General features: G+C 73.2%; 46 protein-coding genes, 1 tRNA gene, 1 rRNA gene and 1 pseudogene (1 of these 49 only partly in view). 29 read left to right on the forward strand and 20 right to left on the reverse strand.

Annotation, left to right across the window (positions count from 1 at the left end):
* The 3 genes from rrf to ACZ4K2_RS24705 form a co-directional block, all read left to right on the forward strand.
* Positions 1-87 (forward strand): 5S ribosomal RNA (gene rrf / locus ACZ4K2_RS24695); the annotation flags it as partial.
* Positions 88-201: 114 nt separating this feature from the next.
* Positions 202-864: a DegT/DnrJ/EryC1/StrS family aminotransferase gene (locus ACZ4K2_RS24700; protein WP_467476097.1), complete on the forward strand. Its 663-nt coding sequence runs from the start codon at positions 202-204 to the stop codon at positions 862-864.
* A gap of 84 nt (positions 865-948) precedes the next feature.
* A tRNA-Thr gene (locus ACZ4K2_RS24705) sits at positions 949-1021 on the forward strand.
* Between the two features lie 48 nt (positions 1022-1069).
* On the opposite strand, the gene ACZ4K2_RS24710 is transcribed toward ACZ4K2_RS24705, so the two are convergent.
* Entirely contained in the window at positions 1070-3829 is a 2760-nt protein-coding gene (locus ACZ4K2_RS24710; RefSeq protein ID WP_467476083.1) for a SpoIIE family protein phosphatase, read from the reverse strand.
* Positions 3830-4238: 409 nt separating this feature from the next.
* Here ACZ4K2_RS24710 and ACZ4K2_RS24715 point away from each other — a divergent pair, with 409 nt between their 5' ends.
* The 10 genes from ACZ4K2_RS24715 (at position 4239) to ACZ4K2_RS24760 (ending at position 19099) form a co-directional block, all read left to right on the forward strand.
* A complete protein-coding gene (locus ACZ4K2_RS24715; RefSeq protein WP_467476082.1) occupies positions 4239-9707 on the forward strand; it encodes a HAMP domain-containing protein in 5469 nt (1822 codons plus the stop codon).
* A gap of 292 nt (positions 9708-9999) precedes the next feature.
* On the forward strand, positions 10000-10680 hold the full coding sequence (locus ACZ4K2_RS24720; RefSeq protein ID WP_467476081.1) for a response regulator: 681 nt from the start codon (positions 10000-10002) through the stop codon (positions 10678-10680).
* Between the two features lie 122 nt (positions 10681-10802).
* Positions 10803-13541 carry a DNA translocase FtsK gene (locus ACZ4K2_RS24725; RefSeq protein WP_467476080.1) on the forward strand — a complete coding sequence of 913 codons (2739 nt, stop codon included), beginning with the start codon at positions 10803-10805 and terminating at the stop codon, positions 13539-13541.
* A gap of 275 nt (positions 13542-13816) precedes the next feature.
* Positions 13817-14659, forward strand: a complete 843-nt coding sequence (locus ACZ4K2_RS24730; RefSeq protein WP_467476079.1) for a helix-turn-helix domain-containing protein — start codon at positions 13817-13819, stop codon at positions 14657-14659.
* 97 nt (positions 14660-14756) lie between these two features.
* Complete coding sequence (gene rimO, locus ACZ4K2_RS24735; RefSeq protein ID WP_467476078.1) at positions 14757-16229, forward strand: 30S ribosomal protein S12 methylthiotransferase RimO; 1473 nt, start codon at positions 14757-14759, stop codon at positions 16227-16229.
* A complete protein-coding gene (gene pgsA / locus ACZ4K2_RS24740; RefSeq protein WP_467476077.1) occupies positions 16226-16978 on the forward strand; it encodes a CDP-diacylglycerol--glycerol-3-phosphate 3-phosphatidyltransferase in 753 nt (250 codons plus the stop codon). The genes rimO and pgsA overlap by 4 nt, the downstream gene beginning before the upstream one ends.
* A complete protein-coding gene (locus tag ACZ4K2_RS24745; protein WP_467476076.1) occupies positions 16975-17520 on the forward strand; it encodes a CinA family protein in 546 nt (181 codons plus the stop codon). Before pgsA ends, ACZ4K2_RS24745 begins: the two co-directional genes overlap by 4 nt.
* 109 nt (positions 17521-17629) lie before the next feature.
* Positions 17630-18004 (forward strand): helix-turn-helix domain-containing protein, encoded by a 375-nt coding sequence (locus ACZ4K2_RS24750; protein ID WP_030947329.1) that lies wholly within the window; start codon positions 17630-17632, stop codon positions 18002-18004.
* Positions 18005-18197: 193 nt separating this feature from the next.
* Positions 18198-18668: a Dps family protein gene (locus tag ACZ4K2_RS24755; RefSeq protein ID WP_467476075.1), complete on the forward strand. Its 471-nt coding sequence runs from the start codon at positions 18198-18200 to the stop codon at positions 18666-18668.
* 155 nt (positions 18669-18823) lie between these two features.
* The gene (locus tag ACZ4K2_RS24760; RefSeq protein WP_467476074.1) at positions 18824-19099 is read left to right on the forward strand and encodes a hypothetical protein; all 276 of its coding nucleotides are present in this window, start codon (positions 18824-18826) and stop codon (positions 19097-19099) included.
* Here ACZ4K2_RS24760 and ACZ4K2_RS24765 read toward each other — a convergent pair.
* From ACZ4K2_RS24765 to ACZ4K2_RS24775, 3 genes and pseudogenes are all read right to left on the reverse strand, one after another.
* A pseudogene (locus tag ACZ4K2_RS24765) lies at positions 19050-19487 on the reverse strand (SDR family oxidoreductase); the annotation flags it as partial. The gene ACZ4K2_RS24760 and the pseudogene ACZ4K2_RS24765 sit on opposite strands and share 50 nt — an antisense overlap.
* 134 nt (positions 19488-19621) lie before the next feature.
* Complete coding sequence (locus tag ACZ4K2_RS24770; RefSeq protein ID WP_467476073.1) at positions 19622-20500, reverse strand: Fpg/Nei family DNA glycosylase; 879 nt, start codon at positions 20498-20500, stop codon at positions 19622-19624.
* 325 nt (positions 20501-20825) lie between these two features.
* The gene (locus tag ACZ4K2_RS24775) at positions 20826-25823 is read right to left on the reverse strand and encodes an ATP-dependent helicase (RefSeq protein ID WP_467476072.1); all 4998 of its coding nucleotides are present in this window, start codon (positions 25821-25823) and stop codon (positions 20826-20828) included.
* 250 nt (positions 25824-26073) lie between these two features.
* Here ACZ4K2_RS24775 and ACZ4K2_RS24780 point away from each other — a divergent pair, with 250 nt between their 5' ends.
* The 3 genes from ACZ4K2_RS24780 to ACZ4K2_RS24790 are packed head-to-tail and all read left to right on the forward strand — an operon-like array spanning position 26074 to position 28015.
* Complete coding sequence (locus tag ACZ4K2_RS24780; protein ID WP_467476071.1) at positions 26074-26931, forward strand: AraC family transcriptional regulator; 858 nt, start codon at positions 26074-26076, stop codon at positions 26929-26931.
* A gap of 23 nt (positions 26932-26954) precedes the next feature.
* Complete coding sequence (locus ACZ4K2_RS24785) at positions 26955-27710, forward strand: AzlC family ABC transporter permease (protein ID WP_467476070.1); 756 nt, start codon at positions 26955-26957, stop codon at positions 27708-27710.
* Positions 27707-28015: an AzlD domain-containing protein gene (locus tag ACZ4K2_RS24790; RefSeq protein ID WP_467476069.1), complete on the forward strand. Its 309-nt coding sequence runs from the start codon at positions 27707-27709 to the stop codon at positions 28013-28015. Before ACZ4K2_RS24785 ends, ACZ4K2_RS24790 begins: the two co-directional genes overlap by 4 nt.
* 42 nt (positions 28016-28057) lie before the next feature.
* Here the strand turns inward: ACZ4K2_RS24790 and ACZ4K2_RS24795 are convergent, their stop codons facing one another.
* Positions 28058-29002: a hypothetical protein gene (locus tag ACZ4K2_RS24795; protein WP_467476068.1), complete on the reverse strand. Its 945-nt coding sequence runs from the start codon at positions 29000-29002 to the stop codon at positions 28058-28060.
* A gap of 80 nt (positions 29003-29082) precedes the next feature.
* Between ACZ4K2_RS24795 and ACZ4K2_RS24800 the strand changes: the two genes are divergently transcribed.
* Both ACZ4K2_RS24800 and ACZ4K2_RS24805 read left to right on the forward strand, forming a co-directional pair.
* Complete coding sequence (locus ACZ4K2_RS24800) at positions 29083-29277, forward strand: DUF3046 domain-containing protein (protein ID WP_467476067.1); 195 nt, start codon at positions 29083-29085, stop codon at positions 29275-29277.
* 166 nt (positions 29278-29443) lie between these two features.
* Complete coding sequence (locus tag ACZ4K2_RS24805) at positions 29444-30694, forward strand: AI-2E family transporter (RefSeq protein ID WP_467476096.1); 1251 nt, start codon at positions 29444-29446, stop codon at positions 30692-30694.
* A 25-nt stretch (positions 30695-30719) separates the two neighbouring features.
* Here the strand turns inward: ACZ4K2_RS24805 and ACZ4K2_RS24810 are convergent, their stop codons facing one another.
* Positions 30720-31466 carry a hypothetical protein gene (locus ACZ4K2_RS24810; protein WP_467476066.1) on the reverse strand — a complete coding sequence of 249 codons (747 nt, stop codon included), beginning with the start codon at positions 31464-31466 and terminating at the stop codon, positions 30720-30722.
* Positions 31467-31781: 315 nt separating this feature from the next.
* Here ACZ4K2_RS24810 and recA point away from each other — a divergent pair, with 315 nt between their 5' ends.
* The 3 genes from recA to ACZ4K2_RS24825 all read left to right on the forward strand — a co-directional run bounded on the left by recA (position 31782) and on the right by ACZ4K2_RS24825 (position 36610).
* Positions 31782-32909 (forward strand): recombinase RecA, encoded by a 1128-nt coding sequence (gene recA / locus ACZ4K2_RS24815; protein ID WP_467476065.1) that lies wholly within the window; start codon positions 31782-31784, stop codon positions 32907-32909.
* Between the two features lie 3 nt (positions 32910-32912).
* A complete protein-coding gene (recX, locus tag ACZ4K2_RS24820) occupies positions 32913-33710 on the forward strand; it encodes a recombination regulator RecX (RefSeq protein WP_467476064.1) in 798 nt (265 codons plus the stop codon).
* Positions 33711-34081: 371 nt separating this feature from the next.
* Positions 34082-36610 carry an FtsX-like permease family protein gene (locus tag ACZ4K2_RS24825; RefSeq protein ID WP_467476063.1) on the forward strand — a complete coding sequence of 843 codons (2529 nt, stop codon included), beginning with the start codon at positions 34082-34084 and terminating at the stop codon, positions 36608-36610.
* A gap of 74 nt (positions 36611-36684) precedes the next feature.
* Here ACZ4K2_RS24825 and ACZ4K2_RS24830 read toward each other — a convergent pair whose 3' ends face one another.
* The 8 genes from ACZ4K2_RS24830 to ACZ4K2_RS24865 all read right to left on the reverse strand — a co-directional run bounded on the left by ACZ4K2_RS24830 (position 36685) and on the right by ACZ4K2_RS24865 (position 43386).
* Positions 36685-37131 (reverse strand): rhodanese-like domain-containing protein, encoded by a 447-nt coding sequence (locus ACZ4K2_RS24830; RefSeq protein ID WP_467476095.1) that lies wholly within the window; start codon positions 37129-37131, stop codon positions 36685-36687.
* Entirely contained in the window at positions 37122-37670 is a 549-nt protein-coding gene (locus tag ACZ4K2_RS24835) for a cupin domain-containing protein (RefSeq protein WP_467476062.1), read from the reverse strand. Before ACZ4K2_RS24835 ends, ACZ4K2_RS24830 begins: the two co-directional genes overlap by 10 nt.
* 70 nt (positions 37671-37740) lie before the next feature.
* Positions 37741-38055 carry a putative leader peptide gene (locus ACZ4K2_RS24840; RefSeq protein ID WP_467769970.1) on the reverse strand — a complete coding sequence of 105 codons (315 nt, stop codon included), beginning with the start codon at positions 38053-38055 and terminating at the stop codon, positions 37741-37743.
* A 161-nt stretch (positions 38056-38216) separates the two neighbouring features.
* Positions 38217-39863: an FAD-dependent monooxygenase gene (locus ACZ4K2_RS24845; RefSeq protein ID WP_467476061.1), complete on the reverse strand. Its 1647-nt coding sequence runs from the start codon at positions 39861-39863 to the stop codon at positions 38217-38219.
* A gap of 226 nt (positions 39864-40089) precedes the next feature.
* Positions 40090-40983, reverse strand: coding sequence for an amino acid ABC transporter permease (locus tag ACZ4K2_RS24850; RefSeq protein ID WP_467476060.1), 894 nt, complete (start codon positions 40981-40983; stop codon positions 40090-40092).
* Positions 40980-41648 (reverse strand): amino acid ABC transporter permease, encoded by a 669-nt coding sequence (locus ACZ4K2_RS24855; protein WP_467476059.1) that lies wholly within the window; start codon positions 41646-41648, stop codon positions 40980-40982. The genes ACZ4K2_RS24850 and ACZ4K2_RS24855 overlap by 4 nt, the downstream gene beginning before the upstream one ends.
* Before the next feature lie 75 nt (positions 41649-41723).
* On the reverse strand, positions 41724-42554 hold the full coding sequence (locus ACZ4K2_RS24860) for a glutamate ABC transporter substrate-binding protein (RefSeq protein ID WP_467476058.1): 831 nt from the start codon (positions 42552-42554) through the stop codon (positions 41724-41726).
* A 55-nt stretch (positions 42555-42609) separates the two neighbouring features.
* Entirely contained in the window at positions 42610-43386 is a 777-nt protein-coding gene (locus ACZ4K2_RS24865; RefSeq protein WP_467476057.1) for an amino acid ABC transporter ATP-binding protein, read from the reverse strand.
* Between the two features lie 293 nt (positions 43387-43679).
* Between ACZ4K2_RS24865 and ACZ4K2_RS24870 the strand changes: the two genes are divergently transcribed.
* Positions 43680-44366, forward strand: coding sequence for a response regulator transcription factor (locus tag ACZ4K2_RS24870; protein WP_467476056.1), 687 nt, complete (start codon positions 43680-43682; stop codon positions 44364-44366).
* Between the two features lie 9 nt (positions 44367-44375).
* Positions 44376-45803 carry a sensor histidine kinase gene (locus ACZ4K2_RS24875; RefSeq protein ID WP_467476055.1) on the forward strand — a complete coding sequence of 476 codons (1428 nt, stop codon included), beginning with the start codon at positions 44376-44378 and terminating at the stop codon, positions 45801-45803.
* Between the two features lie 16 nt (positions 45804-45819).
* Here ACZ4K2_RS24875 and ACZ4K2_RS24880 read toward each other — a convergent pair whose 3' ends face one another.
* Complete coding sequence (locus ACZ4K2_RS24880; RefSeq protein ID WP_467476054.1) at positions 45820-46818, reverse strand: TAXI family TRAP transporter solute-binding subunit; 999 nt, start codon at positions 46816-46818, stop codon at positions 45820-45822.
* Positions 46819-46945: 127 nt separating this feature from the next.
* Here ACZ4K2_RS24880 and ACZ4K2_RS24885 point away from each other — a divergent pair, with 127 nt between their 5' ends.
* Entirely contained in the window at positions 46946-47353 is a 408-nt protein-coding gene (locus ACZ4K2_RS24885; protein ID WP_467476053.1) for a pyrophosphohydrolase domain-containing protein, read from the forward strand.
* A gap of 164 nt (positions 47354-47517) precedes the next feature.
* Here ACZ4K2_RS24885 and ACZ4K2_RS24890 read toward each other — a convergent pair whose 3' ends face one another.
* Complete coding sequence (locus ACZ4K2_RS24890) at positions 47518-47961, reverse strand: MarR family winged helix-turn-helix transcriptional regulator (protein WP_467476052.1); 444 nt, start codon at positions 47959-47961, stop codon at positions 47518-47520.
* Positions 47962-48020: 59 nt separating this feature from the next.
* Complete coding sequence (locus ACZ4K2_RS24895) at positions 48021-48380, reverse strand: DUF6204 family protein (RefSeq protein ID WP_467476051.1); 360 nt, start codon at positions 48378-48380, stop codon at positions 48021-48023.
* Positions 48381-48647: 267 nt separating this feature from the next.
* Between ACZ4K2_RS24895 and ACZ4K2_RS24900 the strand changes: the two genes are divergently transcribed.
* Positions 48648-49469: an SDR family NAD(P)-dependent oxidoreductase gene (locus tag ACZ4K2_RS24900; protein WP_467476050.1), complete on the forward strand. Its 822-nt coding sequence runs from the start codon at positions 48648-48650 to the stop codon at positions 49467-49469.
* 76 nt (positions 49470-49545) lie between these two features.
* On the opposite strand, the gene ACZ4K2_RS24905 is transcribed toward ACZ4K2_RS24900, so the two are convergent.
* Both ACZ4K2_RS24905 and ACZ4K2_RS24910 read right to left on the reverse strand, forming a co-directional pair.
* Positions 49546-50709 (reverse strand): MAB_1171c family putative transporter, encoded by a 1164-nt coding sequence (locus ACZ4K2_RS24905; protein ID WP_467476049.1) that lies wholly within the window; start codon positions 50707-50709, stop codon positions 49546-49548.
* Positions 50696-51217, reverse strand: coding sequence for a regulator component (locus ACZ4K2_RS24910; RefSeq protein WP_467476048.1), 522 nt, complete (start codon positions 51215-51217; stop codon positions 50696-50698). The genes ACZ4K2_RS24905 and ACZ4K2_RS24910 overlap by 14 nt, the downstream gene beginning before the upstream one ends.
* 454 nt (positions 51218-51671) lie before the next feature.
* Between ACZ4K2_RS24910 and miaB the strand changes: the two genes are divergently transcribed.
* Together miaB and ACZ4K2_RS24920 are read left to right on the forward strand one after the other, a co-directional pair.
* Positions 51672-53201, forward strand: coding sequence for a tRNA (N6-isopentenyl adenosine(37)-C2)-methylthiotransferase MiaB (gene miaB, locus ACZ4K2_RS24915; RefSeq protein ID WP_467476047.1), 1530 nt, complete (start codon positions 51672-51674; stop codon positions 53199-53201).
* A 306-nt stretch (positions 53202-53507) separates the two neighbouring features.
* Positions 53508-54221: a class III extradiol dioxygenase subunit B-like domain-containing protein gene (locus ACZ4K2_RS24920; protein WP_467476046.1), complete on the forward strand. Its 714-nt coding sequence runs from the start codon at positions 53508-53510 to the stop codon at positions 54219-54221.
* Between the two features lie 145 nt (positions 54222-54366).
* Here ACZ4K2_RS24920 and ACZ4K2_RS24925 read toward each other — a convergent pair whose 3' ends face one another.
* Positions 54367-54645 carry an antitoxin gene (locus ACZ4K2_RS24925; protein ID WP_467476045.1) on the reverse strand — a complete coding sequence of 93 codons (279 nt, stop codon included), beginning with the start codon at positions 54643-54645 and terminating at the stop codon, positions 54367-54369.
* A gap of 535 nt (positions 54646-55180) precedes the next feature.
* Here ACZ4K2_RS24925 and miaA point away from each other — a divergent pair.
* Positions 55181-56119, forward strand: coding sequence for a tRNA (adenosine(37)-N6)-dimethylallyltransferase MiaA (gene miaA / locus ACZ4K2_RS24930; protein ID WP_467476044.1), 939 nt, complete (start codon positions 55181-55183; stop codon positions 56117-56119).
* 338 nt (positions 56120-56457) lie between these two features.
* On the forward strand, positions 56458-56901 hold the 5' portion of the coding sequence (locus ACZ4K2_RS24935) for a hypothetical protein (protein WP_467476093.1). Its footprint extends 33 nt past the window's final position; only the first 444 of its 477 coding nucleotides appear in the window; the start codon lies at positions 56458-56460; the stop codon falls past the right edge of the window.

Raw genomic sequence — 56901 nt, forward strand, 5'->3', positions numbered from 1 at the left:
GGTTACATTCCGAACCCGGAAGCTAAGCCTCACAGCGCCGATGGTACTGCAGGGGGGACCCTGTGGGAGAGTAGGACGCCGCCGAACAAATTTTGATAAAGGTCGGATCCTGAACTTCGGTTCGGGGTCCGGCCTTTTTCTGTTGTGCGTAACGTGTCGTTCACGTTGCGGGTACAGCCTCCAGGCATGGGAACCGCAGCCATGCTCAGGGCAGCCGGCGTCGGAGTCGGGGACGAGGTCGTCGTACCGGCCTTCGGGAACGTCGAAGTCACCGAGGCCGTGACCCTGGCCGGTGCGCTGCCGGTGTTCGCCGACATAGACCCGGTGACGTACTGCCTCGACCCGGCCGAGGTCGACCAGGCCGTGACCCCCCGTACCGCCGCGGTCGTCGTCGTCCACCGCTTCGGCCGCCGGGCCGACACCGGACGGCTGCACGCCCTCGGCCGGCGGCACGGACTGCTGGTGCTCGAACAGGGCGAGAGCGAGGGGCCGCACGACGAGATAGCCCGGCGCAGGCAGCGGGCCGCCTACCTCGACGCCAAGCTGAAGGGCGTACGCACCCCGGACGGCGGCGACGGCCACACCTACCAGCAGTACGTCGTGCGCGTACCGGGCAACGGCCGGCCGGACCGGGACGCGTTCGCCCGCGCCCTGCGGTCCCGGGGGATCGACTGCCGGGTGCCGGTGAAGACGCCCGTGCACCGCCTGCCGGAGTACCGGCGCTGCGTGTCCCTGCCGCGGACCGAACTGGCCGCGGACGAGACCCTCGCCCTGCCCGTGGAGGCCGCGCTCACCAAACGGGAGATGCAGCGCATCGCGTCCGCCTGCAATGCCCTCGGCGGTCTCCTCCAGCCCGCCTTCTGACCGGGCACCGAACGAATTTGGGAACTCAGCCCCGCTCGGGGTACAGTTTCTTCGTCGCCGAGAGGGAAACCTCGAAAACGACAGGCCCCTATAGCTCAGTCGGTAGAGCGTCTCCATGGTAAGGAGAAGGTCAACGGTTCGATTCCGTTTGGGGGCTCCGCCAAAAAGGCCCCACCCTTCCGGGTGGGGCCTTTTTCGTGCTTTCTCACACCTCCTGGTGGATGCCCGGAACCCGCATCGCCAGAATCGCCATGTCGTCGGACGGCGCGTCCGAGGCGAACCGCTCCACCGCGCGCATGATGCGCGCCGCGACCGCGCCCGCCGTCAGGCCGGTACACGTCGTCAGCACGTCGGCCAGGCCGTCGTCGCCCAGCATGCGCGTGCCCTCCCGGCGTTCGGTGACGCCGTCCGTGACGCACAGCAGCACGTCGCCCGGATCGAGGGTGACCGTCTCCTCGTACAGCTCCAGGTCCTCGATGACGCCCAGCAGCGGCTGCGGTTCGGCCGCCGCCGTCACCGTGCCGTCCTGGCGCAGGCGCAGCGGGAGCGGATGGCCGGCGCAGACCACCTTCAGCTCGGCGCCGCCGTCCTGCAGCGGGCGCAACTCGCCGTAGAGGAGCGTCAGGAAGCGGCTGCGGTCGCCCTCGTCGAGGATCGCCGAGTTCAGGCGCTCCAGCACGGCCGGACCGCTCAGGCCCTCACGGGCCAGCAGACGCAGCGCGTGGCGGGCGAGCCCGGTGACCGCCGCCGCGTTGGGGCCCGTACCGCAGACGTCGCCGATGGCGAAGCCGTACGCGCCCTCGCCGATCGGGAAGACGTCGTAGAAGTCACCGCCCACCTCGTTGCCCTCGCCGGCCGCGCGGTAGATGACCTCGACCTCGACGCCCTCGATGTACGGGGTGCCCGGTGGCAGCAGGCTGCGCTGGAGGGCCTGGCTGATGGCCGTGCGCTCCGAGTAGAGGCGGGCGTTGTCCAGGGCGAGGGCGGCCCGGCGGCTCAGGTCCTCGGCCAGCTCCAGGATCTCCTGGCGGAAATGCTCGTCGGTGGGCTTGCCGAGGGTCAGCATGCCGATGACGCGGTTGCGGGCCACGAGCGGCAGGACCACCGTCTCGCCGCCGACCGCGGAGGCCGTGGCGAGGGTCGGGCCGATACTGGAGGTGATCTGGTGGGCGAGGCCGCCGGCCAGGCCCAGACTGCGCATCGAGGTGCGCAGGGCCGCCTGGTGGGCGACCTCGCCGGGAGCCGTCCAGACGCGGGCGCCGGGCGTTGGCACCGGGTCCGGCGGCGGGACCTTCGACAGCAACGACTTGATGCCGTCGATGAGTTCCTCGTCCTCGTGCAGCACGTACGACAGGTACGGCTCGGACGCCGTGTCGGCGATGGTGTACACCGCGCACCAGGTGGCCAGGGTCGGCACGGTCATCTGCGCCATCAGGGCCAGCGTCTGGTCCCGGTCCAGGGTGCCGGCCAGCAGGTCGGAGGCCTCGACCAGGAAGCTCAGGGAACCGCGGCGCAGCCGCTCCAGCTCGCCGAGGCGGGCGGACTCCACGGCCAGGGCGATGCGGTCGGCGGCGAACTGGAGGCGCAGCGCCTCCTCGTTGGTGTACCGGCCGGCGGCCTCGGCGGCGACGCCCAGGGAGCCGGTGAGGCGGCCCTCGACCTTGAGCGGGACGGTGACCACCGACCGCATGCCGGTGCCCGCCAGGAGCGGGACGGCGCCGGGGACGGCGGCGAGGTCGTCGTGCACGGCGGGCATGCGGGCGGAGCCGTAGCGGCCGGGACCCGCCTCGACCGGCACGCGCGCGAAGCGCTGGCGGGCGGAGGGCAGCCCGGTCGAGGCGCGGACCTCCAGCTCCGTCTCGTCGTCGGTGGCGAGCAGCAGGAACGCCGAATCGCCGTCGAGCATGTCGCGGGCGCGTTCCACCGTGCGCTGGAGCAGGCCGTCGAGGTCGTCCGGGGCGGGGGAGCCGATGAACACCTCGAACGGGTCGGCGTTCTGCCCGTCGGCGGACTGGGGCGCCTCGCCGGCCGGGACCCGGGGCGGGGACTGCAGGACGGCGCGCTCGTGGTCGCGGACCAGGAGGCAGACGGTGGAGGGCTCGCCGCCGGTGTCGCGGACCCGCAGGTGGGAGGCGTACACCCGGGCGACGCGGCCGTCGGCGCCGCGGATGCCGTAGGTGCCCTCCCAGCGGGAGAGCCGGAGGGCCTCGGCGATGCCCGTGCCGGTGCCCGGGGTGTGCGGCCAGGCGGCGAGGTCGGTCAGGGGCCGGCCGACGACATCGGCGGCCGGGTAGCCGAACAGCTCCTCGGCGTCCTCGTTCCAGGCGCTGATGCCGCCCTTGCGGTCGACCTGGAGGACGGCGACGCGGACGCGCCCGTCGGCGAGCGGAAGCAGGTCGGCGGGGAGGGCCGGGCCCGCCGCGCGGGTGCCGACGGGGCGCTCGGGCAGGTCGAGCCGGAACCAGACGTTCTTGTGCGTGGACGTGTAGTCCACGCCCCAGCGGGTGGCCAGGGCCGCGCAGAGCTGGAGCCCGCGGCCGCCCTCGCGGTCGGGGCTGCCCATGGTGGTGGGGGAGCCCTGGAGGGGGACCTCGCGCTCCGGGTAGCGGTCGGAGACCTCGATGCGCGCCCCGTCCTCGGAGCGCAGGCACAGCACCTCCGCGTGCGTGCCCGCGTGGACCACCGCGTTGGTCACCAGCTCGCTGGTGAGGACGACCGCGTCGTCGACGATGTCGGCGAAGCCCCAGCCCTGGAGGGTGTCGCGGACGAAGGCCCGGGCGGTCGCGACCGACCGTCCGACGGGCTCGAAACTGGCGGCCGCGCGCGCGGTGATCACAGAACTCCTCGGCCGGGTCTCGGCGTGCTGGGCGGTCCGGCCGGCCGGCTCGGACCGCTGCTGCGGCATCGGCTCGCCCGTCGGCTGTGGCTCCGGGGTCTGTCCCCCGGGGATCACTCCGGTGGTCATGGTGTCCGGCCGCCCCTCCGATGCCCGCTCCTGCTCGTCCCACCGCCCAGGCCGGTCGGACCGGTGCGGCTGGACAGCCGCATGCAAGGTTACTTACCTTCGCCGTCCGGGCGGATGCCGGTCGCGGGTGTTCACGCCCCAGGGTGTGCGGACGATGTGCGAAGCTGCCGAACTGTTATGGCCTGGTTGGGCCGGGGTGAAACACTGGGCAGGCTTCCGAGGAAGGCCGGACCAGGCTGCGTGTGTTCCCAGCACACTGGGCAGCAGCCCCTGGTGTGGCCGGATGCCGGCTGGCGGCAATACGCAGAAGTACCGGGTACGTGGAAGCAACCGGTGTGCCGACGACCGGCACGCCGGGCGGAAGCGGTCGAGCACAGCAGTGACGGTCTACCCCTCCGGGAGGGACACAGTGGAGTCTGGCGCGGCGACGCGGAGCACGAAGACGCGCGCGAAGGGCGGACCGTCCCTGGGCAGGAGCGGCGGCACCACCGCCGTGGACACGGCCGCCCTGAACCGGCTGCTGGCGGCGCTCGTGGCGATGCGCGACGGCAACTTCCGCAAGCGGCTCACGGTGTCCGGGGACGGCGTGATGGCGGAGATCGCGGCCGTCTTCAACGAGGTGGCCGACCGGAACCTGCACCTGACCGGCGAGCTGTCCCGGGTGCGGCGCATGGTGGGGCGCGAGGGCAAGCTCACGGAGCGGCTGGAGACGGGTGCCTGCGAGGGCTCCTGGGCGGCGGCCGTGGACAACTCCAACGCGCTGGTGGACGACCTGGTCTGGCCCGTCTCGGAGGTCAGCCGGGTCCTCACGGCGGTCGCCGAGGGCGATCTGTCGCCGCGGATGGAGCTGCGGACGCAGGCGCCGGACGGCGGCACGGGGCACCCGCTGCGCGGTGAGTTCCTGAAGGTCGGCCGGACCGTCAACAACCTGGTCGACCAGTTGTCCACGTTCACGGACGAGGTCACGCGCGTGGCCAGCGAGGTCGGCACCGAGGGCAAGCTCGGCGGCCAGGCCCGGGTGCGCGGCATGTCGGGGTCGTGGAAGGACCTGACGGAATCCGTCAACACGATGGCGTACCGGCTGACCGCGCAGGTGCGGGACATCGCGCTGGTGACCACGGCGGTCGCCAAGGGCGATCTGTCGCGCAAGGTGACCGTGCACGTCGCCGGCGAGATGCTGGAGCTGAAGAACACCGTCAACACGATGGTGGACCAGCTCTCGTCCTTCTCGTCCGAGGTGACGCGGGTGGCCCGGGAGGTGGGCACCGAGGGCATCCTGGGCGGCCAGGCGCGGGTGCCCGGGGTGGCCGGCGTGTGGAAGGAGCTGACCGACTCCGTCAACACGATGGCGGGCAACCTGACCGCGCAGGTGCGCGGGATCTCGCAGGTCACCACCGCCGTCGCCAACGGCGATCTGTCGCAGAAGGTGACGGTCCCCGCGCGCGGGGAGGTCGCGCAGCTCGCCGAGACGGTCAACCAGATGACCGAGACGCTGCGGATCTTCGCCGACGAGGTCACGCGCGTGGCGAACGAGGTCGGCGCGGAGGGGCGGCTCGGCGGCCAGGCGAACGTGCCGGGCGTCTCGGGCACGTGGAAGGACCTGACGGACTCCGTCAACACGGTCTTCCGGAACCTGACCACGCAGGTGCGCGACATCGCCGCCGTGACGACCGCGGTGGCCAGCGGTGACCTGTCGCAGAAGGTCACGGTGAACGTGGCCGGCGAGATGCTGGAGCTGAAGAACACCGTCAACGGCATGGTGGACCAGCTGTCGGCGTTCGGTGCCGAGGTGACGCGGGTCGCGCGGGAGGTCGGCGTCGAGGGCGAGCTGGGCGGCCAGGCGCAGGTGCCGGGCGCGGCCGGCACGTGGAAGGACCTGACGGACTCCGTCAACACGGCGTTCCGCAACCTCACCGGGCAGGTGCGCAACATCGCCCAGGTGACCACCGCGGTGGCCAACGGCGACCTGTCGCAGAAGGTCACCGTCGACGTGTCCGGTGAGATGCTCCAGTTGAAGAACACCGTCAACACGATGGTGAACCAGCTGTCGAGCTTCGCCGACCAGGTGACGCGGATGGCCCGGGACGTGGGCACGGAGGGCCGTCTCGGCGGGCAGGCCCGGGTGGACGGTGTCTCCGGCACCTGGAAGGAGCTGACGGACTCCGTCAACTTCATGGCCGGCAACCTGACCTCCCAGGTGCGGCAGATCGCCCAGGTGACGACGGCGGTGGCGCGCGGCGACCTCTCGCAGAAGATCGACGTCGACGCGCGCGGCGAGATCCTGGAGCTGAAGAACACGATCAACACGATGGTCGACCAGCTCTCGGCCTTCGCCGACCAGGTCACGCGGGTCGCCCGGGGCGTGGGTACCGAGGGCCGACTCGGCGGGCAGGCGCAGGTGCCCGGCGTCGCGGGCGTGTGGCGGGACCTGACCGACTCGGTGAACGGCATGGCCGGCAACCTCACGGCCCAGGTGCGCAACATCGCTCAGGTCGCCACCGCCGTGGCGCGCGGCGACCTCTCGCAGAAGATCACCGTGGACGCGCGCGGGGAGATCCTGGAGCTGAAGAACACCCTGAACACGATGGTGGACCAGCTGTCGTCGTTCGCCGACCAGGTCACGCGTGTGGCGCGGGAGGTGGGCACGGAGGGCATCCTCGGCGGGCAGGCCGAGGTGCAGGGCGTCTCCGGCACCTGGAAGGACCTCACCCAGTCCGTGAACTTCATGGCGAACAACCTGACCATGCAGGTGCGCAACATCGCCGAGGTCACGACGGCGGTCGCCAAGGGCGACCTGTCGAAGAAGATCACCGTGGACGCGAAGGGCGAGATCCTCGAACTCGTCACGACGGTCAACACGATGGTGGACCAGCTGTCGAGCTTCGCCGAGCAGGTGACCCGGGTGGCCCGCGAGGTGGGCACCGAGGGCATCCTGGGCGGCCAGGCGCACGTGCCGGGTGTCACGGGCATCTGGAAGGACCTCAGCAACAACGTCAACCTGATGGCCAACAACCTGACCATGCAGGTGCGCAACATCTCGCAGGTCTCGGCGGCCGTCGCCAACGGCGACCTGACGCGGCAGGTGACGATCGAGGCGCGCGGTGAGGTGGCGCAGCTCGCCGACACGATCAACACCATGGTCAAGACGCTGAGTTCGTTCGCCGACCAGGTCACCAAGGTGGCGCGGGAGGTGGGCACGGACGGCATCCTCGGCGGTCAGGCGCACGTGCCGGGCGTGGCCGGCACGTGGAAGGACCTCACCGAGTCGGTGAACCAGATGGCGTCCAACCTGACCGGTCAGGTGCGCAACATCGCCATGGTCACCACGGCGATCGCCAAGGGCGACCTGACGAAGAAGATCGACATCGACGCGCGCGGCGAGATCCTGGAACTGAAGACGACGATCAACACGATGGTCGACCAGCTGTCCAGCTTCGCCGAGGAGGTCACGCGGGTCGCCCGCGAGGTGGGCACGGAGGGGCAGCTGGGCGGTCAGGCACGCGTCCGGGACGTCGACGGCACCTGGCGGGACCTGACCGAGTCCGTGAACGAGATGGCCGGGAACCTGACCCGGCAGGTGCGTGCCATCGCGCGCGTGGCGACCGCGGTGACCCGCGGCGACCTGAACCTGAAGATCGACGTGGACGCGTCCGGCGAGATCCAGGAACTCCAGGACTACATCAACAAGATGATCGCCAACCTGCGCGACACCACGATCGCCAACAAGGAGCAGGACTGGCTCAAGGGCAACCTGGCCCGCATCTCCGCCCTCATGCAGGGCCGCCGGGACCTGGCGGACGTGGCGTCGCTGATCATGAGCGAGCTGACGCCGGTGGTGTCCGCACAGCACGGCGCGTTCTTCCTGGCCATGCCGCTGGTGGAGGGCAAGGGCGTGGGCAACGGCGAGGGCGACTACGAGCTGCGGATGCTGGGCTCGTACGGCTACTCGATGGGGTCCATGCCGACGTCGTTCCGGCCGGGCGAGGCGCTGATCGGGACGGCCGCCGAGGAGAAGCGCACGATCCTGGTGGACAACGCGCCCACCGGCTACCTGAAGATCTCCTCCGGGCTCGGCGAGGCGCCGCCCGCCCAGGTGATCGTGCTGCCGGTGCTGTTCGAGGGCAAGGTGCTCGGCGTGATCGAGCTGGCGTCCTTCACGTCGTTCACCCAGATCCAGCGGGACTTCCTCAACCAGATCGCCGAGATGATCGCGACCAGCGTCAACACCATCTCGGTCAACACCAAGACCGAGCAACTGCTCAAGCAGTCGCAGGAGCTGACCGAGCAGCTCCGGGAGCGGTCGGCCGAGCTGGAGAACCGGCAGAAGGCGCTCCAGGCCTCCAACGCCGAACTGGAGGAGAAGGCCGAGCTGCTGGCCCGGCAGAACCGGGACATCGAGGTGAAGAACACCGAGATCGAGGAGGCCCGGCAGGTCCTGGAGGAGCGCGCCGAGCAACTCGCGGTGTCGATGCGCTACAAGAGCGAGTTCCTCGCGAACATGTCGCACGAGCTGCGCACCCCGCTCAACTCGCTGCTGATCCTGGCGAAGCTGCTCGCCGACAACGCCGAGGGGAACCTGTCGCCGAAGCAGGTGGAGTTCGCGGAGACCATCCACGGCGCCGGGTCCGACCTGCTCCAGCTGATCAACGACATCCTGGACCTGTCGAAGGTCGAGGCGGGCAAGATGGACGTCTCCCCGACCCGTATCGCGCTCGTCCAGCTCGTGGACTACGTGGAGGCCACCTTCCGGCCGCTGACCGCGGAGAAGGGCCTGGACCTGTCCGTGCGGGTCTCGCCGGAGCTGCCGGCGACCCTGCACACCGACGAGCAGCGGCTGCTCCAGGTGCTGCGCAACCTGCTGTCCAACGCGGTGAAGTTCACCGACTCCGGTTCGGTGGAGCTGGTGATCCGGCCGGCCGGCGCGGGTGTGCCGCACAAGATCCGGGAGCAGTTGCTGGAGGCGGGGTCGCTGACCGATCCGGGCGGCGAGCTGATCGCGTTCTCGGTGACCGACACCGGTATCGGCATCGCGGCGAGCAAGATGCGGGTGATCTTCGAGGCGTTCAAGCAGGCGGACGGCACGACCAGCCGCAAGTACGGCGGCACCGGGCTGGGCCTGTCGATCTCGCGGGAGATCGCGCAGCTGCTCGGCGGCGAGATCCACGCGCAGAGCGAACCGGGCCGCGGCTCGACGTTCACGCTGTACCTGCCGCTGCACCCGAGCGAACTGCCGCCGCAGGGCTACCAGCAGTCGGTGCCCGCGCTGGAGGCCGGGGACCTGGTCGCCTCCGAGGTGCCGCAGTCCCTGGAGCTGTCCGCGGTGGAGATCGAGACGCCGGCCGAGGTGAAGTCGTACCGGGAGACGCAGAACGGGGCGGCCGCGCTCTTCCGCCGCCGGCGGCGCAGCGTGCCCGAGGAGACGCGGCGGCCCGAGCACTGGCCGGCCGCCGTCGAGCACGAGCGGGTGCCGCAGCCGTCGCAGCAGGGCCGGGTGGTGCGGTTCGTCGGCGAGAAGGTGCTGATCGTCGACGACGACATCCGCAACGTGTTCGCGCTCACCAGCGTCCTGGAGCAGCACGGGCTGTCGGTGCTGTACGCAGAGAACGGCCGCGAGGGCATCGAGGTGCTGGAGCAGCACGACGACGTCGCGGTCGTGCTGATGGACATCATGATGCCCGAGATGGACGGCTACGCGACGACCACGGCGATCCGGCGCATGCCGCAGTTCGCCGGGCTGCCGATCATCGCGCTCACCGCGAAGGCGATGAAGGGCGACCGGGAGAAGGCGATCGAGTCGGGTGCTTCCGACTATGTCACCAAGCCGGTCGACCCCGATCATCTGTTGTCGGTGATGGATCAGTGGATGAGCGCGGAGTGATCGGGGTAGAGGTTGCTTCAGGCGTGACCTGGCCGGAAACGCACGCTGGGGAACCCCCCGGCGTGCGTCGGGAGTCACCGCATGGTGAACACTGAGAACGTGTGGGAATCCCGGGTTCCGGGAACCATCCCGCCTGCCGCCGCGTTTCCGCTGTGTGCACAGTGACATCGCGGTGACAGGGTGTGGCGACAGGCGGGGTGCGGCTACGATGACCGGCACAAGGACGGGCGGCGAAAGGGAGTCGTCCCCTGGGGCGGCGCCCGGTGTACCGCCGGGGCGAGGAGGGCGGGCCATGGTGCAGAAGGCCAAGATCCTCCTGGTCGATGACCGGCCGGAGAATCTGCTGGCGCTGGAGGCCATCCTCTCTGCGCTCGATCAGACGCTGGTGCGGGCATCGAGCGGGGAGGAAGCGCTCAAAGCACTGCTCACGGACGATTTCGCGGTGATCCTGCTGGACGTCCAGATGCCGGGCATGGACGGGTTCGAGACCGCCGCGCACATCAAGCGGCGCGAGCGGACGCGGGACATCCCGATCATCTTCCTCACGGCGATCAACCACGGTCCGCACCACACCTTCCGCGGGTACGCGGCGGGTGCCGTGGACTACATCTCCAAGCCGTTCGACCCGTGGGTGCTGCGCGCCAAGGTGTCGGTCTTCGTCGAGCTGTACATGAAGAACTGCCAGCTGCGCGAGCAGGCGGCGCTGCTGCGGCTCCAGTTGGAGGGCGGCGGCAAGGGTGGGGTCGCCGGCCGGGAATCGGCCGGTCTGCTCGCCGAGCTGTCGGCGCGGCTCGCGGCGGTGGAGGAGCAGGCGGAGGCACTGTCCAAGCAGTTGGACGACGACTCCGCGGACGCGGCGGCGGTGGCCACGGCGGCCCATCTGGAGCGCAAACTCACCGGATTGCGCCGCGCCCTCGACGCACTGGAGCCGGGCACGGGCGGCAGCGGTGCCGTGGTGCCGTCCCAGAACTGAGGCCGACCGGACCGGGTTCGCGGATGAGCGTTCGTCAGTTCTCGTCCCCGGCAGGCGCGACACGAACGGGTGAAGCAGTGGGCACGCGTGTCCCGTGTCGTCTCCACCGGTAACCTCACACCATGGCCTCACGTCCCTCCGCAGCCAAGAAGCAGCCCGCCAGGAAGACGGCGGCCCCCGCGAAGGCTCCGGCGAGGAAGGCCGCCGCGAAGAAGGCCGTCGCCAAAAAGGCGCCCGCCAGGAAGGCCGTGGCGAGGAGGCCCGCGCCGCCGAGGCAGGCTCCCAGCCCCACCGGGGGCGTGTACCGCGTGCTGCGCGCCGTCTGGCTCGGCCTCGCGCACGCCGTCGGCGCCGTCTTCCGCGGCATCGGGCAGGGGGCGAGGAACCTCGACCCGGCCCACCGCAAGGACGGCGTCGCACTGCTGCTGTTCGCCATCGCGCTGATCGTCGCCGCGGGCACCTGGGCGGACCTGAACGGCCCCATCGGCGACCTGGTGGAGATCCTGGTCACCGGCGCCTTCGGCCGGCTCGACCTGCTCGTGCCGATACTGCTGGCCGTGATCGCCGTACGGTTCGTCCGGCACCCGGAGAAGCCGGAGGCCAACGGACGGATCGTCATCGGCCTGTCCGCGCTCGTCGTCGGCGTGCTCGGCCAGGTCCACGTCGCCTGCGGCTCACCCGCGCGCAGCCAGGGCATGCAGGGCATAAGGGACGCCGGCGGCCTCATCGGCTGGGCGGTGGCCACCCCGCTGACCCACACCATGACCGAGGTGCTCGCCGTACCCCTGCTGGTGCTGCTGACGGTCTTCGGGCTGCTCGTGGTGACCGCCACCCCGGTCAACGCCATCCCGCAGCGGCTGCGCAGGCTCGGGGTGCTCCTGGGCGTGCTGCACGACCACGAGGCGGACCGGTTCGCCGACGAGGACGGGTACTACGACGACGAGTGGCGCGAGGCGCCGCCCGCGCGCCCGCGCAAGCGCCCGGGCGCCCCGCGGGCGTACGACCCCGACCGCGCCGAGGAGGACGCCCTCACACAGCGCCGTGGCCGCCCCAGGCGCTCCGCGGTGCCCCAGCCGGACCCGCGGCCTCGGCTGGACGCCGTGGACGTCGCCTCGGCCGCCGCCGCCTCGCTGGACGGCGCAGTCGAGCACGGCATGCCGCCGTCCCCGCTCGTCGCCGACCTCACCCAGGGTGTGAGCGCGGGGGAGCGCGAGGACACCACCCCGGTGCCGTCCCCGGCGCCCGAACGCCCGCCGGTCCCGGCCCCGGCGTCCCGCTCCCGGCAGGAGAGGACCTCGACCGGGCCGGTCCCGGACCTGACCAAGAAGGCCCCCGAGGAGCCCCGCGACCTGCCCGCGCGCGCGGAGCAGCTCCAGCTGTCCGGCGACATCACCTACGCGCTGCCCCCGCTCGACCTGCTCCGGCGCGGCGGTCCCGGCAAGGCGCGCAGTGCCGCCAACGACGCGGTCGTCGCCTCGCTCACCCAGGTCTTCACCGAGTTCAAGGTCGACGCGGCCGTCACCGGCTTCACCCGCGGCCCGACGGTCACGCGCTACGAGGTCGAGCTGGGCCCGGCCGTGAAGGTCGAGCGGATCACCGCGCTGACCAAGAACATCGCCTACGCCGTCGCCAGCCCGGACGTGCGGATCATCAGCCCCATCCCCGGCAAGTCCGCGGTCGGCATCGAGATCCCGAACACGGACCGCGAGATGGTCAACCTCGGCGACGTGCTGCGCCTCGCGCAGTCCGCCGAGGACGACGACCCGATGCTCGTCGCGTTCGGCAAGGACGTCGAGGGCGGGTACGTCATGCACTCGCTGGCGAAGATGCCGCACATGCTGGTCGCAGGCGCCACCGGCTCCGGCAAGTCGTCCTGCATCAACTGCCTGATCACCTCGATCATGATGCGGGCGACGCCGGAGGACGTCCGGATGATCCTGGTCGACCCCAAGCGGGTCGAGCTGACCGCCTACGAGGGCATCCCGCACCTGATCACGCCGATCATCACCAACCCCAAGCGGGCCGCCGAGGCGCTCCAGTGGGTCGTCCGCGAGATGGACCTCCGGTACGACGACCTGGCCGCCTACGGCTACCGGCACATCGACGACTTCAACCGCGCGGTGCGCGAGGGCAAGGTCAAGCCGCCCGAGGGCAGCGAGCGGGAACTGCACCCGTACCCGTACCTGCTGGTGATCGTGGACGAGCTGGCCGACCTGATGATGGTGGCCCCGCGGGACGTCGAGGACTCGATCGTGCGCATCACGCAGCTCGCGCGCGCGGCCGGCATCCACCTGATGCTCGCCACCCAGCGGCCCTCGGTCGACGTGGTCACCGGTCTGATCAAGGCCAACGTGCCGTCGCGGCTGGCCTTCGCGACCTCCTCGCTGGCCGACTCCCGGGTCATCCTCGACCAGCCCGGCGCCGAGAAGCTGATCGGCAAGGGCGACGGCCTCTTCCTGCCGATGGGCGCGAACAAGCCGAGCCGTATGCAGGGCGCGTTCGTCACCGAGGAGGAGGTCGCGGCCGCGGTCCAGCACTGCAAGGACCAGATGGCGCCCGTCTTCCGGGACGACGTCACCGTGGGGTCCAAGCAGAAGAAGGAGATCGACGAGGACATCGGCGACGACCTCGACCTGCTGTGCCAGGCGGCCGAGCTGGTCGTCTCCACCCAGTTCGGGTCGACGTCCATGCTGCAGCGCAAGCTGCGCGTCGGCTTCGCCAAGGCCGGCCGGCTGATGGACCTCATGGAGTCCCGCAACATCGTCGGACCGAGCGAGGGCTCGAAGGCACGTGACGTTCTTGTGAAGGCCGATGAGCTCGACGGTGTGCTCGCGGTGATTCGCGGAGAATCGGAAGGGTAGGTGCCGGCCCGTTCGGCGGAGCCCTTCCCCCGGACGGCCGAGCGCCGTGACCGACCCGTTAGGGAGCGGTGAGCAACCGTTTCCCTTGGCCGTACGTCCAGTTGAGCGAGAAGGCAGGCATGGGTCCCGCGCCGGGGTACCTGCTTGTCCGACCATCGGCATGTCAGGCCATACATCTGGCGGAGAAAGTCATACCGTCCGGTTGCCCCACCCTTTCGTCACCCCCCTAGACTGAGCTTCCAGCACAGGTGGCCATCCGCTCGAAAGGCGCCCCCGTGTCCCTCGGCAACTTCCCCGAAGACGAGCGTCCGTTCCGAGACGAGTCCCAGGACCCCCGACCCTCCGTCGGCCGCGCCCTGCGGCAGGCACGGATCGCGGCCGGGCTCACCGTGGACGCCGTCAGCAGTGCCACTCGTGTCCGTATCGCCATCGTGCACGCCATCGAGGCGGACGACTTCGCCCCCTGCGGCGGGGACGTGTACGCCCGCGGGCACATCCGCACGCTGGCCAGGGCCGTCCACCTCGCCCCCGAGCCGCTGATCGCCCAGTTCGACGCCGAGCACGGCGGCCGTCCCGAGCCCACTCCCGCCGCGCCCCTGTTCGAGGCGGAGCGGATCCGGCCCGAGCGGCGCGGCCCGAACTGGACGGCGGCGATGGTGGCCGCGATCGTCGTCGTCATCGGTTTCGTCGGCTTCACCGCGTTCAAGGGCGGCGGGGACTCCGGCGACTCGAAGTCACAGATCGCCGAGGGTGCCCCGTCCCCCGCGGACCGGTCCGCCACGCCCGCGCCGAAGAAGGAGAAGCCGGCCCGGCCGACCGGCGAGCCCTCCGACAGCGCCATCGCCGCCGCGCCCCAGGACAAGGTGACCGTCCAGGTCAGCGCGCCAGGCGGACGCAGCTGGATCTCGGCCAAGGACCACAACGGCCGGATGCTCTTCGACGGACTGCTGGACAAGGGCCAGTCGAAGACCTTCCAGGACAGCTCCGCGGTCAACCTGATCCTCGGCGACGCGGGCGCGATCGAGCTGTACGTCAACGGCAAGAAGATCGAGGACACCTTCAAGCCCGGCGCGGTCGAGCGCCTCACCTACACCAAGGGCGATCCGGTGGCGGGCTGACCGGCAGCGCCCCGCGGACGGGCGTGTGACGGAGTCGGCCGCGTTCGGCCAACCCCGTCGACGTGGGCCATCAGCCTGACGAAGTAGTCTTGAGCCCATGCCTGAACGCCGTACCGTCGCACTCGTCACTCTCGGCTGCGCTCGTAACGAGGTGGACTCCGAAGAGCTCGCAGGCCGTTTGGAGGCGGACGGCTGGCAGCTCGTCGAGGACGCCGCGGACGCCGACGTCGCCGTGGTCAACACCTGTGGCTTCGTGGAAGCCGCGAAGAAGGACTCCGTCGACGCCCTCCTGGAGGCCAACGACCTCAAGGACCATGGCAGAACCCAGGCCGTCGTGGCGGTGGGCTGCATGGCCGAGCGGTACGGCAAGGAGCTGGCCGAGGCGCTGCCCGAGGCCGACGGCGTGCTCGGCTTCGACGACTACGCGGACATCTCCGACCGCCTCCAGACCATCCTGTCCGGCGGCATCCACGCCGCCCACACCCCGCGAGACCGCCGCAAGCTGCTGCCGGTCAGCCCCGCCGAACGCCAGCAGTCGGCCGCGTCCGTGGCGCTCCCGGGCCACGCCCCGGCCGACCTCCCGGAGGGCCTCGCGCCCGCCTCCGGCCCGCGCGCGCCCCTGCGCCGCCGGCTGGACGGCTCCCCGGTCGCCTCGGTCAAGCTCGCCTCGGGCTGCGACCGGCGCTGCTCCTTCTGCGCGATCCCCTCCTTCCGCGGCTCCTTCATCTCCCGCCGCCCCAGCGACGTCCTGAACGAGACCCGCTGGCTGGCCGAGCAGGGCGTGAAGGAGATCATGCTGGTCTCCGAGAACAACACCTCCTACGGCAAGGACCTCGGCGACATCCGTCTGCTGGAGTCCCTGCTGCCGGAGCTGGCCGAGGTCGACGGCATCGAGCGGGTGCGGGTGAGCTACCTCCAGCCGGCCGAGATGCGCCCCGGGCTGATCGACGTGCTGACGTCCACCCCGAAGGTCGTCCCGTACTTCGACCTGTCCTTCCAGCACTCCGCGCCGAACGTGCTGCGCGCCATGCGCCGCTTCGGCGACACCGACCGCTTCCTGGAACTGCTCGACACCATCCGGGGCAAGGCCCCCGAGGCGGGCGTCCGCTCCAACTTCATCGTCGGCTTCCCCGGTGAGACCGAGTCCGACCTGGCCGAGCTGGAGCGGTTCCTGAACGGCGCCCGGCTCGACGCCATCGGTGTCTTCGGCTACTCCGACGAGGAGGGCACCGAAGCGGCGACGTACGACGGCAAGCTCGACGAGGACGTCGTCGCCGAGCGGCTGGCCCACATCTCCCGGCTGGCCGAGGAGCTCGTCTCGCAGCGCGCCGAGGAGCGCGTCGGCGAGACCGTGCGGGTGCTGGTCGAGTCCGTGGACGACGAAGAGGGCGTCCAGGGCCGCGCGGCGCACCAGGCGCCCGAGACCGACGGCCAGGTGCTGCTCACGAGCGGCGAGGGCCTGAGTGTCGGACGTATGGTCGAGGCCAAGGTGGTCGGTACGGAAGGTGTCGACCTGGTGGCCGAGCCGCTGACCGGCTCGCTCGCGTGTAGTGAGGAGGCGGGCAGATGACCGGAGTCCCGGCATCCGCCGCGGGCGGCCCCTCCGGTGCGCAGGGCGCACGGGGTTCCGCTGCCGACGGCGCCCGGACCGAGGTCTCCGGTTCCGCTTCGGATCCCCAGGACGCCGGCAGGACACCCCGCGGCGGCAAGATCGCCGCCGCGGCCGTCAACCAGGCCAGCGTCTGGAACGTCGCCAATCTGTTGACGATGCTCCGGCTGCTCCTGGTGCCCGGCTTCGTCGCCCTGATGCTGGCGCACGGCGGCTACGACCCGGCCTGGCGCTCGCTGGCCTGGGCCGCCTTCGCCGTCGCCATGATCACCGACCTGTTCGACGGCCACCTGGCACGCACCTACAACCTGGTCACCGACTTCGGGAAGATCGCCGACCCCATCGCCGACAAGGCGATCATGGGGGCGGCGCTCGTCTGTCTGTCCAGCCTGGGCGATCTGCCGTGGTGGGTGACGGGCGTGATCCTCGGCCGGGAACTGGGCATCACCCTGCTGCGATTCCTGGTCATCCGCTACGGGGTGATCCCGGCCAGCCGCGGCGGCAAGCTGAAGACGCTCACCCAGGGCGTCGCCGTCGGCATGTACGTACTGGCACTGACGGGGTGGCTGGCCACCCTGAGGTTCTGGGTGATGGCCGTGGCGGTCGTCCTCACGGTCGCGACGGGCCTCGACTACGTGAGACAGGCCATTGTGCTGCGCCGGCAGGGAATCGCCGAGCGCGCCGCGGCGTTGGAGGAGACGGAAGCGTGAGTTCCACGGCCACCGAACTGGTGCGACTACTGACCGTGAGGGGCGAGACCCTCGCCGTCGCCGAGTCGCTCACCGGTGGCCTGGTGGCGGCGGAGATCACCGGGGTACCCGGGGCGTCCCGGGTGTTCCGGGGCTCGGTCACCGCCTACGCCACCGAGCTCAAGCACGAGCTGCTGGGCGTCGACGCGACGCTGCTCGCCGAGCACGGAGCGGTGGACCCGCAGGTCGCGGGCCAGATGGCGGCCGGAGTCCGCAAGGCCCTCGGAGCAGACTGGGGCATCGCGACCACCGGGGTCGCCGGCCCCGACCCGCAGGACGGCCGGCCCGTCGGAACGGTGTTCGTGGCCGTGGACGGTCCCCCCGCCCCCCGCGGGGCTTCTGCCGGTGGCGGAAAAGTCGAGGGTCTGCGGTTGAACGGTAGCCGTGCGGAAATTCGTATGGAGAGTGTACGGAGCGTACTCGCAGTGCTCCTGGAGCGGCTTGCGGGCGAACAGACCGGGAATGAGCGGGCACAGGATACGGAACGGAACGGGGGGTTTTGATGTTTGCAGCCCTGAGTGAACACGACATCGCTCCCCGCACGGCCGCGGCGCGAGGCGGTACGGTGGGGCGAGAAGGATGCGGCTACGCGGTCCGAGGAGGGAGCCACCGATGATTCTGCTCCGTCGCCTGCTGGGTGACGTGCTGCGTCGGCAGCGCCAACGCCAGGGCCGTACTCTGCGCGAAGTCTCCTCGTCCGCCCGAGTCTCACTCGGCTATCTCTCCGAGGTGGAGCGGGGGCAGAAGGAGGCTTCCTCCGAGCTGCTCTCCGCCATCTGCGACGCGCTGGACGTACGGATGTCGGAACTCATGCGAGAAGTGAGCGACGAGCTGGCGCTCGCCGAACTGGCCCAGTCCGCCGCGGCCACCGAGCCCGTGCCCGCACCGGTCCGACCGATGCTGGGTTCCGTGTCGGTGACCGGCGTGCCACCGGAACGGGTGACCATCAAGGCGCCCGCGGAGGCGGTGGACGTGGTCGCCGCGTGAGCTTCGCGCGCGCGGCCTGACGCCCCGAGACGAGTGAAGCCCCGGCCGGGCTCCCCAGGAACGCTGGGAGAGCCGGGCCGGGGCTTCCGTCGTGCGGTGCGCCTCCGGTGCGCGCGATCCCCCGTTTGCCGGTGCGGTGCGGTGCGGTCATCGTGAGAAGGACGTGACGGCGCCCACGCACCGGAGGAAGCGGATGTACATCGTGAAGAGCTCGCTGACGGACGCGAACGTGAAGACCGTGTCCGAGGCGCTCCAGGGCGCGCTCGTCGACCTGGTGGACCTCTCGCTGGTCGCCAAGCAGATCCACTGGAACATCGTCGGCCCCCGCTTCCGCTCCATCCACCTCCAGCTCGACGAGGTCGTCGTCTCCGCCCGCGCCCACTCGGACACGGTGGCCGAGCGGGCCTCGGCGCTCGGCGTGCCCCCGGACGGGCGGGCCGCGACGGTGGCGTCCGGCAGCGGGCTGAAGCCCACTCCGTCGGGGTGGATCAAGGACACGGACGCGGTCTCGGCGATGGTGGACGCGCTCGGTGGGGTGATCACCCGGATGCGTGAGCGCGTGGACACCACCGGAGAGCCGGACCCGGTGACCCAGGACCTCTTCATCCGGATCACCGCGGACCTGGAGAAGCACCACTGGATGTTCCAGGCGGAGAACACGTAGCGGTAGCCGGTAGCCGATAGCCGGCATGGCGGGCTCCGGGGGGCGCCCGCCGGTCCGGGCGCCCGGTGGTCCGGCGGTGCACCGGTGAGCCCCGTGGTGCGCCTCCCGCGCGGGACAGGCGACGGTCTAGCGTCCGGCTGGAGGTGATGGCGGGCATGGTGGGGCGGATAGTGCGCTGGGGGGTCGCGTTCGCGCTCGGGGCGGTGTGGTGGTGGGCCGTGCTGCGGCTCGTCACCGGGCACGGGACGGGCGTGCTGGAGGCGGCCGTCGTGGCCGGCGGCTGGGGGCTGAGTCTGCTGCCCGTGCACTGTGTGCCCGAGTCCCGCGCGAACCGGGCCGTCCCGGCGGGACGCTGGGCGGCCGCCTGGCGGGCCGGGGACGTCACCAAGGCATCGCCACAACCCCGTTCGGGCGAAGTGTCCGGCCCGTAGTGAACCCCGACGCGTCCGACGCCAGGTGGAGTCGGCGTGCGTCATGTCGTTCGTACGTGCGCCGTGTCGTCCGGTTCGCCGACCCGGCGCAGCGGTGACAGCCGGGCCATGGCCATGACGGTGTCGGTGTGCGCCTGGGCCCGGCGGTCGTGGCGGTCGGTCATGGGGGAGCGGATCCAGCCCGGCGTCATCGCGTTCACCCGTCACCCGGATGCTGTGCGGACCCCTCTCGGTGACCGGCGGCGTGGTCAGCCGGACCACGGCTGCCTTCGCCGCGCTGGGGCAGAGCAGGCCGGCGCCTCTGTGTCGACCGCCCCACGGAGGTCATGGTGACGATAGTGCTGTGGGCTCTGTGGGCTCCGTCCGCGAGCACCAGCCGGGCGGGCTCCTAGTCGGTGGCGGTGGCGGTGGCGGTGGCGGTGGCGGTGGCGGTGGCGGTGGTGGTGGCCGGGTCGCGGGGCCGGGTGCCTGCGGGGTCGGGTTGCCGGGCTGTGGTTCGCGAGGCGCGGTGGGCTGGGGTGGTCAGCCGGTGCGGCGGGGATAGCGGTCGCGCCAGCGCTGGGGTGCGCCGGCCGCGGGTGCGGGACCGGTCTGGCAGGTGGGGCACCAGTAGGTGGGGCGTTCCTGGGAGCCGTCGCCCTGGTCCGCCACCCGGATCGGGGTGTGGCAGCGCAGGCAGGGGCGCGACGCGCGGCCGTAGACGAACAGGTCGGGCCAGGGCAGCCGGGTCTGCCGGGCCGTCCGTTGCCGGGACAGGCCGGTGGTCTGCCGGACCGGGCGGTCACGGTTCGCCTCCAGGAGCCGCTTGGCCAGGCCGGGCAACTGCTCGGCTCGGTCCGCGGGCAGCGCGCCGGACGGCAGCCACGGGGTCACGCCGAGCAGGAAGCACAGCTCGCTCTTGTAGACATTGCCGATGCCGGCCAGGTTGCGCTGGTCCAGCAGGGCCTCGCCGAGCGGACGCGCCGGGTCCGCGAGGAGATTGGCCAGGGCCCGGTCGGGGTCCCAGTCCGGGCCGAGCAGATCGGGCCCGAGGTGACCGACGGCTTGCTCCTCCTCGCCGGTGCGCAGCAGTTCCACGACGGGCAGGCGGTACCCGACGGCGTCCAGATCCGCCGTGCCCAGGATGATCCGGATCTGGTGCGCCGGTCCACCCCGCCAGCGCTCGCCCGCGCCGAACACCTTCCAGGCGCCCTCCATGCGCAGATGGGTGTGCAGCGTCAGACCGCCCTCGACGCGGGTGAGCAGGTGTTTCCCGCGTGAGGCGGTGTTCAGCACCCTGCGCCCGGACAGGTCGACCGTCGCGTACCGGGGCACGCGGAAGTCGCTGCGCGTCAGTGCCTTGCCCGCGAGGGCTTCGTGCAGCCGCCGCGCCGCCTGCCAGACCGTGTCACCTTCGGGCATGCGTCAAGCGTGCCACGACGGGTGACGCCGGACGCGGGCCGACGGCGACCGCACGCCGTGGAGCGGGACGGCGGCGGGGTCGAGGCGAGCGGCGGCTCGGCCGTGGGCCGGGGGTCGGAGTGCCCGCGAGGTTGCCGGGCTGCGGGTGCGGGACCGGGTCGGCAGGGGGGGGTGTTCCTGAGAGCCGACGCTCTGGTCCCCGCCACCCGGACCGGGGCATGGCAGCGCGGGCAGGGGCGGGGCGAGCGGCCGTGGACGACCAGGTTGCGCCAGCGCTGGGGGCGGTGGCCGGGTCGGGGAGCGCGGTGGCGGGGGCCGGTGCCGGTCATGCTCTCAGGCGCAGGCCGCGTGGAGTCGCCACGAAACCCGCCGCCTCCAGGAGGGTGCCCTCGGCCGAGGTAAGGGCCTGAGTGCCGTTGATCCGCTCGACCGTGACCGTGCCGAGCGAGCCCGCGCGGGCCGCCGCGGCCAGCGCCTCGGCGGCCGTACGGAGGCGGGGATCGTCCGTCGCGGCGGTGCCCGGCGTCGCCGGCCAGGCCAGCAGTGTCTTGCCGCCACGCTCCATGTACAGCGTCAGCTCGCCCTCCACCAGGATGACCAGCGATCCCGCCTTGCGGCCCGGTTTGTGGCCGGCGCCGGTAGGCGGCTCCGGCCAGGGCAGGGCGGCGCCGTAGGCGTTCGCGGGATCGGCCGCGGCGAGCACCACGGCGCGAGGGTCGGGGGTGGGGGAACCGCCCGCCCGGTTGCCGCCGTAGCCGCGCTGCGGAGCCGCGCCCCAGGACGGGCCCGCACCGCGGCCACCGCCCCGGGGGCCGCCGTGGCCCGGGGAGGCGAACGGGTCGGCATGGCCGTGCGGTGGCACCTGACTGCCGCCGACGGTGCCGAGATCATCCGGCGGCCAGGTGAAGTCGCCGTCCGGACCGGGATGGGCGAGATCACCGTCGTCGCCGTCGAGGGTGTGGCCGTGCGGGGCGCCGTCGCTGTCGCCGAACGGGTCCGGGAAGCCCTCTCCGCCGAAACCGTCCGCGGCGGCCGGGGTGCCGAAGCCGGTCGGCCGGGCCGGTGCGGGCAGGCCCTCGCTCCGCTCCCGCGCGTTGGCCACGGCGCGCAGCCGGTCCACCGCACCGTCCATCGCGAACTGGGCCGCGCCCAGCCCCTCGACCACATAGCCGCGCCGGGCCTGGCCGCTGTCCTCGAACGCCGACAGCACCCGGTAGACCGCGGAGAAACCGCCCTCGACGCCCTCCGCGGCGACCGCGCCCCGGGTGACCACCCCGTGCCGGTCCAGCAGCGTGCGGGCCAGCGCGTGGGCGCGGACGGTGGCGTCCGGCTCGGCCGCGGGCAGCAGCGACCAGCGGCCGGCGACGGTCGGCGGGCCGGAGCGGGAGGCGGTGCGCGCGGCCGCCGTCAGGGAGCCGTAGCGTCCGCGCGGGACGGCGCGTCTGGCGCGGTGCGCGGTCGAGCCCGCCGTACGGCCGGAGCCCAGCAGCGAGCGCAGGGGGGTCAGCGTGTCGTTGGTCAGCCGGCCGGACCAGGCCAGGTCCCACAGCGCGTCCGCCAGTTGGGGGTCGGTGGCGTCGGGGTGCGTGGTGGCGCGGATCTGGTCGGCGATCTGCCGGAAGAACAGTCCGTAGCCGCCGGAGAGGACGTCGAGGACGGCCTGGTGGAGCGCGGTCGGCTCCAGCGGGTGCGGCGGGGGGAGCAGCAGCGGGGCCGCGTCCGCCAGGTACAGGGAGATCCAGCCGTCCTTGCCGGGCAGGGCGCCCGCGCCGGCCCACACCACTTCGCCGGCGGCGGTCAGTTCGTCGAGCATCGCGGGCGTGTAGTTCGCCACGCGGGAGGGCAGGACCAGCTTCTCCAGCGCGGAGGCGGGCACGGAGGCACCCTGCAACTGCTCGACGGCGCGCACCAGTCCGTCGACACCGCGTACACCGTGGCCCTTGCCGATGTGCTGCCACTGCGGCAGGAACTGCGCGAGCGCGGGCGGGGGCACGGGCTCCAGCTCGTGACGCAGGGCCGCCAGGGAGCGGCGGCGCAGCCGGCGCAGTACGGCCGCGTCGCACCACTCCTGGCCGATGCCGGCCGGGTGGAATTCGCCCTGGACCACCCGGCCGTTCGCCGCGAGCCGTTGCAGGGCGCCCTCGGTGACGGCGACGCCGAGGCCGAACCGGGCCGCAGCGGTGGCCGAGGTGAACGGGCCGTGGGTGCGGGCGTACCGCGCGAGGAGGTCGCCGAGCGGGTCCTTGACGGGTTCGGTGAAGGCCTCCGGGACGCCGACCGGCAGCGCCGTGCCGAGTGCGTCGCGCAGCCGGCCCGCGTCCTCGATGGCCGCCCAGTGGTCGGCGCCAGCGATCCGGACCCGGATGGCCCGCCGGGCCCCGGCCAGCTCCCGTGCCCACTGCGGGTCCGCCTCGCGTGCGGCCAGCTCCGCGTCGGTCAGCGGGCCGAGCAGCCGGAGCACGTCGGCGACCCCCTCGACGTCCTTGACCCGGCGGTCCTCGGTGAGCCACTGGAGTTCGCGCTCCAGCTCGGTCAGCACCTCCGCGTCGAGCAGTTCGCGCAGCTCCGCCTGGCCCAGCAGTTCGGCCAGCAGCCGGGAGTCCAGGGAGAGCGCGGCGGCGCGGCGCTCGGCCAGCGGGGAGTCGCCCTCGTACAGGAACTGGGCGACGTACCCGAAGAGCAGGGACCGGGCGAACGGGGACGGCTCCGGGGTGGTGACCTCGACCAGGCGCACCTTGCGGGACTCGATGTCGCCCATCAGTTCGGCCAGCCCGGGCACGTCGAAGACGTCCTGGAGGCATTCGCGGACCGCTTCCAGGACGATCGGGAAGGAGCCGAACTCGCTCGCCACCTGGAGCAGCTGGGCCGCCCGCTGCCGCTGCTGCCACAGCGGGGTGCGCTTGCCGGGGTTGCGGCGCGGCAGCAGCAGCGCGCGGGCGGCGCACTCCCGGAACCGGGACGCGAACAGCGCCGAGCCGCCCACCTGGTCGGTGACGACCTGGTCGACCTCGCCCTTGTCGAAGAGGACGTCGCCGGCGCCCGCCGGAGCCTGCTCGCCGTCGTACTCGGCGCCGGCCTTCACCGGCTCCTGGCCGAGCAGGTCCAGGCCCATCAGGTCGGCGTCGGGCAGGCGCAGCACGATGCCGTCGTCGGCGTGCATGACCTGCGCGTCCATGCCGTACCGCTCGGAGAGGCGGGCGCCGAGGGCGAGGGCCCAGGGGGCGTGGACCTGGGCGCCGAACGGGGAGTGGACGACGACGCGCCAGTCGCCGAGTTCGTCCCGGAAGCGCTCGACGACGATCGTGCGGTCGTCCGGGACGTGGCCGCACGCCTCGCGCTGCTCGCCCAGGTACGCCAGCACGTTGTCCGCGGCCCACGCGTCCAGGCCGGCCGTCCGCAGCCGCAGCCGCGCGTCCTCCTCGGACAGCGAGCCGACCTCGCGCAGGAACGCGCCCACCGCGCGGCCCAGCTCCAGTGGGCGGCCGAGCTGGTCGCCCTTCCAGAAGGGCAGCCGGCCCGGCACACCCGGAGCGGGCGAGACGAGGACGCGGTCGCGCGTGATGTCCTCGATCCGCCAGGAACTGGTGCCCAGCGTGAAGACGTCACCCACCCGCGACTCGTAGACCATCTCCTCGTCCAGCTCGCCGACGCGGCCGCCGCCCTTCTTGGGGTCGGAACCGGCGAGGAAGACGCCGAACAGGCCGCGGTCCGGGATCGTGCCGCCGGAGGTGACGGCCAGCCGCTGGGCGCCCGGGCGGCCGGTGATGTCACCGGTCACGCGGTCCCACACCACGCGTGGGCGCAGCTCCGCGAACGCGTCCGACGGATAGCGGCCGGCGAGCATGTCGAGCGTCGCGGTGAACGCCGACTCGGGCAGGGAGGCGAACGGGGCCGCGCGGCGGACCACGGCCAGCAGGTCGTCGAACTGCCAGGTGTCCAGGGCCGTCATGGCGACCAGTTGCTGCGCGAGCACGTCCAGCGGGTTCGCGGGCACCTTCAGCGACTCGATCGCACCCGTGCGCATCCGTTCGGTGACCACGGCGGCCTGGACGAGGTCACCCCGGTACTTCGGGAAGACGACACCGGTGGAGACGGCGCCGACCTGGTGCCCCGCGCGGCCCACGCGCTGGAGCCCGGAGGCGACCGAGGGCGGGGACTCCACCTGGACGACGAGGTCCACCGCGCCCATGTCGATGCCGAGTTCGAGACTGGAGGTGGCGACCACCGCGGGCAGCCGGCCGGCCTTCAGGTCCTCCTCGACCAGGGCGCGCTGCTCCTTGGAGACCGAGCCGTGGTGTGCGCGGGCGATCACCGGCGGCGCGCCCTGGCCCGCGCCGGAGCCGCCCATCAGCTCGGCGGGGGAGTGGTGCTCGCCCAGGGTCTCCCCGGTCGCCCGCTCGTAGGCGATCTCGTTGAGGCGGTTGCACAGGCGCTCCGCCAGCCGGCGCGAGTTGGCGAAGACGATCGTGGACCGGTGGGCCTGGACCAGGTCGACGATCCGCTCCTCGACGTGCGGCCAGATCGAGGGTCGCTCCGCGCCCTCGGCGGCGTCGGCGGCGGGCGCGCCGCCCAGCTCGCCCATGTCCTCGACCGGGACGACGACGGAGAGGTCGAACTCCTTGCCGGACTCCGGCTGGACGATCTCCGCCCGGCGGCGCGGCGACAGGTACCGGGCGATCTCGTCCACCGGGCGCACCGTCGCCGAGAGGCCGATCCGGCGGGCGGGCTTCGGCAGCAGCTCGTCCAGCCGCTCCAGGGAGAGCGCGAGGTGCGCGCCGCGCTTGGTGCCCGCGACCGCGTGCACCTCGTCCAGGATCACCGTCTCGACGCCCGCGAGCGCGTCGCGGGTGGCCGAGGTCAGCATCAGGAACAGCGACTCGGGGGTGGTGATCAGGATGTCCGGCGGGCGGGTGGACAGGGCGCGGCGCTCGGCGGCCGGGGTGTCGCCGGACCGGATACCGACCCTGACCTCGGGCTCGGGCAGGCCCAGGCGCACCGATTCCTGGCGGATGCCGGTCAGCGGGCTGCGCAGGTTGCGCTCGACGTCCACGGCCAGGGCCTTCAGCGGCGACACGTACAGCACCCGGCAGCGCTTCTTCGGGTCGGCCGGCGGCGGGGCCGAGGCCAGCTGGTCCAGCGCGGCGAGGAAGGCGGCCAGCGTCTTGCCCGAGCCGGTCGGCGCGACCACCAGTACGTCCGAGTCCGCCTGGATGGCCTGCCACGCGCCCGTCTGGGCCGCGGTGGGCGCGGAGAAGGCCCCCGTGAACCAGCCGCGGGTCGCGGGGGAGAAGCCGTCGAGGGCCCGGTGGGCGGAGCTGACCATGCGTCCATCCTGCACCCACCCACTGACAATCGCCCTGAGCTGCGCAAATGGGGCGGGACGGGGCGGCGCCGGCGGAACCTGCGGGGTCCGGGGGCCTTCCCGGGCCCGGCCGGAGCGGGTGCGGTGGCGCGGAGGCACAGGGACGGCGCGGTGCGTGGATCGACGGTCGGCGGCGGCGGGCGGCCGGTGGCCGGCCGTGGTGGCCGGTCGGTGGTCGGCGGAGGTGCGCGGCCGGACGGACAATGGCCGTATGGCGGGACCAGGGGAGCGGGCACGGCACTGGCGGTACGCGGAGCTGCCGGAGGTCGACCTGCTGCGGGCCAGGTACATACGCAAGACCTTCGTCCGGCACACCCACGAGGGCTTCGTGATCGCGGCCGTCACCGACGGCGTCGAGGTCTTCCACCACCACGGCTCCGACGTCTCCGCCGGCGCGGGCGCGCTCGCCCTGGTCAACCCGGACACCCCGCACACCGGCCGGGCCGGGGTGCCCGAGGGGTGGCGGTACGGCGCGCTCTACCCGTCGCCCGGCACGGTCGCCGCGATCGCCGCCGAGACCACCACCCTGCGCGGCGCCCCCGGCTTCGCCAGCCCCGTCCTCGACGACCCCTACACCGTCCGCCTGGTCCACCAGGTGCTGCGCGCGGCCGACGAGGGCAACGCCCTCGCCGCCGACACGCTCCTGCGGGTCGCCGTGACCAGGCTGCTGCGGCTGAACGGCGGCCCGCTGCCCGAGCGGCGGGTGCGGACGGCCGGCGCGCGGATCGCGGCACGCGCGCGTGCCGCGCTGGAGGAGCGGATGGCGGCGCCGCCGACCCTGGAACGGCTGGCCGCGGACCTCGGCACCAGCCCCTTCGCCCTGCTGCGGGCGTTCCGGAACGCCTACGGCATGCCGCCGCACGCCTGGCTGACCGACGCCCGTGTGCGCCGCGCCCGGCTGCTGCTCGACGCGGGGACGGCCCCCGCCGAGGCGGCCGTCGCCGTCGGCTTTACCGACCAGCCCCACCTCAACCGGCACTTCGCCCGCATCGTCGGCGTGCCCCCGGGCGCGTACCAGCGCGAACGCGCCGGTCCGGGTCGGCGCAAGAACGTACAAGACGGCGGCTGAGGACCGTCCGTAGGGTCCGGGGCGTGGCACAGCACACAGCACTCTCACAACAGGCAGCCGACGGCGCGGACAAACCGGACGCGGCCGTCGTGCGGGACGCCCTCGGGGTCGGCGTCGCCGTCGGGCTGTCCGGATTCGCCTTCGGGGTGACCTCGGCCGGCAGCGGACTCGGACTGCTCCAGACCTGCGCGCTCAGCCTCCTGGTGTTCACCGGCGCCTCCCAGTTCGCCCTGGTCGGGGCGCTCGCCGCCGGGGGCAACCCGTTCACGGCCGCGGCCGGCGCCTTCTTCCTGGGCGTGCGCAACGCCTTCTACGGACTGCGGCTGTCACAGCTGCTCGCCCTCCCGCGCGCGGTACGGCCGCTCGCCGCCCAGTGGGTGATCGACGAGACCACCGCGGTGACCCTGGCGCAGCCGACCCGGCGGGCCGCCCGGATCGGCTTCACCGTCACCGGACTCACCCTGTACGTGCTGTGGAACCTGACCACGCTGCTCGGCGCCCTGGGCGCGAAGGCGATCGGGGACACGCGCGCGTGGGGCCTCGACGCGGCCGGACCCGCCGTGTTCCTCGCCCTGCTCGCGCCGATGCTGAAGACCGCCACCGAGCGGGCGGTGGCGGGCCTCGCCGTCCTGCTGGGCCTCGGTCTGCTGCCCGTCCTGCCGGCCGGGGTGCCGGTCCTGGTGGGGGCGCTGGCCGCCCCGCTCGCCCTCTTCGCCGAGGGCCGGCGCCGGGGCCGCGCCGGACGGGACACGGCGGACACCGAGGGGGCGGGCCGGTGAACACCTGGATCGCGATCGGCCTGACCGTCCTCGGCTGCTACGCCGTCAAGCTCGCCGGTCTGCTGGTACCGGCGCACGCCATGGAGCGGCCCTCCGTGCGGCGGCTGGCCGCCCTGCTGCCGGTCGCCCTGCTCGCCGCGCTCACGGCCCAGCAGACGTTCGCCGACGGGCACGCGCTGGTGCTGGACGCCCGGGCCGCGGGGCTCGGCGCCGCGGCCGTGGCGCTGGTGCTGCGCGCGCCGTTCCTGCTGGTCGTGGCGGCGGCCGTGGTGGTGACGGCGGGCGTCCGGGCCATCGGCGGCTGACGGCGGGCCGGTGGACGGGCGGGTCCCGCGGGCGGGTCCGCCTCAGCCCACGAAGCGGCCGTGGGCCCGCAGGGTGCGCAGCGCCTCGATCGTCACCAGGGACCGCGCCTCCATCGCGGGCGCCGGTGCCCACCGGCGCCACCGGACGGGCCAGCCGCCGTCCTCCTCCTGCCCGGCGGCCAGGTGGTCCAGGGAGCGCGCCATCTCGTCGTCCGTGAACCACGCGCGCGCGAGCGAGTCCGGGCGCCTGGCGAAGTCGTGCGGGAAGTGGTGCTCGCCCGGGGCGTAGCCGGACGCGACCGGGAACGCGTCGAGACGGTCCGGGTCGAGCGCGGCGAGCCGCCGCTCCCGCACCAGGCGGCCCAGCCGGTCGGCGGCGGCCTCCGCGCGCGGGCGGTCGGGAGCGGAGTCCAGGAAGGCCACGGCGGCCTCCACCTCGTAGGGGTGGGTCTCGTCCAGGGACTCCACGGCGTGCCAGCAGTAGTCGGTGGCCCGGAACAGCCAGGCGTGCCACACCCCGTTGCGGTGCAGCAGTCCGACCACCGGCCCGGTGGCCAGCAGGTCGCCGGCCGGATCGTCGACGACCGGGACGAACGGCGCCGTCGGGTACCCGCGCTGGCTGGGGTGGACCGCCGGCAGCGCCCCGTCCGGGGTGGAGACGACGGTCAGGTAGCGGCACACGCGCTCGATCCGCTGCCCGCCGCACCGTCCGACGGCGTCCAGCACGCGCAGCGCGTGCGCGGTGTGCAGGGGCTGGCTGACCGGCCCGCGCAGATCGGGCTCCAGCGCGTGCCCGTACCCGCCGTCGGTGTTGCGGTAGGCGTCCAGTGCCGTCTCCACCGGGTCCGGGCCGCCGTGCAGGAAGAGGTGGGCGAAGAGGTGCCGCTCCAGCACGCGCGCGGTGAGCCACACGAACTGTTCGGCGCGGAAGAGCGGGGAGTGCGCCGGGGGCGTGGAGGGCAGTGGGAGAGCTCCTGATTCGGCCATGCGTCAGACCGTAGGGCGGAAAGCGGGTCCCGCGAACCCTCCGGCGCGGGGCCCACCCCCGGGAGCGGGATACTGGAGTCATGCGGTTGACGGTCTTCTGGCAGCGGATGACGGAACACTTCGGTCCGGGGTACGCCGACACCTTCGCGCGCGATCACGTCATGTCGGAGCTGGGCGGACGCACGGTGCGCGAGGCGCTGGACGCGGGCTGGGAGGCCAGGGAAGTGTGGCGCGTGGTGTGCGCGGTCATGAACGTGCCGGGCGAGAGGCACTGACCGGCCTGTCCGGCCTGTCCGGCCTGTCCGGCCTGTCCGGAATGCCGGAATATTTGGCGCGGAGCGCGACGGCACGGCACTGATCTGTCACGAAGGGCGCCGCCGGGCGCCGGATGCCGGCGGCGTGGGTGAGACTTGGCGCGTGGCACGCACTGACGAGGACCCCCTGGCACCCACCGCCGAGGACGGCACGCCGTCCGCCCGGCAGGCAGCACCGGCCGGGACGGCCGAGCCCGGCCGTCCCCCGGCCGCCGAAGCCGTCGTTCCCGGCGGCCGGATGCCGCGGTGGCTGCCGCGCGCCATGGTGCTCGCGCTGGCATTGATCGCCGCCTTCCAGTTCGGCAGCTGGGCCTTCCACCAGCTGACCGGACTCCTGATCAACATCCTGATCGCGTTCTTCCTGGCCCTGGCGATAGAGCCGGCGGTGAGCCGGATGGCGGCGCGGGGCATGCGCAGGGGGCTCGCCACCTTCCTGGTCTTCCTCGGGCTCACCGTCGTCGCCGCGGGGTTCGTCACCCTGCTCGGCTCGATGCTGGCCGGCCAGATCATCAAGATGGTCGAGGGTTTCCCGGACTACCTGGACTCGCTCATCAACTGGATCAACGTGAAGTTCCACACGGAATTCCGGCGGGTGGACGTCCAGGAGGGGCTGCTGCACTCCGAGTGGCTGCGCAAGTACGTGCAGAACAGCGCGGCCGGTGTCCTCGACGTGTCCGCCCAGGTGCTGGGCGGCCTCTTCCAGATGCTGACGATCGCCCTGTTCTCGTTCTACTTCGCCGCGGACGGTCCCCGGCTGCGGCGCGGCCTGTGCTCCGTCCTGCCGCCCTCGCGCCAGGCCGAGGTGCTGCGCGCCTGGGAGATCGCCGTCGACAAGACGGGCGGTTACCTGTACTCGCGCGGCCTCATGGCGCTGGTCTCCGGGATCGCGCACTACATCCTGCTGGAGGCCATGGGCGTGCCGTACGCGCCCGTGCTCGGCGTCTGGGTGGGTCTGGTCTCGCAGTTCATCCCCACCATCGGCACCTACCTCGCGGGCGCGCTGCCGATGCTGATCGCGTTCACCGTCAACCCCTGGTACGCGGTGTGGGTGCTGGTGTTCGTCGTGATCTACCAGCAGTTCGAGAACTACATGCTCCAGCCCAAGCTGACCGCCAAGACCGTCGACATCCACCCGGCGGTCGCCTTCGGCTCGGTCATCGCGGGCACCGCGCTGCTCGGCGCGGTCGGCGCGCTGATCGCCATCCCGGCGGTGGCCACGCTCCAGGCGTTCCTCGGGGCGTACGTGAAGCGGTACGCCGTCACGGACGACCCCCGGGTGCACGGGCACCGCCGCAGGAGCCCGGGCGGCCCCGGGGCGTTCACGCGCGCGCGGCGGCTGTGGGCGGACCGCCGGCCGGCCGCCGAGGAGCGGTCGTAGGCGGCTCCTGACCGGCCCCGGCGGCTCAGCGGGGCACGACCGCCCATACGGCGGCCGCGGCCGCGGCCGCCGTGTAGCAGCCGGCCGCCGCCGCCACGATGCGCCGGCGCCTCCCCTCGCTCCAGGACGTGCGGGACAGCAGCAGGGCCAGCAGGGGCAGCACGAGGACCGCGTGCAGGCTCACGCCGTGCAGCGGCTTGAGCGGGGCCGTCGAGTGGTAGGCGGCCTCCTGGTGCCCGGTCCGCGTCAGGAAGACACCGCGCGCGATCATCGCCGCGCCGGAGGCCAGCGCCACCAGCAGCAGCGCGAAGCCGGAACGCACCGCGAGCGGCATGCCGGCCGGGCCGGCCGGCGGCTGCCGGAAGGAGGCGACGGCGAAGACGGTGAGCAGGGCGACCAGGACACCGCCGCCCACCGCGAGCGTCATGGTCACGCCCGAGTCGAAGGGCGTCTCCGTGTTCAGGTGCGAGGGCACCCGGCGCCACGCCTGGAGGGTGATCCCGCCCACCTCCACCACGCAGTCGGCGGCGAAGACGAGCAGCAGCGCCGAGCGGAGCCGGTCACCGGTCCGCAGGTACGACGTGACCCAGGTGACGGCGATCAGGGTGGCTCCGAACGAGAGCCCGAAGGTGATGGGCTTGCGCCAGGAGACCGGGCCGTACCAGGGGCCGCCGTCGATCGCGAACACCACCAGGTGGACGAGGCCGGAGAGGACGAGCAGCAGGCCGGTGGCGTGGCAGAGGCGGTCGGCGGTGGCACGCGGAGTCTTCATGGCTCCAAGGCTCGCGGGCGCGCTCGGCACGGTCGTCGTCCGGGCGGAGACACCCCCGGTACACCGCCGGGAGCAGACCGGCCGCCGGGCCCGGGGCGCCGCCGGCCCCGCCCGCGTGGTGCGCTTGACACGAAAATCGAACATCCATTCTTATGGAGGCTCAGGCGAGGCTTTCGGTTGGGTGGTTCGCCCCGGTTTCCGGGGAGATGTCCCACGGTTATCCACAGGCCGGGCCTGCGTCGGGGCGCATTGTCAGTGGCAGGCGTTAGCGTCTTTGACGTGAAGCGATCGACTCAAGCAAACCGGGTGGAACCCATGGCAGGAACCGACCGCGAGAAGGCGCTCGACGCCGCGCTCGCACAGATCGAACGGCAATTCGGCAAGGGCGCGGTCATGCGCATGGGCGAGCGGTCGATGGAGCCCATCGAGGTCATCCCGACCGGCTCGACCGCGCTCGACGTCGCCCTCGGCGTCGGTGGCCTGCCGCGCGGCCGCGTGGTGGAGATCTACGGACCGGAGTCCTCCGGCAAGACGACCCTGACCCTGCACGCCGTGGCGAACGCGCAGAAGGCCGGCGGCCAGGTCGCCTTCGTGGACGCCGAGCACGCCCTCGACCCCGAGTACGCGCGCAAGCTCGGCGTCGACATCGACAACCTGATCCTCTCCCAGCCGGACAACGGCGAGCAGGCGCTGGAGATCGTGGACATGCTGGTCCGCTCCGGCGCCCTCGACCTCATCGTCATCGACTCCGTCGCCGCGCTCGTCCCGCGCGCGGAGATCGAGGGCGAGATGGGCGACAGCCACGTCGGTCTCCAGGCCCGTCTGATGAGCCAGGCGCTGCGGAAGATCACCAGCGCGCTCAACCAGTCCAAGACCACCGCGATCTTCATCAACCAGCTCCGCGAGAAGATCGGCGTGATGTTCGGTTCCCCGGAGACCACGACCGGTGGCCGGGCCCTGAAGTTCTACGCTTCGGTGCGCATCGACATCCGCCGCATCGAGACCCTGAAGGACGGCACGGAGGCGGTCGGCAACCGCACCCGCTGCAAGGTCGTCAAGAACAAGGTCGCGCCGCCCTTCAAGCAGGCCGAGTTCGACATCCTCTACGGCCAGGGCATCAGCCGCGAGGGCGGTCTGATCGACATGGGCGTGGAGCACGGCTTCGTGCGCAAGGCCGGTGCCTGGTACACGTACGAGGGCGACCAGCTCGGCCAGGGCAAGGAGAACGCGCGGAACTTCCTCAAGGACAACCCCGACCTGGCCAACGAGATCGAGAGGAAGATCAAGGAGAAGCTGGGCGTGGGGGTCCGGCCGGAAGAGCCCGCCGCCGCACCGGGCGCCGACACCGCGGCCACCCCGACGGCCGAGGACGCCGCCAAGCCGGTGCCCGCCACGGCAGCCGCGAAGGCCACCAAGCCCAAGGCCGCCGCAGCCAAGAGCTGACCCGTGACACGACGAACCGACTGGGCCGAGTACGAGTACGCCACCCCAGGTGCCCCGCGGGGGACGGGTACCGGGGGCGGCCCGGGCTCCGCCCCGGAAGGTGACGACGGGCACGGGGACGACGGGTACGGCGACGGGTACGACGAGCACGGCGGACGCGATCGGCATCACGGGCGGGACGAGCCCGGCGCGCGGGGCGGGGGCCGCGGGCGTGGCCGACGGCGGCGCGGTTCCGGGGACGCGCCCGACGAGGTCGAAGGCGCCCCTCCCTCGGCGAGGGACGAGCGGGGGGAGTCTTCGGGGGACCCGGCTGAGCGGGCACGGGCGATCTGCCTGCGCCTGCTCACCGGGACCCCGCGCACCCGCAAGCAGCTCGCGGACGCGCTGCGCAAGCGGGAGATCCCCGACGACGTGGCCGAGGAGGTGCTGTCCCGGTTCGAGGAGGTCGGGCTCATCGACGACGGCCGCTTCGCGGACGCCTGGGTGGAGTCCCGGCACCACGGACGCGGGCTCGCCCGCCGCGCGCTGGCCCGGGAACTGCGCACCAAGGGAGTCGACTCGGCGCTGATCGACGACGCCGTCGCCCAGCTCGACCCGGAACAGGAAGAGACGACCGCCCGCGAACTCGTCGCGCGCAAGCTGCGCGCCACGCGCGGCCTCGACCGGGACAAGCGGCTCCGCCGGCTCGCGGGCATGCTCGCCCGCAAGGGCTATTCCGAGGGCATGGCCCTCCGTGTCGTCCGGCAGGCTCTGGAGGAAGAGGGCGAGGACCCGGAGATCCTCGGGGACGGGGACTTCTGACGACCCCCGGACGGTGACGGGCGGCCGGGCCTCCGGACGCGTCCCGGGGGGCGGGCGGAACGCCCGGCCGAAGACCGGACCGGAGTCCCTGACGGATCGTGGCGGACCGTCGGGGCAGCCGCTTCCGTGTCCGCGCCACCGCTGGACGCGGGAGTCCGTGACGGTCGCCGCACACCCCGCCGCGGGGTGGGGACAACCCCCCGGAAGGACGGGCGGGATATCCCCCGCGCAAGACGCCGGGCCGCCGCAATGCTCTCACCTGCCCGCACGGGCCAGTCTGTACCCGCTCCCGAACGGCCGGCCCACGCTCCAGCCGGCTGCCGGGGGCGCACGACACAACCCGCGCACACAACAGAAGAGAGCCCGTCCCCATGATGCTGCGCTACGCCCTGCGGACCGTCCGCGCCCGAAGAGCCGGATTCCTCGGCGCCTTCCTCGCCCTGATGTGCGCGGCCGCCCTGATCACCGCGTGCGGCGGCCTCCTCGACACCGGCCTGCGCGGCGCCATCCGCACCGAGCGCTACGCCGCCGCACCCGTCGTGGTCTCCGCCGACCAGTACGTGCACCGGACCACCGTCAAGCACAAGAAGGGCAAGACCAAGGTCAAGCACAAGGCGAAGCCCATCGCCGAGCGCGCGTGGCTCCCCGAACGGCTGCGCGGCACGCTCGCCCGCACCCCCGGCGTGGCCCGGGTCGTCCCCGAACTCACCTTCCTCGCCCAGCCGGCGACCCCGGCCGGCACCGGTGGCCGTACCGCCTACGGCCACGCCTGGGAATCCGCCGCGCTGACCCCCTACCGGCTGACCGCGGGCCGGGCCCCCGAGGCCGCGGACGACCTCGTCATCGACGACGCCCTCGCCGCACGGGCCCACCTGCGGCCCGGCGACCGCCTCACCGTGCGGTCCACGCGGGCGCCGTGCGACTACCGCATCACCGGCATCGCCACCCCGGCCGCGGACGTCCGCCACCAGACGTCCCTGTTCTTCTCCACCGCCGAGGCCCGCCGGCTGGCCGCGCACCCCGGGCAGGTCACCGCGTTCGGCGTGCTGCCGGCCGAGGGCGCGGACCCCGAGCAGGTGCGCGGGGCCCTGACACGGGCGCTGCACGGCACCACGGCACAGGTCAGCACCGGCGACGCCCGGGGACCCGTCGAGTTCCTCGACGCGGCTTCCGCCCGCACCCGGCTGGTCAGCATGGGCGGCGCCATGGGCGGAACCTCGCTGCTGGTGGCGGTGCTCGTGGTCGTCGGCACCTTCGCGCTCACCGTCCAGCAGCGCCACCGCGAACTCGCCCTGCTCCGGGCCATCGCCGCGACACCCGGGCAGATCCGCACCCTCCTCGGCCGGGAGGCGCTGATCGTCGGCACGGCGGCGGGCACGGCCGGCGCACTGCTCGGACTGCCGCTCGGCGGCTGGCTGTACTCCCGGTTCGTCGCCCTGGGCGCCGTACCCGGGACGCTCGAACGCACCGTGAGCGTCTTCCCGCCGCTCGCCGCGCTCGCCGTCACCCTGCTCGGAGCCTGGGCCGCGGCCCGGATCGCCTCCCGCAGGATCGCCCGGATCCGTCCGGCCGAGGCACTCGCCGAGGCCAGGAGCGAGCGCACCCGGCCCGCCTGGGGCCGGATCGCCGCCGGACTGCTGCTCCTGGCCGGAGGCGTCGTCCTCGTCGTCGTCCTCGCCTCCCTGCGCACCGAGCCCGCCTCGACCCCCGTGACGTTCCTCGCCGTCATCGTCCTGTCCACCTCCGTGGCCCTGCTCGGCCCCCTCCTGGTCAAGGCCGCCGCGCTGCTGCTCGCCGGCCCGCTCCGGCTCACCGGTCACGGCGGCAGGCTGGCCACCGCCAACCTGCGCGGCAACGCCGCCCGCATGGCCTCCGTGGTCACCCCCCTCACCCTGCTCATCGGCATGACCTGCACCGTCCTCTTCGTCCAGAGCACCCTCGGGGACGCCGCCCGCACCCAGGCCCGCGAAGGCGTCAGGGCGGACTGGGTCGTCGCCGCCCAGGGACCGGGCGTCCCCGGCGAGGCCGCCGAGCGGCTGCGGGCACAGCACGACACCGTCACCGAGGTGGTCCGTACGACCGTCCGCGTCGGCCTCGACAAGTACGCCGCGCAGGGCGTCACCCCCACGGGCCTGACCCGCACCTGGGACCCCGAGGTCACCGCCGGTTCCCTCGGCCGGCTCGGTCCCGGCACCGTCGCCGTCAGCGAACTGGCCGCGGACCAGCAGCACCTGAGGCCGGGCAGCACCCTGAAGCTCACGCTCGGCGACGGCACGCCCGCCACGCTCACCGTCGCCGCCGTCTACGCGCGCGGTCTCGGCTTCGGCGACCTCACCTTCGCCCACGACCTGGTGGCCCGCCACACCGACAATCCGCTTGCCTCCTCCGTCCTGGTCCGCACGGCCCGCACCCGGACTCAGCTCACGGCCACGCTCCGCGCGTTCCCGGGGCTGCGGGTCCTCTCGCCGGCCGCCGCCGATGCCCTGCACGCCGCGCGGCAGCAGACGAATGCCGAGGTCAACTACCTCGCCATGGGCCTGGTCCTGGCCTTCACCGCCATCGCCGTCGTCAACACGCTCGCCATGTCGGTCGCCGAACGCGTCCGGGAGTTCGCGCTGCTCCGCCTCGCCGGCGCGACCCGCACGCAGGTGCTGCGCATGCTGCGCACGGAGGCGCTGTCCGTGCTGTTCCTCGCCACCGCGCTCGGCAGCGGTATCGCGCTCGCGGTGCTCACCGCGTTCAGCGTCGGCATGACGGGCCGGGCCGCCCCGACGGTCACCCCGCTGCTCTTCGTATCCGTCGTCGGGATCGGAGGCGTCCTCGTGCTGGTCGCCGGCGCCGTGCCGGGACGGGCGGCGTTGCGGGTGCGGGCGGTGACCGTCGCCACGGCCAAGGAGTAGCCGCCACGCGGACACGGCAACGCCGTGCGTCCCTCGCGCGCGAGGGACGCACGGCGTTCGCGTGCCGGCGCGCCTCAGGACCTCGCGGGCTCCACCGGCAGCCCTTCCGCCCGCCACGCCTGGAAGCCGCCGACCAGGTCGGTCGCCCGGTGCAGGCCCAACTGGTGGAGGGAGGCGGCGGCGAGGCTGGAGGCGTAGCCCTCGTTGCAGATCACCACGACGCGCAGGTCGTGCCCGGTGGCCTCGGGGAGGCGGTGGCTGCCCTGGGGATCGAGGCGCCACTCCAGTTCGTTGCGCTCGACCACGACGGCTCCGGGCACGAGCCCGTCCCGTTCGCGCAGGGCCGCGTACCGGATGTCCACCAGCAGCGCCCCACCGGTCCGCGCCGCCTCGTGCGCCTCCCGCGCCTCGACGCGCCGGTACCCCGTGCGGACCCGCTCCAGCAACTCGTCGATGCCGGGCGGCCGCCCACCGGTCGTACCGGACTCCGCGAACCGTTCGCCGCTGTCGTTCACTGCCAGTCCTCCGGGCGCTCGACCTGCTCCAGGCGCAGCACCTGGCCGGTGCGACTGTAACGGCGAATCCGGGGCAAAGGCGGGTAATACGCATGGACGGAGACCGCGTGCCGGTCACGCGACTGGTTGAGCACCTCGTGCACGTGGTGTCGGCCGAAGGCGCGGCCCCGGCCCGCGGGCAGCCGGCGCACGCGGTCCACGTCCTCGGTCAGTTCGAGGGTCTTCCAGCCGTCGGTGGGCAGCCGGGCGGTGAGGGAGTTCTCGGTGAGTTCGCCCGACGCGGTGAGGAAGGCGCCGACCGAGTCGGCGTGGTCGTGCCAGCCGGTGCCGCTGCCGGGCGGCCAGCCGATCAGCCAGGCCTCGCTGCCGCCGGGGCCGCTCAGCCGCACCCAGGTGCGGCCCTCCGGGTCGAGCGGGAGCGAGGCGATCAGCTCGGCGTCGGCCGCGGCGCGCCGGACGAAGTCGAGGAGTTCCGCCTGGGTGGGCGCGGGCGCGGGCGCGTCGGGGGATGCGGACGTGGACAGGGAAGGGGAGGGGACAGACACGGATACCGTCCTGATGAGGGTTCGCGGAAACGGGCGCACGGCGGCGCCCGGCAAGGAGAAGGGTGCGAAGTCAGCAGGACGTGCGACACACGCAGCCCGCGTAGCGGATCAGGTCCATATGGACCCTCCGCCACAGGCGCACACAGGTGTCGGTCACGATCCGGAGTACAGCATGCGGGCGCACCCCGGTCAACCGAGTGTCACCTCGTGGACGGGGGTGAAGAGCGCACGATCGGGGCGCGCCGGACCAGGCCCGCGGGCTGTTCCGCGGGCGGCGCGCGGGAGACCGCCGGGCGCGCCGGGAACGGCCCGGGCACAGGGGGACTGCCACCCGCGTGCCGCGCGCCTTCGCCGGTGCGTCCGAGCCCACCCGGAGATCCCTCACGGTCCGGTGCGGCCGGAGCCGCTCACCGTACGCCCGGGCTGGAGTGAGAGCCGATCACCGTACGCCGGAGCCGGAGCCGGCCACCGTACGCCGGAGCCGGACCCGGACCCGATCACCGGACGCCGGACACGGGCCCGGTCACCGGACGTCGCCGGGACGGGTCACCGTGCGCCCGAGCCGGCCCGGGCCTCCGCCGTCTCCGTCGGCCGCGCTTCGGGCGGGTCCTCCTGCTGGTCCGCTGCCGCGCCGCCTGTGGTGGTCTCCGCCGCCGCGTACAGGTCGGCCGGGCGGACCCCGCCGAGCGCGGTGACCAGGTGGCCGTCGGGGCGCACCAGCAGCACGCTGTGGGCGGGCGCACCCGGGTAGCTCTCGGCGACCAGCAGCTCGGCCGGGTGCGGCAGCGCGGTCACGGCCGCCGCGAGCCGGGGCATGACCCCGGCGGACACCCAGTGCTTGCGGTCCCAGACCCCCGTGCCGGGCGCGATCAGGACGACGAGCAGGGCACCGCGGCCGAGCCGGTCGCGCAGCCGGACGAAGGACCCGTCCTCCGCCGTGACCCGGACGTCGGTCACCTGAGCGCCGGGCGGGGTGTCGACGGGGACCTCCGCCTCCAGGTGCCGGGGCGTGAGCGGGGAGCCGGCGTACGTCCCCGGGGCGCCCAGCGGGCCGCGTCCCAGGTGGCCGTCGGCGAACAGCGCGTCATGGCCCCGGGCCGCGCCGGGGACGATGCCGCGCAGTCCGCCTCCGCCGCGCAGCACCGGAAGGGCCTGGTCGGCGGCGCGCAGCCGGGTGGCGACGAGCGCGCGCCGCTCGGTCTGGTAGCTGTCCAGCAGGGCTTCGTGCGGGCCGTGGTGCCAGACGGTGGCCAGCTTCCAGGCGAGGTTGTCGGCGTCCCGGAGCCCCTCGTCGAGCCCCTGGGTGCCGAGCGCGCCGAGCAGGTGCGCCGCGTCCCCGGCGAGGAAGACCCGGCCGGCGCGCCACCGGCGGGCCAGGCGGTGGTGCACCGTGTGCACCCCGGTGTCGAGCAGGTCGTACGCCGGTGTGGTGCCGTTCGACCAGCCCGTGAGGGTCTCGCGGACGCGGGCGAGCAGGATCTCGGGCGTGACCAGGTCCTTGCCCGGCGGCAGCAGCCAGTCCAGGCGCCACACGCCGTCCGGGAGGGGGCGGGCGGCCACCTCCCCGGCCGAGGGCCCGGACGACCGCCACGGCGGCATCCGGTGGAGCAACGCGCGGTCCTCCCAGGGGAGTTCCACGCGCAGGGCGGCGACCGCGTGCCGTTCCACGGCCGTACGGCCCGGGAAGCGGATGTCCTGGAGTTTGCGCACGGTCGAGCGGGGGCCGTCGCAGCCGACCAGGTAGCTGCCCCGCCACCACGTCCCCTCGGCCCCGCGGGTGCGCGCGGTGATGCCGGAACGGTCCTGCTCGATCGTGTCCAGGCGGCTGTCCACGGCCGTCCTCACCAGCGGTTCGCCGTCGACGGCCGCGCGCAGGGCGTTGGTGAGGACGTGCTGGGCGATGTGCAGCGGGGCGGCGGGGTCGTCCGCGTCGAAGGAGACCTCGCTCGTCACCTGTTTGCGGCGCAGGGACCGCCATCCGGCCCAGCGCGTCCCGTACGCGTCCGGCGCGACGCCGGTCAGCCGCTCCAGCAGGGCCGCCGTGTCCTCGCGCAGGACGACGGTGCGTGCCGGGCGGGGTTCGTCCTTGCCCGGGCCCTCGTCCAGGACGACGGAGGGCACGTGCTGACGGGCCAGCAGCAGGGCGAGTGTCAGCCCGACCGGCCCCGCTCCGACGATGATCACCGGGTCCATGACGCGGCGCCCCCTGCCCGTGACGATGCCCTGACAGGGACAAGTGAACAGGAAGGTGGAGCGGGGTGCACGATCACAGAATGTATGCAACCCATTGGCAGAGTTTGCGTCAAGCGACCGGGGGCGGTGGCGATCATGCCACCGCCCCCGGGTCCCCCATGTCACCCGAATGCTCGTCCTCGTCCCGGCCCTGGGGGCCGCGGTGGGCCGGGTGAGCGCCGTGGTCTCAGACGGTGCCGCCCGCGCCGGTCGGCGCGGTACCCGCGACGTCCTCGGCGTTGAGCACCGCGCCGGTCGACTTCCCGCGTCGCCGCAGCCGGCCCTCCAGCCAACTCGCGAACGAGGTCAGCGAGAAGTTGAGGACCACGTAGATCAGGGCCACGATCGTGAAGGACGCGATGGTGTTGGCACCGTAGTAGCCGCTCATGGTGTTGGCCGAGGCGAGCAGTTCGGGGAAGGTGAGGACTGCGCCGCCGAGTGCGGTGTCCTTCACGATGACCACGAGCTGGCTGACGATTGCCGGGAGCATCGCGGTCACCGCCTGCGGCAGCAGGACGAGCCGCATCACCTGGTTCTTGCGCAGACCGATGGCCATGGCCGCCTCGGACTGGCCCTTCGGCAGGGAGAGGATGCCCGCGCGAACGATCTCGGCGAGCACCGACGCGTTGTACAGCACCAGACCGGTGACGACGGCGTAGAGCGGACGGTCGTCGGAACTCACGTCGGTGTACTGGCTGTACAGCTCGTTGGCGAAGATCATCAGGACCAGTACCGGGATGGCGCGGAAGAACTCCACGACGACCGTGGCCGGTCCGCGCACCCAGGCGTGGTCCGAGAGCCGGGCGATGCCGAGCACGGCGCCCAGCGGCAGCGCGATGACCATCGCCAGCGCGGCGGCCTTCAGGGTGTTCTGCAGGCCGGGCCAGATGTAGGCCGAGTACGCCTCGGCGGTGCCGCCGAAGTAGGGCTTCCACAGCGCCCAGTCCAGCTGGTTCTTCTCGTCCAGGGCCGTGTAGAGCCACCAGAGGACCGCCGCGAAGGCGGCCGCGAAGAGCACCGTGTAGAGGACGTTGCGCCGTTTGGCACGCGGCCCCTGGGAGTCGTAGAGGAGCGAACTCATCGCTTCACCGCCACCTTCTTGCCCACCCAGCCGAGGATCAGGCCGGTCGGCAGGGTCAGGCAGCAGAAACCGAACGCGAAGACCGCGGAGATCAGCAGCAGCTGCGCCTCCTTCTCGATCATGTCCTTCATCAGCAACGCCGCCTCGGCGACGCCGATCGCGGCCGCCACCGTCGTGTTCTTCGTCAACGCGATCAGCACATTGGTCAGCGGGAGGACCGCGGCCCGGAAGGCCTGCGGGAGGACGACCAGGAACAGGACCTGGGTGAAGCTCAGGCCGATGGCCCGTGCGGCCTCCGCCTGGCCGACCGGCACGGTGTTGATGCCGGATCGGATCGCCTCGCACACGAAGGCCGACGTGTAGACGACCAGACCGAGCACCGCCAGCCGGAAGTTGGCCGCCTCCACGTCGTCACCGGCGCCGAGGCTGATGCTGAGCGTCGAGTACAGCCCCAGTGACGTGAACAGGATGATCACCGTGAGGGGGATGTTCCGCACGATGTTCACGTAGGCGGTGCCGAAGCCGCGCATCAGCGGTACCGGGCCCACCCTCATGGCGGCCAGCAGGGTGCCCCAGACCAGCGAGCCCGCCGCGGACAGCAGTGTCAGCTGCACCGTCGTCCAGAAGGCGCCCAGTACGTCGTAACCTTCAAGAAAGTCGAACACGATCTCCCGTGCTTCCGCGTGTAGGGATGCCCGGGTGCGCCGCCCGCACGGACGGCGCACCCCCGGGGCGTTGCCTCAGCTCTTGATCTCGCCGGCCTTCGGGGCGGGCTCGTTCTTGTAGCCGGCCGGGCCGAAGTTCTTGTCCACGGCCTGCTGCCAGGACTTGTCGGCCACCATCTCCTCGAGGGCCTTGTTGATCTTGGCCTTGAGGTCGCTGCCCTTCTTGACGCCGATGCCGTAGTTCTCGTTGGTCATCTTGAGACCGCCGAGCTTGAACTTGCCCTTGAACTGGGACTGGCTGGCGTAACCGGCGAGGATCGAGTCGTCCGTGGTCAGGGCGTCGATGTTCTTGTTCTGCAGGCCGGTCAGACAGGCGGAGTACGTCGGGTACTTCTGGAGCTGCGCCTTGGGGGCGAGCCGGTCCTTGATGTTCTGCGCCGAGGTGGAACCGCTGACCGAGCACAGCTTCGCGTTGTTGAGGTCGGACGCCGACTTGATCGAGGTGTCGTCCGCGCGGACGAGGACATCCTGGTGGGCGAGCAGGTACGGGCCGGCGAAGTCGACCAGCTTCTGGCGCTCCGGGGTGATCGAGTAGGAGGCGGCGATGAAGTCGACGTCACCGCGCTGCAGCATGGTCTCGCGGTCGGCGCTCTTCGACTCCTTCCACTCGATCTGGTCCGCGCTGTAACCGAGCTTTTCGGCCACGTAGGTGGCCACGTCGACGTCGAAGCCCGAGTAGCCCTGCGGGGTCTTCTGGCCGATGCCCGGCTGGTCGAACTTGATGCCGATGGTGATCTTCTTGCCGCCGCCGGAGCCGTTGTCTTCCTTGTCGCCGCCGCAGGCGGTGGCGGTCACGGACAGGGCGAGCAGGACGGCCGAGGCGGCGGTGACCTTGCGGAGCTTCATGGTGAACATCCTTTACGTGGTGAGAGACGGGGGTCCGGGGCGGGCGGGCGACCCGTCAGTGGTGCAGGATCTTGGACAGGAAGTCCTTGGCCCGGTCGCTGCGCGGGTTGCTGAAGAACTGGTCCGGCGCCGCCTGTTCGACGATCCGGCCGTCGGCCATGAAGACCACCCGGTTCGCGGCCGAGCGCGCGAAGCCCATCTCGTGCGTGACGACGATCATCGTCATGCCCTCGCGCGCGAGCTGCTGCATGACCTCCAGGACCTCGTTGATCATCTCGGGGTCGAGGGCGGAGGTCGGCTCGTCGAAGAGCATGACCTTCGGGTCCATCGCCAGGGCCCGCGCGATCGCGACGCGCTGCTGCTGGCCGCCGGAGAGCTGGGCGGGGTACTTGTCGGCCTGCGTGCCCACGCCGACCCGGTCCAGCAGGGCCCGGGCCTTCTCCTCGGCCTTCTTCTTGTCGGCCTTGCGGACCTTGACCTGGCCCAGCATCACGTTCTCGAGCACGGTCTTGTGCGCGAAGAGGTTGAAGGACTGGAAGACCATCCCGACGTCCGCGCGCAGCCGGGCCAGTTCGCGGCCCTCGTGCGGCAGGGGCTTGCCGTCGATCGTGATGGCGCCCGAGTCGATCGTCTCCAGACGGTTGATGGTGCGGCACAGGGTCGACTTTCCGGACCCGGAGGGCCCGATGACCACGACGACCTCGCCGCGGGCGATCGTCAGGTCGATGTCCTGGAGCACGTGCAACGCGCCGAAGTGCTTGTTGACGCTCTTCAGGACGACCAGTTCGTCGGAGATGACCACGTCTTCCTTGGTCACCGATACTTCGGTCATCGCTCTCGGGCTCCGTCCTCCTCGGGTTTCCGAGGACAGTAGTGAGGGGCTGTGACCTGCGTCATCACATCTGAGGGAGACTTGAGCATCACGATCCGATAGCAATCGGACACGTGTCGTAGTACGGCACGCGCGCGCGTATCGGCCGGGTAACGGAAACGGCGGGCGACCCCGAGCCTCTTGACGCCGTCCCCGCTCATCGGCGTCACTGCATTCTGCACGCGCGCGTGCCGGTGATCCACACGGCGGACGCGAAGCGCGACCGTACGAACGCCGAACCGGAGGGGGCCGGGATGAGACTGCTGCTCGTCGAGGACGACAACCACGTCGCCGCGGCCCTGTCGGCCGTCCTGGCACGGCACGGGTTCCACGTCACCCACGCGCGCAGCGGCGAGGAGGCGCTCCGGGCGCTCGTCCCCGAGGGCGCGGGCTTCGGCGTCGTCCTGCTCGACCTCGGCCTGCCCGACCAGGACGGCTACGAGGTCTGCGGCAAGATCCGCAAGCGCACCGGCATCCCGGTCATCATGGTCACCGCCCGCTCCGACGTCCGCTCCCGCATCCACGGACTCAACCTCGGCGCGGACGACTACGTCGTCAAGCCCTACGACACCGGGGAACTCCTCGCCCGGATCCACGCCGTCAGCCGACGCACCGTCCCCGAGGACCCCGCCGTCGGCATCGAGAGCGCCCTGCTCCTCGGCACCGTCCGCATCGAACTGCCCACCCGCCAGGTCAGCGTCGACGGCGCGGTGATCCAGCTGACCCGCAAGGAGTTCGACCTGCTCGCCCTGCTCGCCCAGCGCCCCGGAGTGGTCTTCCGCCGGGAGCAGATCATCAGCGAGGTCTGGCGCACCAGTTGGGAGGGCACGGGCCGCACCCTGGAGGTGCACGTCGCCTCCCTGCGCGCCAAGCTGCGCATGCCCGCGCTGATCGAGACCGTACGCGGCGTCGGCTACCGGCTCGTCGCCCCGGCCGCCTAGCGGGGACGGGTGCGCACCCGCCTCCTCCCGCTGCTCATCGTGCTGCTGGCGGCCGTCCTGCTCGCGCTCGGCATCCCGCTCGCCATCAGCGTGGCCGCCGCCCGGCAGCAGCAGGTCGTGGTCGACCGGATCGACGACACGGCGCGGTTCGCGGCGCTCGCCCAGTTCGTCACCGACGCGCCCAGCGGATCCCGCCGCACCACCACGGACGAGCGCTGGGAGACCCTGCGCCGCGAACTGGAGAGCTACTACGGCGTCTACGGCATCCGAGCCGGCGTCTTCTACCGCAACGGCGCGCCGATGGCCAACGCGCCCGGCGACTGGGCCGTACTGCCGACGGACGACGTCCGCGCGGCGTTCGACGAGGCACTGCTCAGCCGGCGCAGCCACGACCCGCCGCAGGCCTGGCCCTGGCAGCGCAGCCGGCTCGTCGTCGCCTCGCCGGTGATCCGGGACGGCGACGTCGTCGCGGTCGTGGTCACCGACTCGCCCACCGGACAGCTGCGGGCACGCATCCTGCGCGGCTGGCTGGTCATCGGGGCCGGCGAGATCGCGGCCATGCTGCTCGCCGTCGGCGCGGCGCTGCGGCTGACCGGCTGGGTGCTCAGACCGGTCCGGGTGCTGGACGCCACCACCCACGACATCGCCACGGGACGGCTGAAGTCCCGGGTCGCGGCCGCCGGCGGACCACCGGAACTCAGGCGGCTGGCACGCTCGTTCAACGAGATGGCGGACAACGTCGAGGCCGTGCTGGAGCAGCAGCGCGCCTTCGTCGCCGACGCCTCGCACCAGTTGCGCAACCCGCTCTCGGCGCTGCTGCTGCGCATCGAACTGCTCGCCCTCGAACTCCCCGAGGGCAACGAGGAGATCGCCTCGGTCCGCACCGAGGGCAAGCGCCTCGCGCAGGTGCTGGACGACCTGCTCGGCCTGGCGCTCGCCGAGCACTCCGAGGCCGACCTCCGGCTCACCGACATCGGCGCGCTGACCGCGGAGCGGGTGGCCGCCTGGGCACCGGCCGCCAGGGCCAAGGACGTCCGGCTGACCGGCGACTGCCCGCCCACCACCGGCTGGGCCGACCCGGTCACCCTGTCCAGCGCCCTGGACGCCGTGATCGACAACGCCGTGAAGTTCACCCCCGGGGACGGCACGGTGGAGGTCGCCGTGACCGCCGACGGCGACACCACCGCGATCGTCGTCACGGACACCGGACCCGGCCTGACGGACGAGGAACTCGCGCGCGTGGGCGACCGGTTCTGGCGCAGCGGCCGGCACCAGAACGTGCAGGGCTCCGGCCTGGGCCTGTCCATCACCCGCGCCCTGCTCACGGCCGGCGGCGGCTCGATCGGCTACGCCCACCACGAGCCGCGGGGACTGCGGGTCACGCTCCGGGTGCCGCGGCACACGGAGAGCACCGGGGAGGCGGCGGGCGCACGCTGAAGCGGCAACGGCCCCGCTACGGCTTCATCGACCGGTAGTAGCGCCGGGCGCCCTCCTGCAGGGGCAGCGGGTCGGTGTAGATGGCGGTGCGCACGTCGACCAGCTGGGCGGAGTGGACGTGCTTGCCGATGCCGTCCCGGCTGTCGATCACCGTGCGGGTCACCCACTCGGTCAGCCGGGGGTCCACGTCCGCCCGGGTGATCAGCACGTTGGACACGGCGATCGTCGGCACCTGCAGGCCCTGCTGCACCGTGGGGTAGGCGGACTCGGGAATCTTGGTGGCGCGGTAGTACCGCGACTGCTCGCCCTGGTCGTGCAGCCGGGTGACGACGTCGTCCTCGATCGGCACGAACCGGAACTCGCGTTGGCGCGCCAGTGTGACGAGCCCCTTCGTGGGCAGTCCGCCGGACCAGAAGAAGGCGTCGATCTTCCCTTCCCCGAGCCGCGCGGGCCCGGTGTCTATCCCGTCCGCCTCCGCGGTGATGTCCTTCCGCGGGTCGATGCCGGCGGCCCGCAGCACCCGTTCGGCGATCAGCCGCACCCCGGAGTCCGGCAGCCCGGTCGCCACGCGCTTGTGCCGCAGGTCCGCCACGCTCCTGATGTCCGAGCCGCGGGGCACGATGAGGTGCACGTAGTCGTCGTAGAGCCGGGCCACACCGCGCAGTCGCGCGGCGCCCCTGCCGTGCCGCAGCTCGTACGTGGCGACCGCGTCGGCCGCCGCGATGGTGAAGTCGGCCCGTCCGGTCGCCACCCGCTCGACGTTCTGCTGGGAACCCGCGCTGTTGAGCAGCTCCACCTTCAGGCCCGGCATGTCGTCGTGCATCGCGGTGCGCAGCCGCTCGCCGTACTCCTGGTAGACCCCGCGCTGCGTACCGGTGCTGATCACGATCGTCCCGCTCGGCGGCTTCTCACCCAGGGGCAGCAGCCACCACAGCAGCAGACCGAGGACGACGGCACCGACGGCCGCGCCGGACAGCGCTCGGCGCCTGCCGAACCGGGGGAACACCATGGACATGCGGCGATCCTGCCAGCCGACGCGCGCCGCTGACCAGGGCCCGGGAGCCGCGGGAAGCGGGCGCCCGGGACCGCCGCCGCGCCCCGGGGCCGGCGGTGTTGTCGGCGGCGGCCGTTACAGTCGCCGTATGAGTACCTCGCCCGCCCGTCTCGTCCACGAGTTCCACCGCGTCTTCGGCCTCGACGCCCGCCGCACGCCGGCCGAGGTGGAGCCCGGACTCGCCGCCCACCGCGGCGAACTGCTCGCCGAGGAGGCCGCCGAGGTGGCCGAGGTCGCGGTCCGGGGACCACTGGACCGGCTCGCGCACGAGCTGGCCGACGTGGTGTACGTGGCCTACGGCACCGCACTGGTGCACGGCATCGACCTGGACGAGGTCATCGCCGAGGTCCACCGCGCCAACATGAGCAAGGTCGGCCCGGACGGGCAGATCGCCCGCCGGGCCGACGGCAAGGTGCTCAAGGGGGAGCACTACCGGGCGCCGGACGTGGCCGCCGTACTGCGCCGCCAGGGCTGGACGCCGGACGGCGCGGCCTGACGCCCGGATGCCGGGCGTCAGGCCCGGTACGCGTGACGCCGGCGCGACGGGAGGCCGGAGAGCTGCCGCCCGTCCGCCGTACCGCACGCGCGTGCGGGCCGGTCCCGCTCCCTACCGGGTACGACCGGACGTGACGCGCGGCGCGGGGGCCGGGGCCGGGGTGCTCAGCGGCCCGACAGGCCCGTGCCGCCGAGCCGGGCCAGCAGCTCCGCGAGGCGCGCGACGTCCGCCGCGGGCCAGGCCGGGCCGGCGAGGACCTCGGCGGCCGTCTCCTCCGCCGTGGCCAGCATCTCCGTCAGCCGCCGCCGGCCCGTCCCGGTCAGCGCCGCGTACGCCACGCGCGCGTCCCGGGCGTCCGGCTCCCGCGTCACCAGCCCGATCCGCTCCAGCGGGGCCAGCCCGCGGGTGACCCCGGAGGCGGTCAGGCCCAGCGCCTCGGCCAGGTCGACGCGGCGCATCCGGCCGCCCGGTGCCTGACCGAGGCGGAGCAGCAGGGTGAAGTCGGCGAGGCTGACGCCGTGCAGCCCGCCCAGCCGCGCGTCGAAGCGGCGGACGAGCGCCGCCTGGGCCCGCACCAGCCGCAGGGCCGCGTCCAGGGCCTCGCTCATCTCCCGCTCCCTCGCGTTACCTTGCCTGATCCTTGACTGCTCAAGTTCATGTCCTCGGTTCAGGAGCCGGTCGCGCGGGCGGCGCGGCGCTGTCGCTTGCCGAGGGGCGCCTGGGAGAGGTCCTCGGCGGTGGTCCGCAGGTGTTTGAAGCCGTAACCGCGCTCCGTCAGCCAGGACTTCGCCGTCTCCTCGGCCACCTCCGTCGCCTCCAGGATGTCCTCCTCTTCCTCGCCGGTGGCGGAGAACCGGAACACGAAGGCGGGGCGGGCGGCGATGTCGTAGGTGAGGGTCCCCTCGGGCGTGAAGGCGGCGCGCAGGGGGTCGTGGGCGGCGGCGTCGGCCGACAGGGCGGCGCGCTGGGCCTCGGTGAGGCCGTCGAAGACGCCGCGAACGGCGATGCGGAAGGTCCGTGTGGTCATTCCGCGACCCTAGGCGGAGCCGGGGGCAGCGCTCCACCGGGTTTCGGTGGCCGGGGCGGAGGACCGGGCCGGGGTCCGAGCGCCTGCCCGCGGCCCCGGCGGCGGCCCGCGTGGCGCCACGCCACCGGTCCCGCCGGTTCGCCGCACCCGGTGCTTCCGCGGGACCGGCGGGCGCTGGCCGGAAGTCGTCACCGGTGTGAGCAGCGGGTTCTAGGCTCGGTCGCGCTGGACGATCCCGACGGTCTCGGTGAAGGAGCCTGATCAGCAGTGGAGGACAAGCGCGTTGTCGTCGTGACCGGCGGGGGCTCGGGCATCGGGCGGGCCACGGCCCGGATGCTGGCCGAGGCGGGGCACCACGTCGTCGTCTCCGGCCGGCGGCCGGAGCCCCTCGAGAGTCTCGCGCGGGAGACGGGAGCGCTGGCGCACCCGGCCGACGCCGGGGACCCGGAGGCGGCCGAGGGCCTCGTCCGGGCGGCCCTGGAGGCGTACGGGCGCCTCGACGGCGTGGTGCTGAACGCGGGCATCGGGCGCGGCGGAGCCGTGGGGGACATGTCGCTGCGGGACTGGGACGAGGTGATGCGCACCAACGTCACCGGCCCGCTCCTCCTGCTGCGCGCCGCGATCCCGCACCTGCTGGAGACCCGGGGGGCGGTGGTCGCCGTCGCCTCGGTGTCGGCGCTGCGCAACGGCACGAGCAACGCCCCGTACGCCACGTCCAAGGCCGCCCTGCTCCAGCTCTGCCGCTCCGTGGCCGTCGACTACGGGCGCCGGGGGGTGCGGGCCAACATCGTGTGCCCCGGCTGGGTGCGGACCGAGATGGCCGACCGGCGCATGGCGCGCTTCGCGCAGGAGGCCGGTCTGCCGGGCGGCGGCACGGAGGCCGGCTACGAGGAGGTGACCAGGCCGCTGCCCCAGGGGCGTCCCGGCGAACCGCGCGAGGTCGCCGAGGCGATCGGCTGGCTGCTGTCCCCGGCGGCGTCGTACGTCAACGGAGCGGTGCTGACCGTCGACGGCGGGACGACGGCCCTCGACCCCGGGACGCTCGCCTTCGACCACCACATCGCGCCACGCGTCACGGACCCGGCCTGAACGCCTGCCCCCGCTGAGCACCGCCCGTACCGATCACCCCCGGCGCGTACGCGGCGGGCACGCCGGGCCTCGTGCTTCACGGCCGGTGCGCCGGGGCGGACCGGTCGCGGCAGGGGAGCGCGTCGGCCATCGCGGACCACATCCGGGCGATCCCCAGCAGTGTCTCGGGGCTCCCGTGGACGACCCCGGGCAGGGGGCGCGGGCCGGACGGCGGCACGCCGCCGAGCACCGCCCGCCGGGCCTGGCCGACGGCACCGGCCAGCGCGGCCGACGCGAGGCGGTCGTCGGGCACCCCCGCCCGCCGGGCGTGCCGATGGGCCCTCTCGTAGGCGTCCGGCTGGACGTACTCCTGCAGCGTCAGCAGCGCGTCGTACGTCTCGATGGTCTGCCGGTGCGCCTGGAGCACCGGCGGGCAGCGCGGCCACAGCACCTCCTGGAGCCGGGTCCGCCGGGGGCCGGCGAGGGCCACGTGCGGCACCGCCGTCACCAGGTCGCGCCAGAGCGGCCACAGCCGCCAGGTGGTCCGGAGCGCGGCCGCCGACCGGCCCAGGGCGGTCGCGGTGGGGACCAGCAGCGAGGCCGCCCGCAGGAGGCCGTGGGCCCCCATGACCACGGACAGGCCGGGGAGCAGGCCCGGGGCCAGGCCGTAGAGGTGGCAGAGGTAGCCGGACCAGAAGACGAGGGCGAGGACGCTGCCCGCCGCGAACAGCCGCAGCGACCAGACGAGGTCACGCTCCCGCGTGCGCAGGCTGTACCGCCAGCAGACCACCAGGGCGACGGCGTCCCCGAGGATGTGGGCGGCGACGAGGATCAGCCAGTAGGCGGCCGCGGCGGACGCGGGCCCCTGCACGGCCGCCGTCCCCTCGGGCGACCGGTCGGCCCGCACCAGGTCCAGCAGGAGCAACGACCCCAGGGCGGCCGTCAGTCCCACCGTGACGCACCGCCGCGGGTACGGGGAGCGGCGCGCGTCGATCACGAACAGCAGGACCAGCCCCGCGCTGAGGACCCCGATCAGATTGCGGACGAGGGACACCGTGTGGACGTCCACGCCGTGGGAGGTGAGCCCCTTGACGATCCGCGGCTGGAAGAGGGTGATGGCGGTGGTCGCCGCGAGGACGGTCACCCACAGCCCCCGCAGGTGCGGCCGGCGCAGCGCGGGCCGCGCACGCCAGACGAGGGCGGACCACAGGGCGAGGACGCTGACGAGCCCGACCCGGGCGGCCAGTTCACTCACCGGCATCGGAGGCCACTCCCAGGAACGCGCCGAGGCGTCCCAGCGGCCCGGTGACCGGGCCGGCGGTCCCGGCGCTCTGGATCAGGCTGGCGATCATCTCGGCCTCCTGCTCCTCGGCGGTCGTGTAACAGGCCCTCGCCATCAGCCGCCTGAGGAGCTGCGGCCGCGGGTCCGCCAGCAGCCGCGCGGCCAGCCGCCCGTCGTCGTCCGTGAGGCTGCGGTGGTGGTCGCACAGCACATGGCCGATCTCGTGCAGGATGATGTGTTCGCGGTGCACGGGCGCGGTCCGGGCCTCGTAGAAGACGTAGTCGGCGTCGTCGGTGCCCAGCCAGAGCCCGCACGCCCCGGTGGCCGCGGCCTCCTCGGGGAGTTCCCGCAGCACGAGCGGACGGCCCCTCAGCTCCTCCACCCGCTCGTGGAGCTCCTCCAGGGAGAGCGACCGCCGCACCCCCAGATCGCGCAGGATCGCGGTGCACCGGCGCCGCAGCGCGGCGTACTCGCTGGTTCTCCGCACCGCTCGTGCCACCCCCCGTTCGCTGGTCTCACCGGCCGGACCGGCTGGGGTGTCCTTCCGCCGCCGTCGCACCGGGCAGGGCGGTCCCGGCGGCGTACTCCCACTGCCGTCCCACGCGCTCGCCGGCCCTCCGCCGCCGGACTCGTCCGCCGGGCCCCCGGCACGGCCCGCGCGGCAGGCGGAGGCGGTGGGGCCGCACGGCCCACCTAAGCAGGTCGTCCGGCCTCTTGCACACGCCCACCGGCCCTTTCGGTCGCCCTTTGGCGAAATCCGTCTCCTGCCCGGCGCGGGCGGCGGCGCGGCGGGCGCACACCGCACGGAACGTCGTCCCCGTGACCGCCGCCGCGGCCTCCGGCCGCCGGTCCGCCGCCGCCCGTGCCCCCGCCGCGGGCGGCCGTACGGCGGAAACGGGCGCCGCACCACGGGTCTCCGCGGACCGCCTACCCTTGACCGCATGACCAGCAGCAGCGACCGAAGCCCGGCAGTGGACGTTCCCGCCCCCAGGAGTTACGAGATCCGCACCTACGGGTGCCAGATGAACGTCCACGATTCCGAGCGATTGGCCGGGCTGCTCGAAGAGGCCGGATACGTACGGGCCCCTGAGGGTTCGGACGGCGACGCGGACGTCGTCGTCTTCAACACCTGCGCGGTCCGCGAGAACGCCGACAACCGGCTGTACGGCAACCTCGGCCGGCTCGCGCCGCGGAAGGTCTCCCGCCCCGGCATGCAGATCGCGGTCGGCGGCTGTCTGGCGCAGAAGGACCGGGACACCATCGTGCGCAAGGCGCCCTGGGTGGACGTCGTCTTCGGCACGCACAACATCGGCAAGCTGCCGGTCCTGCTGGAGCGCGCCCGGGTCCAGGAGGAGGCGCAGGTCGAGATCGCCGAGTCCCTGGAGGCGTTCCCCTCGACGCTGCCGACGCGCCGCGAGAGCGCGTACGCGGCCTGGGTGTCGATCTCCGTCGGCTGCAACAACACCTGCACCTTCTGCATCGTCCCGGCCCTGCGCGGCAAGGAGAAGGACCGCCGTCCCGGTGACATCCTCGCCGAGATCGAGGCTCTGGTCGGCGAGGGCGTCTCGGAGATCACGCTGCTCGGCCAGAACGTCAACGCCTACGGCTCCGACATCGGCGACCGGGAGGCGTTCAGCAAGCTGCTGCGCGCCTGCGGGAACATCGAGGGCCTGGAGCGGGTCCGCTTCACCTCGCCGCACCCCCGCGACTTCACGGACGACGTGATCACGGCCATGGCCGAGACGCCGAACGTGATGCCGCAGCTGCACATGCCGCTCCAGTCCGGCTCGGACACCGTCCTGAAGGCGATGCGCCGCTCGTACCGCCAGGAGCGGTACCTGGGGATCATCGAGAAGGTGCGGGCCGCCATCCCGCACGCCGCGATCACCACCGACATCATCGTGGGCTTCCCGGGCGAGACCGAGGAGGACTTCGAGCAGACGCTGCACGTGGTCCGCGAGGCCCGGTTCGCCCAGGCGTTCACCTTCCAGTACTCCAAGCGCCCCGGCACCCCCGCCGCGACCATGGAGGACCAGATCCCCAAGGAGGTCGTCCAGGCGCGCTACGAGCGGCTCGTCGCCCTCCAGGAGGAGATCTCCTGGGACGAGAACAAGAAGCAGGTCGGCCGCACGCTGGAGCTGATGGTCGCCGAGGGCGAGGGCCGCAAGGACGGAGCCACCCACCGCCTGTCCGGCCGCGCGCCCGACAACCGCCTCGTCCACTTCACCAAGCCGGACGAGGAGGTCCGCCCCGGGGACGTGGTCACCGTCGGGATCACGTACGCCGCGCCGCACCACCTCCTCGCCGAGGGCCCCGTCCTCGGTGTGCGCCGCACGCCCGCCGGGGACGCGTGGGAGAAGCGGAACGCCGCCGAGGCCGCCAAGCCGGCGGGCGTCATGCTCGGCCTGCCGAAGATCGGGGTGCCGGCCGCGCTGCCGGTCACCGCGGGGAGCGGCTGCGGCTGCGACTGAGGGAGCGCCACGGCGAGAGCCGTGGCGACCGCGACGGCACCGCGGCGTACGCGGCGCCGGGGTGCCGGGCTCCTGGCATGGGCGAGGAGATCCCGGCGGGCGCCTCTTCGCCGGGTGTCGTCCACCCGGTACGGCATGGTGGGTGACCCGGTGACCCGGTGACCCGGTGACCGGGCGATCCCGGTCGTGGTCGGTAACGGCCCGGACGCCGTGGGGCCGTGGTCCTCGTCCCGCTGCCGCGGGGCGTCGCGGGCGCGTCGGCCGGGGAGTGCCGTGCGGCCTGCCCACCGGGTTACGCTGCCGATCATGCTTGTCGCCGCCGCAGTCTGCCCCTGCCCGCCGCTGCTCGTGCCCGAGGTGGCCGCGGGTGCCGCGCCCGAACTGGACGCCGCGCGCGCGGCCTGCACGGACGCGCTCGGCGTGCTCGCCGCCGCGCGCCCCGACCTGCTGGTGGTCGTCGGCGCGGCCGGCCGGGACGGGCGCGGCCCGTTCCCGCAGGGCGCCCCGGGCACCTTCCGCGGCTTCGGGGTCGACCTGGACGTACGCCTCGGGACCGCGACGGGCCCCGTCACGGAGCGCGAGCTGCCCGCCTCGCTGGCCGTCGGCGCCTGGCTGCTGGAGCGGACCGGCTGGGCCGGCGCCCCGGTCGAGGGGCTCGGCGTCGGGGAGGACCTGGAGCCGGAGGGGTGCGCCGAGACCGGGCGGCACCTGGCCGGGCGGGCCGATCGCGTGGCGCTGCTGGTGATGGGCGACGCGAGCGCCTGCCGCACGCTCAAGGCGCCGGGCTACCTGGACGAGCGGGCGGCGCCCTTCGACGCGGAGGCGGCCCGGGCGCTGGCCGAGGCGGACGTGCCGGGCCTGGCCGCGCTGGACCCCGCACTGGCCCGGGAGCTCCAGGCGGCGGGCCGCGCCCCCTGGCAGATCATGGCCGGGGCGGCCGAGGACGCGGACCTCACCGGCGCGCTGCTGTACGAGGACGCGCCGTACGGCGTCGGGTACCTGGTCGCCACCTGGTCCTGAGCCCGCGAGGCACACCCCCGAGGTCCGGCCGCCGAGGCACGCGCGCGTGGCGGGTGCGCGTGTCCCGTAGCCGCACGGACTCCGGGACCGCGCACCGCCGTGCCGCCCTGTGCCGGCGGGGACGCGTACCGCGTACGGCGTCGGCTCATGAAGCCGGGGGCGGCCCCTCCGGACGGGTCGGGGTCATGGGGTCGGGGGTCGGGGGTTCCGTGCCGCCCTTGTGCGCGAGGCGGTCCATCGCCTCCTTGGCCTTGCCCGTGCCCGCGTGGATCTTGTCGCTGTACTTGTGCTTGGTCCGCTCGTCGACGGCCTTGGCGGCCTTGTCGATCCCGTGCTGGACCTTGTCCCCGTGCTGCCGCGCGAGGTCCGACACCTTGTCCTTGGCCGGGCCCAGCCTGGCCTTCACGTTGTCCATCAGACCCATGGTCCACCTTCCCTCGCGGGACAGTCGTGTGTGCGGGCGTCCTCGCCGGCCCCGCGGCCGCCGGCCGTCCGCGCGGGTCGCTGGGGACCGTTGCCCAGGGACGGCGGTGGTCCCGGTGTCCGGTCCGTGTCGTCGGCCGACCGTCCGGTCACGCGCTCGCGCCCGTCGCCGGCCGTCCTCACCGCCTCCGCCGGTCCGGCCGCCCGCGTCTCCGGGAGGCCCGACCGGCCGAGTCGGTCCGGCCCGTACGGTCCGCCACGGCTCCGCCGGCCGCCCACCGGCACGGGGCGCGCGCCCCGGAACTCCGAAGACGTTTCCGACCTGCCGGAAGGCCCTTGCGAACACGCCCTTCGTCCACTTCACACGGTACTCGTACGGACCGGGTCCCGCGTCGCCCGCTGCGTACGGTTGCGCCGTCCGGGTCACCGCCTTCCGCGCGCCCGGCGGGCGGCGGCCCTGCGCCGGGAACGGCGGGGGCGCACGCCGTCACGCGCCCCGTTCGAGACCCCGACCGCGGGTTTGGGAGACTGGTGCGGTGAGCAGTGCATCCCCCGCCCCCCGAGTCATCGCCGTCGTCGGACCCACCGCGGCCGGAAAGTCCGATCTCGGCGTCTTCCTGGCCCAGCAGCTCGGCGGCGAGGTGGTCAACGCCGACTCCATGCAGCTGTACCGGGGGATGGACATCGGCACCGCCAAGCTGACGCCCGAGGAGCGCGGCGGCGTCCCGCACCACCTGCTGGACGTCTGGGACGTGACGGTCACCGCCTCGGTCGCCGAGTACCAGCGACTCGCCCGCGCGCGCATCGACGCGCTGCTCGCCGAGGGCCGCTGGCCGATCCTGGTCGGCGGCTCCGGTCTGTACGTCCGGGGAGCCGTCGACAACCTTGAGTTCCCCGGCACCGATCCCGAGGTCAGGGCCCGGCTGGAGGAGGAGCTGGCGCTGCGCGGTCCGGGCGCGCTGCACGCCCGGCTGGCCGCCGCCGACCCGGAGGCCGCGCGCGCGATCCTGCCGGGCAACGGCCGCCGCATCGTCCGCGCGCTGGAGGTGATCGAGATCACCGGCCGGCCCTTCACGGCCAATCTGCCCGGCCACGACTCCGTCTACGACACCGTCCAGATCGGCGTCGACGTGGGCCGCCCGGAGCTGGACGAGCGCATCGCGCGGCGGGTCGACCGGATGTGGGAGGCGGGCCTCGTGGACGAGGTGCGCGCACTGGAGGCGCAGGGCCTGCGCGAGGGGCGCACGGCTTCGCGTGCGCTCGGTTACCAGCAGGTTCTCGCGGCACTCTCCGGCGAGTGCACCGAAGCGGAAGCCCGCGCCGAGACCGTGCGTGCCACCAAGCGCTTCGCGCGCCGCCAGGATTCGTGGTTTCGGCGCGATCCCCGCGTGCACTGGTTGAGCGGGGCCGTCGCGGACCGCGGGGAACTTCCGCACCTGGCCCTGGCGTTGGTCGAACGACCGGTCACAGCCTGATCACGTGATGGCATCGGGATGCGCCGCCGGTCATCGGGGCCTTCGGCGCCGTGCCATCATCGTGCTTCGATCGACCAAGTGGAGCCTAGTTGGGAGGGCGCGTGGCGATGGAGGCCGGCCCTCGCGACACCGCACGAAGTACCGAGCACCCCGCTACGGGGGGTGACCGTCCGGGCGCCGACGACGACCGCCCGGACCCGGAACGCCCCCGGGTGAACGGCGCGCACACGAACGGTGTGCGCCTGCCCGCCCCGCCCCGCAACGGCCCGGCCGACGACCGCGTGGCCACCGAGGGCCCGGACACCGGCACCCCGGCCACCGACCGCCTGTCCCGGAGCCTGCCGGCCGGCGCCCCGCGGCCCGGCCCGGCCGCGGACCCGCAGGCGGAGGACCGGCTGACCGACGACGGACCCGACGACATCCCGGACACCGTCACCGCCGACGGGCCGACTCCCGAGGAGATGTACCCGGGCGGTCCCGAGGTCGAGGTCGAGCTGCGCCCGCAGCGCCGGCTGCGCGTCTGGCAGCTCGCGCCCATCGTGGGTCTCGCCGCCGTCGGCTCCCTGATGTTCGCCTTCCCGCTCGCCTTCGACTTCGGCGACAGCGGCGCGGTCATCGCCATGCTCGGCCTGCTGATCTGCTCCTGCGCGGCCGGCTGGGGCATGATGGCCGCCCGCCGGGTGGGCCACACCTGGCCGGGGCTGCCGCCCAGGGGTTCGGGCCGCCGCCCCGACTGGCGCGTCGTACTCGCCTACACGCTGGTGGTGGCCGTGGTCGTGGTC

The sequence above is a fragment of the Streptomyces sp. NPDC025833 genome (genome assembly GCF_055558055.1).

What these genes read in the sequence shown, in the direction of transcription:
- ACZ4K2_RS24700 (WP_467476097.1), top strand. Translation starts at nt 202, where the DNA reads ATGCTCAGGGCAGCCGGCGTCGGAGTCGGGGACGAGGTCGTCGTACCG.
- ACZ4K2_RS24710 (WP_467476083.1), bottom strand. Translation starts at nt 3,829, where the DNA reads ATGACCACCGGAGTGATCCCCGGGGGACAGACCCCGGAGCCACAGCCG.
- ACZ4K2_RS24720 (WP_467476081.1), top strand. Translation starts at nt 10,000, where the DNA reads ATGGTGCAGAAGGCCAAGATCCTCCTGGTCGATGACCGGCCGGAGAAT.
- ACZ4K2_RS24725 (WP_467476080.1), top strand. Translation starts at nt 10,803, where the DNA reads ATGGCCTCACGTCCCTCCGCAGCCAAGAAGCAGCCCGCCAGGAAGACG.
- rimO (WP_467476078.1), top strand. Translation starts at nt 14,757, where the DNA reads ATGCCTGAACGCCGTACCGTCGCACTCGTCACTCTCGGCTGCGCTCGT.
- pgsA (WP_467476077.1), top strand. Translation starts at nt 16,226, where the DNA reads ATGACCGGAGTCCCGGCATCCGCCGCGGGCGGCCCCTCCGGTGCGCAG.
- ACZ4K2_RS24750 (WP_030947329.1), top strand. Translation starts at nt 17,630, where the DNA reads ATGATTCTGCTCCGTCGCCTGCTGGGTGACGTGCTGCGTCGGCAGCGC.
- ACZ4K2_RS24755 (WP_467476075.1), top strand. Translation starts at nt 18,198, where the DNA reads ATGTACATCGTGAAGAGCTCGCTGACGGACGCGAACGTGAAGACCGTG.
- ACZ4K2_RS24760 (WP_467476074.1), top strand. Translation starts at nt 18,824, where the DNA reads ATGGTGGGGCGGATAGTGCGCTGGGGGGTCGCGTTCGCGCTCGGGGCG.
- ACZ4K2_RS24770 (WP_467476073.1), bottom strand. Translation starts at nt 20,500, where the DNA reads ATGCCCGAAGGTGACACGGTCTGGCAGGCGGCGCGGCGGCTGCACGAA.
- ACZ4K2_RS24775 (WP_467476072.1), bottom strand. Translation starts at nt 25,823, where the DNA reads ATGGTCAGCTCCGCCCACCGGGCCCTCGACGGCTTCTCCCCCGCGACC.
- ACZ4K2_RS24780 (WP_467476071.1), top strand. Translation starts at nt 26,074, where the DNA reads ATGGCGGGACCAGGGGAGCGGGCACGGCACTGGCGGTACGCGGAGCTG.
- ACZ4K2_RS24795 (WP_467476068.1), bottom strand. Translation starts at nt 29,002, where the DNA reads ATGGCCGAATCAGGAGCTCTCCCACTGCCCTCCACGCCCCCGGCGCAC.
- ACZ4K2_RS24800 (WP_467476067.1), top strand. Translation starts at nt 29,083, where the DNA reads ATGCGGTTGACGGTCTTCTGGCAGCGGATGACGGAACACTTCGGTCCG.
- ACZ4K2_RS24810 (WP_467476066.1), bottom strand. Translation starts at nt 31,466, where the DNA reads ATGAAGACTCCGCGTGCCACCGCCGACCGCCTCTGCCACGCCACCGGC.
- recA (WP_467476065.1), top strand. Translation starts at nt 31,782, where the DNA reads ATGGCAGGAACCGACCGCGAGAAGGCGCTCGACGCCGCGCTCGCACAG.
- ACZ4K2_RS24825 (WP_467476063.1), top strand. Translation starts at nt 34,082, where the DNA reads ATGATGCTGCGCTACGCCCTGCGGACCGTCCGCGCCCGAAGAGCCGGA.
- ACZ4K2_RS24845 (WP_467476061.1), bottom strand. Translation starts at nt 39,863, where the DNA reads ATGGACCCGGTGATCATCGTCGGAGCGGGGCCGGTCGGGCTGACACTC.
- ACZ4K2_RS24850 (WP_467476060.1), bottom strand. Translation starts at nt 40,983, where the DNA reads ATGAGTTCGCTCCTCTACGACTCCCAGGGGCCGCGTGCCAAACGGCGC.
- ACZ4K2_RS24860 (WP_467476058.1), bottom strand. Translation starts at nt 42,554, where the DNA reads ATGAAGCTCCGCAAGGTCACCGCCGCCTCGGCCGTCCTGCTCGCCCTG.
- ACZ4K2_RS24865 (WP_467476057.1), bottom strand. Translation starts at nt 43,386, where the DNA reads ATGACCGAAGTATCGGTGACCAAGGAAGACGTGGTCATCTCCGACGAA.
- ACZ4K2_RS24870 (WP_467476056.1), top strand. Translation starts at nt 43,680, where the DNA reads ATGAGACTGCTGCTCGTCGAGGACGACAACCACGTCGCCGCGGCCCTG.
- ACZ4K2_RS24880 (WP_467476054.1), bottom strand. Translation starts at nt 46,818, where the DNA reads ATGTCCATGGTGTTCCCCCGGTTCGGCAGGCGCCGAGCGCTGTCCGGC.
- ACZ4K2_RS24885 (WP_467476053.1), top strand. Translation starts at nt 46,946, where the DNA reads ATGAGTACCTCGCCCGCCCGTCTCGTCCACGAGTTCCACCGCGTCTTC.
- ACZ4K2_RS24890 (WP_467476052.1), bottom strand. Translation starts at nt 47,961, where the DNA reads ATGAGCGAGGCCCTGGACGCGGCCCTGCGGCTGGTGCGGGCCCAGGCG.
- ACZ4K2_RS24895 (WP_467476051.1), bottom strand. Translation starts at nt 48,380, where the DNA reads ATGACCACACGGACCTTCCGCATCGCCGTTCGCGGCGTCTTCGACGGC.
- ACZ4K2_RS24905 (WP_467476049.1), bottom strand. Translation starts at nt 50,709, where the DNA reads ATGCCGGTGAGTGAACTGGCCGCCCGGGTCGGGCTCGTCAGCGTCCTC.
- miaB (WP_467476047.1), top strand. Translation starts at nt 51,672, where the DNA reads ATGACCAGCAGCAGCGACCGAAGCCCGGCAGTGGACGTTCCCGCCCCC.
- ACZ4K2_RS24920 (WP_467476046.1), top strand. Translation starts at nt 53,508, where the DNA reads ATGCTTGTCGCCGCCGCAGTCTGCCCCTGCCCGCCGCTGCTCGTGCCC.
- ACZ4K2_RS24925 (WP_467476045.1), bottom strand. Translation starts at nt 54,645, where the DNA reads ATGGGTCTGATGGACAACGTGAAGGCCAGGCTGGGCCCGGCCAAGGAC.